The organism is Polaromonas sp., from assembly GCF_030689685.1.
In the GTDB taxonomy this organism is placed as follows: Bacteria; Pseudomonadota; Gammaproteobacteria; order Burkholderiales; family Burkholderiaceae_C; genus Polaromonas.
The window spans coordinates 57375-111813 of record NZ_JAUYEY010000022.1 but is presented as its reverse complement, the minus strand read 5'-3'; the positions used below and the strand labels follow the sequence as shown (position 1 = coordinate 111813).

Annotated in this window: 57 protein-coding genes and 1 tRNA gene (1 of these 58 running past the window's edge); 31 read left to right on the top strand and 27 right to left on the bottom strand. The window is 62.4% G+C overall.

What is annotated here, in order from left to right:
• The 8 genes from Q8O29_RS06255 to nirB all read right to left on the bottom strand — a co-directional run.
• Positions 1-294: the 5' end (the start) of a YafY family protein gene (locus tag Q8O29_RS06255; protein ID WP_305561193.1), read on the bottom strand. It extends 666 nt beyond the left edge of the window; 294 of the gene's 960 nt are visible here — the first part of the coding sequence; it begins with the start codon at positions 292-294; its stop codon lies off the left edge, out of view.
• 3 nt (positions 295-297) lie between these two features.
• Positions 298-1767 carry a DUF2779 domain-containing protein gene (locus Q8O29_RS06250; RefSeq protein ID WP_305561192.1) on the bottom strand — a complete coding sequence of 490 codons (1470 nt, stop codon included), beginning with the start codon at positions 1765-1767 and terminating at the stop codon, positions 298-300.
• Between the two features lie 228 nt (positions 1768-1995).
• Positions 1996-3246, bottom strand: a complete 1251-nt coding sequence (locus Q8O29_RS06245; protein ID WP_305561191.1) for an NAD(P)/FAD-dependent oxidoreductase — start codon at positions 3244-3246, stop codon at positions 1996-1998.
• A 96-nt stretch (positions 3247-3342) separates the two neighbouring features.
• Positions 3343-4134, bottom strand: a complete 792-nt coding sequence (gene cobA / locus Q8O29_RS06240; protein ID WP_305561190.1) for a uroporphyrinogen-III C-methyltransferase — start codon at positions 4132-4134, stop codon at positions 3343-3345.
• Positions 4131-5036 carry a DNA-binding protein YbiB gene (ybiB, locus tag Q8O29_RS06235; RefSeq protein WP_305561189.1) on the bottom strand — a complete coding sequence of 302 codons (906 nt, stop codon included), beginning with the start codon at positions 5034-5036 and terminating at the stop codon, positions 4131-4133. The genes cobA and ybiB overlap by 4 nt, the downstream gene beginning before the upstream one ends.
• A gap of 67 nt (positions 5037-5103) precedes the next feature.
• The gene (locus tag Q8O29_RS06230) at positions 5104-7962 is read right to left on the bottom strand and encodes a molybdopterin-dependent oxidoreductase (protein ID WP_371134160.1); all 2859 of its coding nucleotides are present in this window, start codon (positions 7960-7962) and stop codon (positions 5104-5106) included.
• Positions 7963-8082: 120 nt separating this feature from the next.
• On the bottom strand, positions 8083-8484 hold the full coding sequence (nirD, locus tag Q8O29_RS06225; RefSeq protein WP_305561188.1) for a nitrite reductase small subunit NirD: 402 nt from the start codon (positions 8482-8484) through the stop codon (positions 8083-8085).
• Entirely contained in the window at positions 8481-10928 is a 2448-nt protein-coding gene (gene nirB / locus Q8O29_RS06220) for a nitrite reductase large subunit NirB (RefSeq protein ID WP_305561187.1), read from the bottom strand. The genes nirD and nirB overlap by 4 nt, the downstream gene beginning before the upstream one ends.
• Positions 10929-11396: 468 nt before the next feature.
• On the opposite strand from nirB, the gene Q8O29_RS06215 reads away from it, so the two are divergent.
• Positions 11397-13295 carry a bifunctional protein-serine/threonine kinase/phosphatase gene (locus Q8O29_RS06215; RefSeq protein ID WP_305561186.1) on the top strand — a complete coding sequence of 633 codons (1899 nt, stop codon included), beginning with the start codon at positions 11397-11399 and terminating at the stop codon, positions 13293-13295.
• A gap of 43 nt (positions 13296-13338) precedes the next feature.
• Positions 13339-13626, top strand: coding sequence for a nucleotidyltransferase family protein (locus tag Q8O29_RS06210; protein ID WP_305561185.1), 288 nt, complete (start codon positions 13339-13341; stop codon positions 13624-13626).
• Here the strand turns inward: Q8O29_RS06210 and Q8O29_RS06205 are convergent.
• The 4 genes from Q8O29_RS06205 to Q8O29_RS06190 all read right to left on the bottom strand — a co-directional run bounded on the left by Q8O29_RS06205 (position 13612) and on the right by Q8O29_RS06190 (position 17230).
• Complete coding sequence (locus Q8O29_RS06205; protein ID WP_305561184.1) at positions 13612-14208, bottom strand: IS630 family transposase; 597 nt, start codon at positions 14206-14208, stop codon at positions 13612-13614. The genes Q8O29_RS06210 and Q8O29_RS06205 overlap by 15 nt on opposite strands.
• Positions 14136-14684: a winged helix-turn-helix domain-containing protein gene (locus Q8O29_RS06200; protein ID WP_305561183.1), complete on the bottom strand. Its 549-nt coding sequence runs from the start codon at positions 14682-14684 to the stop codon at positions 14136-14138. The genes Q8O29_RS06205 and Q8O29_RS06200 overlap by 73 nt, the downstream gene beginning before the upstream one ends.
• Positions 14685-14849: 165 nt before the next feature.
• Complete coding sequence (locus Q8O29_RS06195) at positions 14850-15449, bottom strand: lytic transglycosylase domain-containing protein (RefSeq protein ID WP_305561182.1); 600 nt, start codon at positions 15447-15449, stop codon at positions 14850-14852.
• A gap of 38 nt (positions 15450-15487) precedes the next feature.
• Entirely contained in the window at positions 15488-17230 is a 1743-nt protein-coding gene (locus Q8O29_RS06190; protein WP_305561181.1) for a proline--tRNA ligase, read from the bottom strand.
• 113 nt (positions 17231-17343) lie between these two features.
• On the opposite strand from Q8O29_RS06190, the gene Q8O29_RS06185 reads away from it, so the two are divergent.
• Both Q8O29_RS06185 and Q8O29_RS06180 read left to right on the top strand, forming a co-directional pair.
• Positions 17344-18033, top strand: coding sequence for an RNA pyrophosphohydrolase (locus tag Q8O29_RS06185; protein ID WP_305561199.1), 690 nt, complete (start codon positions 17344-17346; stop codon positions 18031-18033).
• Positions 18023-18526, top strand: coding sequence for a CNP1-like family protein (locus Q8O29_RS06180; RefSeq protein WP_305561180.1), 504 nt, complete (start codon positions 18023-18025; stop codon positions 18524-18526). Before Q8O29_RS06185 ends, Q8O29_RS06180 begins: the two co-directional genes overlap by 11 nt.
• Here the strand turns inward: Q8O29_RS06180 and proB are convergent.
• The 4 genes from proB to rplU form a co-directional block, all read right to left on the bottom strand.
• The gene (gene proB / locus Q8O29_RS06175; RefSeq protein ID WP_305561179.1) at positions 18516-19652 is read right to left on the bottom strand and encodes a glutamate 5-kinase; all 1137 of its coding nucleotides are present in this window, start codon (positions 19650-19652) and stop codon (positions 18516-18518) included. The two genes, Q8O29_RS06180 and proB, sit on opposite strands and share 11 nt — an antisense overlap.
• An 83-nt stretch (positions 19653-19735) precedes the next feature.
• On the bottom strand, positions 19736-20818 hold the full coding sequence (gene cgtA, locus Q8O29_RS06170) for an Obg family GTPase CgtA (RefSeq protein WP_305561178.1): 1083 nt from the start codon (positions 20816-20818) through the stop codon (positions 19736-19738).
• Positions 20819-20948: 130 nt separating this feature from the next.
• Positions 20949-21206 carry a 50S ribosomal protein L27 gene (gene rpmA, locus Q8O29_RS06165; protein ID WP_188707393.1) on the bottom strand — a complete coding sequence of 86 codons (258 nt, stop codon included), beginning with the start codon at positions 21204-21206 and terminating at the stop codon, positions 20949-20951.
• Between the two features lie 38 nt (positions 21207-21244).
• Complete coding sequence (gene rplU / locus Q8O29_RS06160; RefSeq protein WP_305561177.1) at positions 21245-21556, bottom strand: 50S ribosomal protein L21; 312 nt, start codon at positions 21554-21556, stop codon at positions 21245-21247.
• A gap of 170 nt (positions 21557-21726) precedes the next feature.
• Here rplU and Q8O29_RS06155 point away from each other — a divergent pair, with 170 nt between their 5' ends.
• From Q8O29_RS06155 to Q8O29_RS06115, 9 genes are all read left to right on the top strand, one after another.
• Positions 21727-22710, top strand: a complete 984-nt coding sequence (locus Q8O29_RS06155) for a polyprenyl synthetase family protein (protein WP_305561176.1) — start codon at positions 21727-21729, stop codon at positions 22708-22710.
• 20 nt (positions 22711-22730) lie between these two features.
• Positions 22731-22807: transfer RNA gene (locus Q8O29_RS06150), tRNA-Pro, on the top strand.
• A 136-nt stretch (positions 22808-22943) separates the two neighbouring features.
• The gene (gene pilB, locus Q8O29_RS06145; RefSeq protein ID WP_305561175.1) at positions 22944-24674 is read left to right on the top strand and encodes a type IV-A pilus assembly ATPase PilB; all 1731 of its coding nucleotides are present in this window, start codon (positions 22944-22946) and stop codon (positions 24672-24674) included.
• A gap of 82 nt (positions 24675-24756) precedes the next feature.
• Complete coding sequence (locus tag Q8O29_RS06140) at positions 24757-25974, top strand: type II secretion system F family protein (RefSeq protein WP_305561174.1); 1218 nt, start codon at positions 24757-24759, stop codon at positions 25972-25974.
• The gene (locus tag Q8O29_RS06135) at positions 25974-26834 is read left to right on the top strand and encodes an A24 family peptidase (RefSeq protein WP_305561173.1); all 861 of its coding nucleotides are present in this window, start codon (positions 25974-25976) and stop codon (positions 26832-26834) included. The genes Q8O29_RS06140 and Q8O29_RS06135 overlap by 1 nt, the downstream gene beginning before the upstream one ends.
• A 4-nt stretch (positions 26835-26838) precedes the next feature.
• Positions 26839-27447 carry a dephospho-CoA kinase gene (gene coaE, locus Q8O29_RS06130; RefSeq protein ID WP_305561172.1) on the top strand — a complete coding sequence of 203 codons (609 nt, stop codon included), beginning with the start codon at positions 26839-26841 and terminating at the stop codon, positions 27445-27447.
• 34 nt (positions 27448-27481) lie between these two features.
• The gene (gene zapD / locus Q8O29_RS06125; RefSeq protein ID WP_305561171.1) at positions 27482-28237 is read left to right on the top strand and encodes a cell division protein ZapD; all 756 of its coding nucleotides are present in this window, start codon (positions 27482-27484) and stop codon (positions 28235-28237) included.
• Between the two features lie 30 nt (positions 28238-28267).
• On the top strand, positions 28268-28474 hold the full coding sequence (locus tag Q8O29_RS06120) for a DNA gyrase inhibitor YacG (protein ID WP_305561170.1): 207 nt from the start codon (positions 28268-28270) through the stop codon (positions 28472-28474).
• 53 nt (positions 28475-28527) lie between these two features.
• On the top strand, positions 28528-28776 hold the full coding sequence (locus Q8O29_RS06115; protein WP_305561169.1) for a hypothetical protein: 249 nt from the start codon (positions 28528-28530) through the stop codon (positions 28774-28776).
• A gap of 40 nt (positions 28777-28816) precedes the next feature.
• Here Q8O29_RS06115 and grxD read toward each other — a convergent pair whose 3' ends face one another.
• The 4 genes from grxD to hemA all read right to left on the bottom strand — a co-directional run bounded on the left by grxD (position 28817) and on the right by hemA (position 32700).
• Positions 28817-29137 carry a Grx4 family monothiol glutaredoxin gene (gene grxD, locus Q8O29_RS06110; protein WP_305561168.1) on the bottom strand — a complete coding sequence of 107 codons (321 nt, stop codon included), beginning with the start codon at positions 29135-29137 and terminating at the stop codon, positions 28817-28819.
• A gap of 103 nt (positions 29138-29240) precedes the next feature.
• The gene (prmC, locus tag Q8O29_RS06105; RefSeq protein ID WP_305561167.1) at positions 29241-30125 is read right to left on the bottom strand and encodes a peptide chain release factor N(5)-glutamine methyltransferase; all 885 of its coding nucleotides are present in this window, start codon (positions 30123-30125) and stop codon (positions 29241-29243) included.
• Between the two features lie 70 nt (positions 30126-30195).
• Positions 30196-31314 (bottom strand): peptide chain release factor 1, encoded by a 1119-nt coding sequence (gene prfA, locus Q8O29_RS06100; RefSeq protein ID WP_305561166.1) that lies wholly within the window; start codon positions 31312-31314, stop codon positions 30196-30198.
• A 105-nt stretch (positions 31315-31419) separates the two neighbouring features.
• Positions 31420-32700: a glutamyl-tRNA reductase gene (gene hemA / locus Q8O29_RS06095; protein ID WP_305561198.1), complete on the bottom strand. Its 1281-nt coding sequence runs from the start codon at positions 32698-32700 to the stop codon at positions 31420-31422.
• A 94-nt stretch (positions 32701-32794) separates the two neighbouring features.
• On the opposite strand from hemA, the gene Q8O29_RS06090 reads away from it, so the two are divergent.
• Complete coding sequence (locus tag Q8O29_RS06090) at positions 32795-33085, top strand: hypothetical protein (RefSeq protein WP_305561165.1); 291 nt, start codon at positions 32795-32797, stop codon at positions 33083-33085.
• Between the two features lie 4 nt (positions 33086-33089).
• On the opposite strand, the gene Q8O29_RS06085 is transcribed toward Q8O29_RS06090, so the two are convergent.
• Positions 33090-33911, bottom strand: coding sequence for a siderophore-interacting protein (locus Q8O29_RS06085; RefSeq protein ID WP_305561164.1), 822 nt, complete (start codon positions 33909-33911; stop codon positions 33090-33092).
• Between the two features lie 164 nt (positions 33912-34075).
• Here Q8O29_RS06085 and Q8O29_RS06080 point away from each other — a divergent pair, with 164 nt between their 5' ends.
• From Q8O29_RS06080 to Q8O29_RS06060, 5 genes are read left to right on the top strand one after another with little or no spacing between them, the layout of a single operon-like run.
• On the top strand, positions 34076-34354 hold the full coding sequence (locus tag Q8O29_RS06080) for a type II toxin-antitoxin system RelE/ParE family toxin (protein ID WP_305561163.1): 279 nt from the start codon (positions 34076-34078) through the stop codon (positions 34352-34354).
• A 35-nt stretch (positions 34355-34389) separates the two neighbouring features.
• Complete coding sequence (locus Q8O29_RS06075; protein ID WP_305561162.1) at positions 34390-34704, top strand: HigA family addiction module antitoxin; 315 nt, start codon at positions 34390-34392, stop codon at positions 34702-34704.
• A 57-nt stretch (positions 34705-34761) separates the two neighbouring features.
• Entirely contained in the window at positions 34762-35988 is a 1227-nt protein-coding gene (gene purT / locus Q8O29_RS06070; RefSeq protein WP_305561161.1) for a formate-dependent phosphoribosylglycinamide formyltransferase, read from the top strand.
• 10 nt (positions 35989-35998) lie between these two features.
• Positions 35999-37117: a mechanosensitive ion channel family protein gene (locus Q8O29_RS06065; protein ID WP_305561160.1), complete on the top strand. Its 1119-nt coding sequence runs from the start codon at positions 35999-36001 to the stop codon at positions 37115-37117.
• 7 nt (positions 37118-37124) lie between these two features.
• Complete coding sequence (locus Q8O29_RS06060; RefSeq protein ID WP_305561159.1) at positions 37125-38321, top strand: nitrate/nitrite transporter; 1197 nt, start codon at positions 37125-37127, stop codon at positions 38319-38321.
• A gap of 120 nt (positions 38322-38441) precedes the next feature.
• On the opposite strand, the gene Q8O29_RS06055 is transcribed toward Q8O29_RS06060, so the two are convergent.
• Positions 38442-39941, bottom strand: coding sequence for an AMP nucleosidase (locus Q8O29_RS06055; protein WP_305561158.1), 1500 nt, complete (start codon positions 39939-39941; stop codon positions 38442-38444).
• Between the two features lie 105 nt (positions 39942-40046).
• Here Q8O29_RS06055 and phnC point away from each other — a divergent pair, with 105 nt between their 5' ends.
• From phnC to Q8O29_RS06035, 4 genes are read left to right on the top strand one after another with little or no spacing between them, the layout of a single operon-like run.
• Positions 40047-40910: a phosphonate ABC transporter ATP-binding protein gene (gene phnC / locus Q8O29_RS06050; RefSeq protein ID WP_305561157.1), complete on the top strand. Its 864-nt coding sequence runs from the start codon at positions 40047-40049 to the stop codon at positions 40908-40910.
• A gap of 36 nt (positions 40911-40946) precedes the next feature.
• Positions 40947-41912, top strand: coding sequence for a phosphonate ABC transporter substrate-binding protein (gene phnD / locus Q8O29_RS06045; RefSeq protein ID WP_305561156.1), 966 nt, complete (start codon positions 40947-40949; stop codon positions 41910-41912).
• Between the two features lie 59 nt (positions 41913-41971).
• The gene (gene phnE, locus Q8O29_RS06040) at positions 41972-42730 is read left to right on the top strand and encodes a phosphonate ABC transporter, permease protein PhnE (RefSeq protein ID WP_305561197.1); all 759 of its coding nucleotides are present in this window, start codon (positions 41972-41974) and stop codon (positions 42728-42730) included.
• A gap of 10 nt (positions 42731-42740) precedes the next feature.
• Positions 42741-43304 carry a phosphonate degradation HD-domain oxygenase gene (locus tag Q8O29_RS06035; RefSeq protein ID WP_305561155.1) on the top strand — a complete coding sequence of 188 codons (564 nt, stop codon included), beginning with the start codon at positions 42741-42743 and terminating at the stop codon, positions 43302-43304.
• On the opposite strand, the gene phnN is transcribed toward Q8O29_RS06035, so the two are convergent.
• The 3 genes from phnN to phnF all read right to left on the bottom strand — a co-directional run bounded on the left by phnN (position 43250) and on the right by phnF (position 45466).
• Positions 43250-43822 (bottom strand): phosphonate metabolism protein/1,5-bisphosphokinase (PRPP-forming) PhnN, encoded by a 573-nt coding sequence (gene phnN, locus Q8O29_RS06030; protein WP_305561154.1) that lies wholly within the window; start codon positions 43820-43822, stop codon positions 43250-43252. The genes Q8O29_RS06035 and phnN overlap by 55 nt on opposite strands.
• Before the next feature lie 181 nt (positions 43823-44003).
• Positions 44004-44696, bottom strand: coding sequence for a DUF1045 domain-containing protein (locus Q8O29_RS06025; RefSeq protein WP_305561153.1), 693 nt, complete (start codon positions 44694-44696; stop codon positions 44004-44006).
• Complete coding sequence (gene phnF / locus Q8O29_RS06020; RefSeq protein WP_305561152.1) at positions 44693-45466, bottom strand: phosphonate metabolism transcriptional regulator PhnF; 774 nt, start codon at positions 45464-45466, stop codon at positions 44693-44695. The genes Q8O29_RS06025 and phnF overlap by 4 nt, the downstream gene beginning before the upstream one ends.
• Before the next feature lie 260 nt (positions 45467-45726).
• Here phnF and phnG point away from each other — a divergent pair, with 260 nt between their 5' ends.
• The 8 genes from phnG to Q8O29_RS05980 all read left to right on the top strand — a co-directional run bounded on the left by phnG (position 45727) and on the right by Q8O29_RS05980 (position 51990).
• The gene (gene phnG, locus Q8O29_RS06015; protein ID WP_305561151.1) at positions 45727-46191 is read left to right on the top strand and encodes a phosphonate C-P lyase system protein PhnG; all 465 of its coding nucleotides are present in this window, start codon (positions 45727-45729) and stop codon (positions 46189-46191) included.
• Complete coding sequence (gene phnH / locus Q8O29_RS06010) at positions 46188-46784, top strand: phosphonate C-P lyase system protein PhnH (RefSeq protein WP_305561150.1); 597 nt, start codon at positions 46188-46190, stop codon at positions 46782-46784. The genes phnG and phnH overlap by 4 nt, the downstream gene beginning before the upstream one ends.
• Positions 46785-46863: 79 nt before the next feature.
• Positions 46864-48009 carry a carbon-phosphorus lyase complex subunit PhnI gene (locus Q8O29_RS06005; protein ID WP_305561149.1) on the top strand — a complete coding sequence of 382 codons (1146 nt, stop codon included), beginning with the start codon at positions 46864-46866 and terminating at the stop codon, positions 48007-48009.
• The gene (locus Q8O29_RS06000; RefSeq protein ID WP_305561148.1) at positions 48006-48911 is read left to right on the top strand and encodes an alpha-D-ribose 1-methylphosphonate 5-phosphate C-P-lyase PhnJ; all 906 of its coding nucleotides are present in this window, start codon (positions 48006-48008) and stop codon (positions 48909-48911) included. Before Q8O29_RS06005 ends, Q8O29_RS06000 begins: the two co-directional genes overlap by 4 nt.
• A complete protein-coding gene (gene phnK, locus Q8O29_RS05995; protein ID WP_371134159.1) occupies positions 48908-49735 on the top strand; it encodes a phosphonate C-P lyase system protein PhnK in 828 nt (275 codons plus the stop codon). The genes Q8O29_RS06000 and phnK overlap by 4 nt, the downstream gene beginning before the upstream one ends.
• Before the next feature lie 33 nt (positions 49736-49768).
• A complete protein-coding gene (phnL, locus tag Q8O29_RS05990) occupies positions 49769-50467 on the top strand; it encodes a phosphonate C-P lyase system protein PhnL (RefSeq protein ID WP_305561146.1) in 699 nt (232 codons plus the stop codon).
• A gap of 14 nt (positions 50468-50481) precedes the next feature.
• Entirely contained in the window at positions 50482-51621 is a 1140-nt protein-coding gene (locus Q8O29_RS05985; protein ID WP_305561145.1) for an alpha-D-ribose 1-methylphosphonate 5-triphosphate diphosphatase, read from the top strand.
• Positions 51622-51762: 141 nt separating this feature from the next.
• Complete coding sequence (locus Q8O29_RS05980) at positions 51763-51990, top strand: hypothetical protein (protein ID WP_305561144.1); 228 nt, start codon at positions 51763-51765, stop codon at positions 51988-51990.
• On the opposite strand, the gene gorA is transcribed toward Q8O29_RS05980, so the two are convergent.
• Positions 51987-53375 carry a glutathione-disulfide reductase gene (gorA, locus tag Q8O29_RS05975; RefSeq protein ID WP_305561143.1) on the bottom strand — a complete coding sequence of 463 codons (1389 nt, stop codon included), beginning with the start codon at positions 53373-53375 and terminating at the stop codon, positions 51987-51989. The genes Q8O29_RS05980 and gorA overlap by 4 nt on opposite strands.
• A gap of 130 nt (positions 53376-53505) precedes the next feature.
• Entirely contained in the window at positions 53506-54339 is an 834-nt protein-coding gene (locus tag Q8O29_RS05970) for a phosphatase PAP2 family protein (protein ID WP_305561142.1), read from the bottom strand.
• Positions 54340-54439 lie beyond the last annotated feature (100 nt).

Genomic DNA, 54439 nt, shown 5'->3' with positions numbered 1-54439 from the left:
TTCGGCCAGTGTGAGTAGCAAGGATTCCTGAGCGCTCAACCCGGGTAGAGACAGCCCTCTGGCACTCTCTTTCCAGCGATAACGATAGGGCTTGCTGCTGTCATCCCTCTCAATGTCATAGAACGCGGTCAGTGTTTCCAACTGGCGCTGAATAGTGCGCATCTCACGCTCGTAGCCAGCCTCTCTCAGTTGGTGATGCAACTCCGGCGCTGTGATCGTTCGCCCCTTGGGAATGCGCCGCAAAAGCTCATGCGAAAGCTGTAGTGTTTCCAGCGAGCCTGGTCGTTTGGGCATAGGTCAGACCTTCAGTTCAGTACGTCCTGCAAACACCTGCCAAAGGCGAACCATGGCGTAAGTATCGAGCTTGCAGTAGGCCAGCAATTGTTGTTCGATCTGTTTTTTCCGTTCAGCGCTGGTGTCGGGATGGATCGCCTCCAGGAAAGCCTCCATCGCCATGCCGCCATCCCGCACGCCGTCAAGGGCGTCGTAGCGCAGTTCCGGCGCCACGGCAGGCAGCACCTTTTTGATGCTCCAACTGCCTTGCTGGCTGGGATGATAGTAGCGCTCGCGTGCGATGGACAGCAGATCGACCACCCGGGCGTTGATGGCCCGCAGGTCCTGACTCAACGGCGGATAACGGATTGCCAGCTCGCTCATGCGCGCCGTTTCAAACCCGGCGTTGTACACGTATACAGGCCCACTCTGACTACAGGCGGTGATCAATGCACGGGCAAAGGGCTCGGATGGGTCATTACCCGAAATATCGAGGAATTCAGTGTGATCAAGCTGACCCGAAGAGGATAAGGTGTGCAGGCTGAACTGGAAGGTGTTCTGCTGATAGGGGCGCGTGCCTTTCCAGATCGGCACGGCAAACTGGATGGTCTCGAAGTCGAGAAAATGCGCGGGCAGGCTATGCGCAGCCAGATCCGCTGCGGCACCGACCGCATCGAAGAACACCGTATTGGCCAGGGTGTGGGTTTTTACCCGTTGCTGCCTGGCGTTGAGAAAATCGTCTGGCACGTTTCTGAGGTCGATCACGCCCTGCTCGGCGAGTGTTGCCGCTTTAGCACCGATGTAGGGCAGCCAATAGACCGGGTATTCCGCTTTCGGCTCGTCACGGCTGCAATAGTCGTAAAAGCCGCAGGCAAAAGGCGTGTCGCAATGCGCTCCTATTTCGATAGCTGGTTCTACAGGACTGGCGCTGACAAGCTGCGCCTGGGCAATCCAGGATTTGACTTCTTCGGTTCTTGAGAAAGCTTCTGCTGTTAAATCGTTTTCTTTCAAGAGCCCGCAGTAGTCCCCGTCACCCGGATAAGTCCACGAACTGTCAATGTGAGCCAGTGAAATGGACTGCAGCGCAACGCCAGCGGATTGGGCTACAAAGGCTTGCACGGCCACGTCATCGCGGTGGTAGTCCTTCACGCTGGTGGATGATTTGACTTCCACCATGCGCCAGACCCGTTGGCCGTCTTGTTGTTCAGGCAGCATGACGTCGGCGAAGGCCAGGGCACCACCGGCTGAGAAACCGGCTTCAAAGATGGGTTGTGCTGCGTGGAGCAATTCGGCGCTGCGCTCAAACGCACGCGCAAAGCCCTCGGTCTGTACATCGATCAGAGCACCAAGATTCTCGGGGTCGTAAATGCGTTGTGCCAACTCACCGACCTGATGACCTGTCTGAAAAATAGCCTCGGTACTTGAAGAGTCTTCCCGCAGATCACGGCGATGCACCTCCAGCCATAAACGCTTTTGACACTGGCGGAGTGCCATCAGTTTTGATTTTGAAAAAGTGCGCATAGGGACTTGTCTGGATACGGAGCTTGCTGGTTCAGTTTTGATTCGAAGTTAATTGTTTGCTTGAGTGCGACATTTTGTGTCGCAAACAATCGGGCAAAGAATTTGCTACTCCGAACATGAACGCTCCCTCGTTCCCGTTGCGTCAGGTTTTCAAGTAAACCTGTGTTTTGCGCATCCTCGTACCCAGCTAATGTTGATCAATCAGGTCACATCGTCTTGTTGGCGATCTGCGAGCGCAGTTGCACAGGCGTGCGCCGAGGCCCAGGCCCACTGGAAGTTGTAACCACCGAGCCAACCGGTGACGTCCACCACTTCGCCAATGAAATACAGGCCTGGCTGCTTCGACTCCATCGTCTGGGACGACAGATCGCGGGTGTCAATACCGCCCAGCGTGACCTCGGCCTTTTTGTAGCCCTCGGTGCCCGTCGGTATCAGCTGCCAGTCCTGCAGGCGGTCGGCCAGGGCGGTCAGGGCCTTGTCGGTGGCGTCGTTGATGGGTTTTTGCCAGGCCGCATCGCGGCTGACCCAGGCGTCGGCCAGTCGGCTGGGCACCAGCGCCGCAAGCTCATTGGCGATCAGTTTTTTCGAGCTGGCCTTGGCGCGCCGCAGCAGGGTGGGCAGGTCCACGCCGGGTGCGAGGTTGATGCGCACTGGCTGGCCTTCGCGCCAGAAGCTGGAGATCTGCAGCACTGCCGGGCCGCTCAGGCCGCGATGCGTGAACAGCAGGTCTTCGGCAAACACGGCGGCTTTTTTGCGCTGCTTGGGCGTGGCGTCCGGCGCACCGGTTTCGATCAGCACCGGCAGCGCCAGGCCGGAAAGCTGGGCGTAAGGCGTCCAGGTCTCACCGTCAAAGGTCAGCGGCACCAGACCAGCGCGCGGCTCGACCAGACGCAGGCCGAACTGTTTGGCGATGCGGTAGCCAAAATCAGTCGCGCCTATCTTGGGAATCGACAGACCGCCGGTGGCAACCACCACCTGCGGTGCTTCAATCAGGCCCCGGTCGCTCTCAATTTGATAGCTGCTTGCGCCCGTCTGTTGAAGGCTGGTGATGCTTTTGATGCTGCAAGGCTGCCAGCGCGTGACCCCACCGGCCGCGCACTCGGCCAGCAGCAGGTTGATGACGTCCTCGGCCGAGCGGTCGCAAAACAACTGGCCTTTGTGTTTTTCGTGGAAGGGAATCTGGTGGCGCTGTAGCAGGGCGATAAAGTCCTGCGGCGTGTAGCGCGACAGGGCAGAGCGGCAGAAGTGCGGGTTCTCGCTGAGGAAGTTCGCCGGTGTGGTGTCGCGATTCGTGAAGTTGCAGCGGCCGCCGCCCGAGATGCGGATTTTCTCGGCGACTTTTTCGCTGTGGTCCAGCAGCAGCACCTTGAGGCCGCGCTGGCCGGCCAGGCTGGCGCAGAACAGGCCTGCGGCGCCAGCTCCCACCACCACCACATCAAATTTTTGAGTCAAATCGGCCTCCAGCCCATATGGGACGGGCGCGAGCAGCTATCAAAAGTAGAGCAACTCAAGCCGTCCGGGACAGGCGAGTGTAGCCGGGCAGTGCTCTCAGGCCGCGCGAAAAAGTGCCGGGTTTTCGGCAGCGGCCGCAATACCGCTGACCACGTTGCCGACCACGATGACCGACGGGCTGGCCAGGCCGGACTCGCTGATGGCTTCAGCCAGTTGGCCGAGCGTGGTGGTGATGTGGCGTTGTGTGGGCAACGAGGCGTTCTGGATCACGGCCACTGGGGTAGAGGCGGGCAGACCCGTCAGCAATTCGCTCTGGATACGACCAGCGCCGCTGACGCCCATGTAAATCACCAGGGTCAGTTTGGCCTTGAAAGCGGTGTTGGCCAGCATGCGCCAGTCGGTGCCTTCGTCGCCCGGTTTGGCATGGCCGGTGACAAACACCACACCGTGGGCATGCTGGCGGTGCGTCAGCGGCACGCCCAGCGCGCTCACGGCGGCCAGGCCGGCGGTGATGCCGTTGATAACCCGCACTTCAATGCCGGCGGCGCGCAGCTGCTCGACCTCTTCTCCGCCGCGCCCGAAGATGAAGGGGTCACCACCCTTGAGGCGCACCACGTTTTCGCCTTCGCGCACGGCCATGATCATGAGCTTTTCAATGAACTCCTGCGGCGTTGATTTGCAGCCGCCGCGTTTGCCAACGTGAACAATGCGCGCGTCTGGCCTGGCATAGGCGACGATGTCGTCACTGACCAGATCGTCCACCAGCAAAACGGTTGCCGCCTGGATGGCCTTGAGCGCTTTGATAGTCAGCAGCTCCGGGTCGCCCGGGCCCGCACCCACCAGGGTGCAGTGGCCGTTTGAAGAAGGAGTGTGTTTGCCGCTTGTCATAGTTGCAAAGTTAATTGCAAGATATGTTCCACCTGCCGTGTTATCGATGCTGGCACGGCGTGTGAGCCCGACATCACCGCGCGGATATAGACGGCGGTGCTGTTGCTGTCAATTTCTAGAGGCAGGTCGGGCACGCTGGCCAGTGTGCCGGGCTGGGCCTCCTGCAGCAGCGTGCGTTGTCCGCCGATGAATGCTTCCATCTGCGGCGTGCGGCGTGCATCGGCCACCACCTCGCCCTCGGTGCCGCGCAGCAGCAGGGCGTTGGCTGCCGTCAGCTCAAAGGTCTGGCCCATCGAAATCGCATATTCAGGGTGCGTGTAGCTGCTGACCACCAGCGCCTTGCCCAGGCAGGGGTTCATGATTTTGACCAGGCTGTGCGCCGGGTTGCGCAGGCCGACAGCGCGCCGCACGTCCAGCAGGCGCTTGAGGCCCGGGCACAGCAGTTCTGTGGGGGCAAATACCACTTCGCCATTTGCTATCGTTTTAATAGCTGCTTGCGCATGTACATCAAGGGCTGCAAGCACATTTGACGTAAATACCCGGCTGGACTCGGTGGCGGTGCCATGCACCAGCACCGGCAAGCCTTCACGCGCCAGCAGCAGCGCCAGCAGGGGCGTGAGCACCGGCAGCTTGCGGGCGCCGTTGTAACTGGGCAGCACCACGGTGGGCCTGTCACTGGCCGGAAAACGATACATGCGCTGGTAGGTGGCGTCCAGAAAACCCGCCATCTCTTCGGGTGTTTCGCCTTTGATGCGCATAGCCAGGCAAAAGCCGCCAATCTCCAGGTCGGTCACGCTGCCATCGAGCACCTGGCCGAACAGGTCTGCCGCCTGCTCGCGCGTGAGCGGCCTGGCGCCGTCTTTTCCGCAGCCTATGACCTTGATGTACTGAGCGATGGACATGCGTGATTGTCGGCGAAGGCAGATAACTTATTCGTTATGAGCTTAAGCGCACCCGACAGGGCCCCGATCAGGCGAGGACCTTGATCGGAATCACGGTGCGTTCGCCACCGGCGGTGGGTGGGGGCAGGTGCCGGGCTTCGGTCGCAGTCCGGACGATGCGTTTGATCTCGGGCACGCAGGAGCCGCAGTTGGTGCCGCATTTGAGCTTGTCTTGCAGCAAACGCAGGCGGTCGGCATCGCTGGCCAGATATCCGGCGCCGCCTGCCGCCTGGGTGATCTCGTTCAGGCAGGTGCCGATCTCGGTATCGCTCACGCTGAAGCAACTGCACACCGGCTTGCCGCGCGTTTGCAGCGCTACCGGCGCCTTGCCCCCGGGCAGCAGCAGCAAGCGGCCATAAGCTTGGGCCGGCAACTCGTCCTGTAGCAGGGTCTTGATCCAGGCTTGTGCGCTGATGTCACCGGCCAGCACAAAGCCGGTAAGTTCGGCCTCTTCGTGTTGTTTGCCCTTGCGCACCAGTCGTGCCGTGCGGTGCTGGCCTTTCTTTTTATCTACGTAACGCAGCGCGTCGGCGCCATCCAGGCCGAGAATGTTTTCTATTTTTTCCAGCAGACCTTCGGGGGGTGCTTCAAAACCGGCTGCGCGAAACAGCAGGCCGGTGCGCTGGCGGCCCGCTTCTCCCAGCGGCACCTCGTTGGAAAACGGCACACAACTGCTGAAGGTAAAGCTGGCCATCAAAGGCTTGAGCTTTTCTCGCGCCGTCAGCACCTGGTCATCAGACAGCCAGGCCATGGCCAGCAGCGACCATGGCAGTTCAGCCTTGAGAATTTTGATCGCAGCATGTTTGAGCTCGGGTTGTTTGGAGCTGGGGCAATACGCCGAAGTGGTCAGCGCGTTGACACCGGCCAGCCGCTCGCCCTTGCTCGACAAGCCGCTCAGGTAGTCGTCGCCCCAGTGCATGGCCATAAAGGCCTGGCTGACCGCGACTTCGGGTGAGGCCTGTAGCGGCACCACGATGGAGCCGCGTTTGGAGGTGACATGCACCAAGTCGCCGTCCTTGAGCAGGCGCCGCGCCATGTCCTGCGCGTTCATCTGGATGGCCGGTTCGGCCACATGCCCAAACAAGCGGCCCAGCGTGCCGGTGCGGCTCATGCCATGCCACTGGTCGCGCAGACGGCCGGTGGTCAGTGAGAAGGGAAAGCGTGATTCGCGCGGCTCGGCCACCGGCTTGTACACGGTGTTGACGAAGCGGGCCTTGCCGTTTTCGGTTGGAAAAATACCGTCTTCGTACAGGCGCACCTTGCCGCTGGTTTCGCCTTCGAGCAGCGGCCACTGCTGCGGCGCGGCTTCGAGCATGGCGTAACTCATGCCGGTGATGTCGAGGTCGCGCCCGCGTGTCGATTCGCGGTGTTCGTTCCAGATGTTTTCCACGGCGGCAGTCTCGTCGCCCGTGGACCATGGAAACAGCGTGCTGATTTTCTGCACCGGCAGGAGTTTTTCCAGGCGCTGCGCAAAGGCCACGGCAATCGACCAGTCATGCCGCGTTTCCGCCGGTGCAGACACTGCGGGTCGCACGCGGCTGATGCGCCGCTCGCTGTTGGTCACAGTGCCGGTTTTTTCGCCCCAGGTAGTGGCTGGCAGCAGCAGGTCGGCATAGTCGCAGGTGGCGGGGGTGGCAAAAGCCTCTTGCACCACCACCAGCTCGGCGCGCTCGAGCGCCCGCCGCACCGTGGCCTGATCGGGCATGGACTGGGCCGGGTTGGTGCAGGCTATCCACAAGGCCTTGATCTCGCCGTCAGCCGCCGCCTGGAACATCTCGACCGCAGTTTTACCCGGCGTCTCGGGCACCGAGGGCACGCCCCACAGGGCAGCCACTTCGGCACGGTGCTGCGGGTTGGCCAGATCGCGGTGTGCACTGAGCAGATTTGCCAGGCCGCCGACCTCGCGCCCACCCATGGCGTTGGGCTGGCCGGTCAGCGAAAACGGTCCGGCGCCCGGCTTGCCGATCTGAGCGGTGGCCAGGTGCAGATTGATCAGCGCCGCGTTTTTGGCGGTGCCGCTGCTGGACTGGTTCAGGCCCTGGCAATACAGGCTTAGCGTCGCCGCCGAAGTTGCAAACAGTTTTGCGGCTGTGAACAGGTCCTCTTTTTTGATGCCGCAGGTGTCCGCCACGATGTCGGGCGTGTAGTCGCGTACCGTGGTTTTCAGCGCGTCGAAACCGCTGGTGTGGGCTGCAATGTAGGCGGGTTGCGTCCAGCCTTCCCACAGCATGATGTGCAACATGCCGTTGAACAGCGCCACATCGGTGCCGGGCTGGATCGGCAGGTACAAATCGGCGATGCCTGCGGTGTCGGTGCGGCGCGGATCGCAGAAGATGATCTTCATCGCCGGGTTGGCGGCTTTGGCGTCTTCGATACGCCGGAAAAGAATCGGATGGGCATAGGACGTGTTGCTGCCGACGATGAAGATGCATTGCGCGTGGTTCACATCGTCGTAGCAACTGGGCGGCGCGTCGGCGCCCAGCGTCTGCTTGTAGCCCGCGACCGCGCTGCTCATGCACAGGCGGGAGTTGGTATCGACGTTGTTGGTGCCTATCAGGCCCTTGGCGAGTTTGTTGAAGACGTAATAGTCTTCGGTCAGCAACTGGCCCGAAATATAGAAGCCGACGGCATCCGGTCCGTGCTCGCGGATGATCTGCGCAAACTTCTCACTGGCGAAATCCAGCGCGCTGTCCCAGCCTATGCGTTGCGGCGTGCCGCCCCGCTGCTCACGCCGCATCGGATGCAGCAGCCGGGTTTGCCGGGTGACGATGTTGGACGCGGTCAGGTGCAAGGTAGAGCCCTTGGTACACAACCTGCCGAAGTTGGCCGGGTGGTCGGGGTCGCCGCGCACACCCGTGATTTCATCACCCTGCGATTCAATGATCACGCCACAGCCCACGCCGCAGTAAGGGCAAGTCGAGCGCGTCTGTTTGACTCCCTCTCCCCCTGGGAGAGGGTGGGGGTGAGGGCTCCCCGTCTTGGCCAAAGTCACGCAGCTACCCTCACCCTAACCCTCTCCCAGGGGGAGAGGGGACAAGACCTGGGGGCCGGCCACCGGCACTGCCAGGTCCAGGGCCAGCGTGGCCAATTCAGCCGGGTCCAGCATGACCTGACCGCCATCGACCCTGCAGGCGAACTTTGGCGTGCAGCCTTCGTCAGCGCCCTGGGCGCAGCCGTCGGCCAGGCCTATGGTCCAGTTGTGCAGCGGGCAGGCCACGCTGGTGCCGAACACAATGCCCTGGCTCAGCGGGCCGCCTTTGTGCGGGCAGCGGTCCAGCAGGGCAAATACCTGGTCTTCAGAGTTGCGGAACACCGCTACATCCACGCCGCGCGGGCGAGCCACGCGGCGCGAGCCGAGCACAGGGATGTCTTCCACCCGGCAAATCACAGTCCATTCATTCGTCTTCATGCCGCCACCCCCGCGCTTTCCAGTTTGGTGAACTGCCGGGTATCGACCGCTGCTTCCTTCAGCTCAAACCACGGGTCGGGCTCACCGTCCAGGGCAAACTGCAGCCGTTCCCACAGGGCTTTGCGGCCCTCGTGGTCTTCAAGAATTTTTTTCTTCACATAGTCCAGGCCGACGCGATTGACGTAGTGCACGGTGCGCTCCAGGTACCAGCCTTCCTGGCGATACAACTCGCAGAAGGCGCCGGTGTACTCCAGCACCTCGGCGGCGGTTTTCAGCTTGGTGAAGAAGTGTGCGACTTCGGTCTTGATGCCGCCGTTGCCGGCGATGTACATCTCCCAGCCGGAATCGACGCCGATGATGCCCACGTCCTTGATGCCGGACTCGGCGCAGTTGCGCGGGCAGCCGCTGACCGCAAACTTGACCTTGTGCGGCGCGTACATGCGCCACATCGCGCGCTCCAGGTCCTTGCCCATTTGTGTGCTGTCCTGGGTGCCCATGCGGCACCACTCACTGCCCACACAGGTTTTCACCGTGCGCAGGGCCTTGGCATAGGCATGACCGGAAGGCATGCCGATGTCTTTCCAGACATTGACCAGGTCTTCCTTTTTCACGCCCAGCAAATCGATACGCTGCCCGCCCGTGACCTTGACCGTCGGGATTTTGTATTTGTCCACCGCGTCGGCAATGCGGCGCAGCTCGCTGGCCGTGGTTTCGCCGCCCCACATGCGCGGGATCACGCTGTAGGTGCCGTCTTTCTGGATATTGGCGTGGCTGCGCTCGTTGATGTAGCGGCTTTGCGGATCGTCCTTCGCCTCCTTGGGCCAGGTGCTGATCAGGTAGTAATTGATAGCTGGGCGGCAACTGGCGCAACCATTGGGCGTCTTCCAGTCCATGAATTTGAAGGTCTCTGCAATCGTGAGCAGCTTGTTGTTGCGGATCGCATCACGTACCGCCTGGTGGCCGTGGTCGGTGCAACTGCACATGGCCTTGAGTTTGGGGGTGGCCGAGTAGTCGCCGCCGGCGGTGGCCATCAAAATCTGCTCGACCAGGCCGGTACAGGAGCCGCAGGACGCGCTGGCCTTGGTGTGTTTGCGCACCTCGTCCAGCGTGAACAGGCCTTTTTCCTTGATGGCCTTGCAGATCGTGCCCTTGTTCACGCCGTTGCAGCCGCAGACCTCGGCCGAATCCGGCATGGCAGCTGCCTTGCTGTGGCCTTCGTGGCCAGCGTCGCCAATGTTCGACTCGCCAAACATCAGGCGGTCGCGGATGTCGCCCACGCTGCGGCCATCGCGCAGCAGTTTGAAGTAATAGCTGCCGTCTACCGTGTCGCCGTACAGGCATGCGCCTATCAGTTTGTCGTCCTTGATGACGAGTTTTTTATAGACGCCGCCGAAGGGGTCGCTCATGACGATTTCTTCCGTGCCCTCGCCACCCATGAATTCGCCAGCAGAGAACAGGTCAATGCCGGTGACCTTGAGCTTGGTCGATGTCAACGAGCCGGTGTAGCGGCCAATGCCGAACTGCGCCAGGTGGTTGGCCGCGACCTTGGCCTGCTCGAACAGCGGCGCCACCAGGCCGTAGGCGATGCCGCGATGCGCCGCACATTCTCCGACCGAATAAATGCGCGCATCCGTGACCGTCTGTAGGGTGTCGTTGACCACAATGCCCTTGTTGCAGTGCAGGCGCATTGTTTCGGCCAATTCGGTGTTGGGCCGTATGCCGACGGCCATCACCACCAGGTCTGTGGCCAGCTCGCTGCCGTCCTTGAATTTGATACTGGTCACACGGCCATCGGCGCCGCCCACCAGCTCCTGGGTCTGCGCACCCATCAGGAACTTCAGGCCCCGGTCTTCCAGCGACTTCTGTAGCAGCTTTCCCGCCACGCTGTCGAGCTGGCGCTCCATCAATGTCGGCATGACATGCACCACACTCACATCCATGCCGCGCAGCATCAGGCCATTGGCGGCCTCCAGGCCGAGCAGGCCGCCGCCTATGACCACCGCGTTTTTGTACTTCACCGAGGCGCAGATCATCGCGTTGGTGTCGGCAATGTCGCGGTAGGCGATCACGCCCTGCAGGTCCTTGCCGGGGATCGGCAGAATAAAGGGGTTGGAGCCGGTGCACATCAGCAGGCGGTCGTATTCTTCTTCGGTGCCGTCGTCAGCGCGCACGATGCGTTTGATGCGGTCGACTTCGACCACTTTTTTGCCGGCGTGCAGCGTGATGTGGTTGTCCTTGTACCAGTCCCAGTTGTTCAGGACGATCTCGTCCAGCGTCTGCTCGCCGGCCAGCACCGGGCTGAGCAGAATGCGGTTGTAGTTGGGGTGCGGCTCGGCGCCGAAGACGGTGATGTCGTACAGCTCGGGCGCGACCTTGAGCAATTCTTCGATGGTGCGCACGCCGGCCATGCCGTTGCCGACCATCACCAGTTTTGATTTTTTCATCGGATCACTCCAGATTGATTCAGTGTGTTCACCGCAAGCGCCATGCCAACCCGGTGCAAGGTGCGTGCCCCATGAAGCCAGGACAGGCTTGCTCTGAGTTGTGAAGAGGCATGGCGGATGTGCGGTGGTTGCAGACGCGCGAAAGCCGACCGAAGACGTCAAGGCGGCAGTCACATTGAGTAGCGACTGGCAGCACGGTTGCTCAGACCAAGAAAAACGCTATCAATGACATAGCTTGTCACGCCTGTAACCAAGGGACCAGAGCCCTGGTTGACCCTTGATGGTGGGCTGTTTAAACGGTTTCCCACGCTACCAGGTTTGGTAGTAAATGAAACCTTCAGGCTGGGGTAAGGGTGAGCCTTCACCCGCCCGGCTGCATCGTGTTGCGCCCGCCAGCTCAGCGGTTCACCCGGGTGATGAATCATTGGGCGCACCAACTTCGGGCGCAAAACTTGCTTACATTGGTGCATGGCATTTGAAATAGATATTGGCTTCACGTCGCTGGCGGGCCGCAAAAGCATCAACGAAGATTTCTGCGCGGCCATGCTGCCCGATCCGCTGCAGCAGGGCATGGGCTCCATCGTTGCCATTGCCGACGGCGTGAGCACCGGCGGCATGGGCAAGGAGGCGGCGCAAACCACCGTGACCAGTCTGGTGCGCGACTATTACGGCACGCCTGAAACCTGGGACACCACGGTGGCCCTGGACCGCATCATTGGCGCGCAAAACGCCTGGCTGGCCGGGCTGAACCGGCGCCGCCACCCTTTGATCGGGCTGACCACGCTGACGGCGCTGGTGCTGCGCGGCCAGTCTTACGCCCTGGCGCATGTGGGGGACACCCGCGCCTACTTGCTGCGTGAAGGCCGCATGACGCAGCTCACCACCGACCATGTGATGGACCACCCAGACCTGCGGCACCAGTTGCTGCGCTGCGTCGGTGCCGAAGACCGCCTGGTGATGGATTACACCCAGGGCGACCTGCAGGTCGGCGATGTGTTTGTGCTGCTGTCCGACGGCGTGCACAACGTCATGTCCGACAAAAAACTCCAGGTGCTGGCCGGGGCGGACGGGCAGGCCCATGCAGAGGATCAGGCGCAGCGCATCAGCCGCCAGCTGGTCGATGCGGCGCTGGCAGCCGGCACGCAGGACAACGTCACTGCCCTGGTGGTGCGCGTGCTCGGTTTGCTGGACGCCACCCTGGATGACGAGAACCGCCGGGCGCAGGCACTTCCCGTACCCGCCAGGCTCAAGCTTGGCGACAGCCTGGACGGGCTGACCATCACGGCGCTGGTGGCTGACAACGGCGTCAATGTGCTTTACCAAGCCAGGTATGTGGCCCCCACGCTTGTCACTTCGTGTACCTTCGGCGGTGCGCTGCCCCTTGTCCAGGATAAGGGGGCGCTGCGCCTGCGGCCCGGCGAAGCCGGTTCCGCGGCCCCGGCTGATAAAGAGGGGACCCCCTCACCTGGCAAGCTTTACGCCATCAAAACCCTGCACCCGGCGCGCGCGCATGACCCGCAAGAGCGCGCCATGCTCGCGCACGAGGCCTGGCTGGCCAGGCGCATGCGGTCGTCGCGCGTGGCCGGCCACCTGGTTCAGATTCATGACCGTTTGCCCGGCGGTGGCGAGCTGGGCGCGTTTTACCTGCTGTACGACTGGCACGCCGGCGAAACCCTGCAGCAGATGCTGGACCGCCAGCACCGCTTCGGACTGCCGCAGGTGCTGTCGCTGGCCACGCAGGCGGTCACGGCGCTGGGTTTGCTGCATCGCCAGCATGTGATCCACCGTGACATCAAGCCTGCCAACCTGCACCAGGGCGAAGATGGGGTGTTGCGCGTGCTGGACCTTGGCGTGGCGCTGACCGGGCGTGAGCCCGAGGCCATGCGCAAATTACACGCCGGCACACCGAGCTACATCAACCCGGAGCAGTGGGGTTTCAGCAGCCGGGCGGCAGCCGTGGGCAAGGACGGCCCGGAAGAAATGGCCGATGCGCAGAGCGACCTGTTTGCGCTGGGCGTCACCTTGTACCAGTTGCTCACCGGCAAGCTGCCGTATGGCGAGGTGTTGCCCTACCAGGCGGGACGTTATTACCGCGACCCCACACCGCCCAGCCGGCACAACCCCGAGGTGCCGATCTGGCTGGACCATGTGGTGCTCAAAGCCGTGGCGCGCGACAAGCGCCAGCGATTCGAAACGGCAGAAGAGCTGCTGCTGGCCATCGAACGCGGTGCCTCGCGCCTGCTGACCGCACTTCCGGCAACCCCGCTGATTCAGCGTGACCCAGTGGCACTGTGGAAGATCGCTCTGGTGCTGTCGGTGCTGCTCAATGGCCTGCTGGTTTACTGGCTGCTGTTCCTGCCGAGGTAGGGGGCGGCGGTGCTGGTGCGAAATTGTGTCTGATAATGCGCTCATGAACCCCGCATTGACCCCTCAACTTCCGAAGATCGCAGCACTCTGCGAGCTTTATGGCGTGGCGCATCTGGAGCTGTTTGGTTCTGCGGCTGGGGCGGGGTTTGACGCAGCGTCCAGTGACTACGATTTTTTGGTTGAACTCGACTCGCAAGCGCCGGGATCGCGGGCGCGGCGCTGGATTGATCTTGCAGACGCGCTGGAGCGATTGTTGGGCCGCCATGTCGATCTGGTGAGTCCACGCTACATACGCAATCCCTATTTCATTCCATTTCTACTTCATAAATGAAGTAATCAAGGAGCTCACAATCCAATCCCAAGAGACAATGGTGCGCACAGTTTCAGGGTTTTGCTCCAAAGTTCTGAGTCCCAGTGCAAGCTGCTCCTCCAGCGCGTCAAGGCTGGCAAAGACCCGATTGTGAAAGAACTTCTCGCGCAACTCATCCCAGACGTGTTCTATCGGGTTGAGCTCTGGCGCGTAAGGCGGCAGCTTCAAAAGGTAGATATTGTCTGGCGCTTTGAGCATCCCGCTTCGGTGCCAGCCCGCCCCATCAATCACCATCACGATGCGCTCATCCGGGTGACGCCTGGACACCTCATCCAGGAATAGCTGCATACAGTAGGTATTGACATGTGGCAGGATCAAGCTGTCCAGCTCCCCCGTACAAGCATCCACTGCCCCGTAGGCGTAGCTGTACTCGTGGGTCAGCATGGCTTGGCACATAGGCCGCATTGGATAAGGCGCCCAGCACCTGCGCACGTCCGAGATACGGCCAAAGCGCGCCTCGTCCTGAAACATCAGCTTGATGGCTTGCCCGCCTGCCCAGTCTTGGATGACCTCGCGGAGGATTTTAGGGAGTTTTTTTTCCACTCCGCTTGAGCCAAGGGATCACTTTGAGGGTGGCGCTTGTCAGGCACCAGCTTTCGCCAGTCGTGGCGGTGCAGCAAGTTGTAGGTTGACGATAGCGCTACCGTACGGCCCAAACGCTTGTCCAATGCGGCTTTGATCTGGCCGACCACCAAGACCCCGCCGGTTTGAGCTTGCTCAATAAAGGGAGCCAAAAACTCGCGTTCTTGCTCAACACTCATGTTCTGGCGTTTACGCCCGCCAGGGGCAGGCGCACCGCCAGCACCAACGAAACGCCCAGTAATGAAGCGGCGCCGAAGCTGGCAAGCCCAGCCCAGTGATACACCTATGACTTGCGCAGTCTGCTCCAGGCTCAGGCCATACAGCAAGGGCAGCAGTACGGCTTGCGCCTGGCGCAGCTCATCCATCGTTGTGGCTTGCGAGATCGCTATTTGCGCAATTTCGATCGTCTCATCATCCCCGGTAACTGGACGTGCCATGACTTTCTCCATCAAGTATGATGGAGGATATTATTGCACTAATGTTGTGGAAATGGAATGAAATGTTCAGGCGGCAGATGTCGGGCGTACTGCTCAAGGACGAAAGCGGCGTCGATCCGGGCTTGCCTGGCACAGCAGCACGCGGCAACTTTCTGCTAGGCGGCCCTAGCTGAAATCCCACTGCTTCTTGGCGCCCAGCACCGCATCGGGGTAGGGCGCCTTGCCACGCGAGCCGTTGTAGCGGCCCAGGCCCATGAACAGGTCGCCTTTTTCCCGGTCCAGGTAGTGGCGCAGGATCACGCAGCCGAAACGCAGGTTGGTCTGCATGTGAAACAGCTTGCCGGCATCGCCGTCGCCGATCACACGTGCCCAGAAAGGCATGACCTGCATGTAGCCGCGCGCGCCCACACGACTGACCGCGAACTTGCGGAAGTTGCTCTCGACCTGAATCAGGCCCAGCACCAGCGCCAGATCCAGCCCGGCGCGCTTGCTTTCGTACCAGACGGTCTGCAAAAACTCCTTGCGGATCTGCCACTCGGGTTTTTTCTTGTGCAGCCGGTCGCTCATGGCGCCCAGCCAGCGCAGGTAGGCCAGTCGGCTTTCGGTATCACGGAACTCCGGAATCGGCGGCGCCTGGCTGGCAATGGCCGAACTCAGAGCCGTGCGCACCGAATCGATCAGCGGTTCCTCGATCTGCGCGCCGGCGCTGGTTTGCTCTGAAATTAATAGCAGTAAAGCCCCGCCTGACAAGGACTGGAGGCACATTCTCCTTGCAGGATTGACGAGGTCGGGCGCCGCTGCCCTCATGCGGCGAGTTTGCCCTTCAGGAACGCAAAGACCTCGCCGACCGCCACATTGCTGGAGGCCGTGTCGCGGCGGTGCTGGTACTCGATCTGGCCTTCCTTGAGGCTGCGGTCGCCGATGGTGACACGGTGCGGCACGCCGATCAGTTCCCAGTCGGCAAACATCGCACCCGGACGTTCGCCCCGGTCATCGAGGATCACGTCCACGCCGTCAGCGACCAGCTCGTCATGCAGTTTTTCCGCCGCAGCTTTGACATCTGGGAAGCGGTCCGGGCTGATCGGGCACAGCACCACGGTGAAGGGCGCAATCGCGTCTGGCCAGATGATGCCGCGCTCGTCGTGGTTCTGCTCAATCGCAGCAGCCGGCAGGCGCGTGATGCCGATGCCGTAGCAACCCATTTCCAGAAATTGCGGCTTGCCGTTTTCGTCGAGAAAGGTGGCATTCATGGCCTGGCTGTATTTGGTGCCGAGGTAGAACACATGACCGACCTCGATGCCGCGCTCGATCACCAACACGCCTTTGCCGTCGGGTGAGGCATCGCCTGCGACCACGTTGCGGATGTCGGCCACGAGATCGGGCTCGGGCAGGTCGCGGCCCCAGTTGACGCCAGTGAGGTGAAAGTCAGGCTCGTTGGCGCCACAGACCCAGTCGGCCAGGGCGGCAACTTCACGGTCCACCACCAGCTTGACCGGTTTTTGAAGATTCAGTGGGCCGAGGTAGCCCGGCTGGCAGCCGAAGTGGTCTTCAATTTCGGGCAGCGTTGCAAAGCGGAAACCTGCCAAACCGGGCACTTTGCCGACCTTGACTTCGTTCATGTCGTGGTCGCCGCGCAGCAGCAGCAGCCAGACCTGGGTTTTTCTGACCTTGCCGGTCTCGTCGAGCTCGTCGGTGGCCAGCACCAGCGACTTGACCGTGGTCGCAAGCGGGATGGCCAGCAATTCGGCCACCTCGCCGCAGGTCGCCTTGCCCGGTGTGGCGGTTTTGGTCATTCGCTGCGCCGCCGCGCGGCGCTCGCCCTGGGGCGCCAACGCCTCGGCTTTTTCCATGTTGGCTGCGTAGTCGCTGCCCGGGCAATAAACAATCGCGTCTTCGCCGGTGGCGGCAATCACCTGAAATTCTTCGCTGAGGTCGCCGCCGATCGCGCCGCTGTCGGCTGCCACCGCGCGGTAGCGCAGACCGAACCTGTCGAAAATCCGGCGATAGGCGGTCGCCATGACCTGGTAACTGGCCTTGGCAGCCGTCGGGTCCCGGTCAAAACTGTAAGCGTCCTTCATGATGAATTCGCGCCCGCGCATCAGGCCGAAGCGCGGACGGCGCTCATCGCGGAATTTGGTCTGGATCTGGTACAGGTTTTTCGGCAGCTGCTTGTAGCTGCGGATATCCTGTCGCATCACGTCGGTGATGACTTCCTCGCTGGTCGGCTGGACTACAAAATCGCGGCCATGGCGGTCCTTGATGCGCAGCAACTCAGGCCCCATGGATTCAAAGCGACCGGTCTCCTGCCAGAGCTCGGCGGGCTGGACCACCGGCATGCTCATCTCGACGGCGCCGGCGCGGTTCATTTCCTCGCGCACGATGGCTTCGACCTTGCGGATCACGCGCAGCCCCATCGGCATGTAGTTGTAGATACCGGCGCCCAGTTTCTTGATCATGCCCGCTCGCGTCATGAGCTGGTGGCTGACCACCTCAGCGTCCGCAGGCGCTTCCTTGAGCGTGGAAATAAAGAACTGGGATGCTTTCATGGCTTGTTTTTCTGGGCTTCGTGAAGTTTTTGGGACGAGGGCCCCGAGGTGCGCTTGGCTCTGAGCCTTCTGCTGTGCATAATGGACTCAGTTAAAAAAATTGAGGTTTGATTATGCTCGACCGGGACGGCTTCAGGCCCAACGTCGGCATCATCTTGCTCAACCAGAGAAGTCAGGTATTTTGGGGCAAGCGCATTCGCACCCACTCCTGGCAGTTTCCGCAGGGTGGCATTGACCGGGGCGAAAATCCCGAGCAGGCCATGTTCCGCGAATTGCATGAAGAAGTGGGGCTGATGCCGCAACATGTGCAGGTGCTTGCCCGAACCCGGGACTGGTTGCGCTATGAGGTGCCTGACCGGTTTATTCGCCGCGATGCGCGCGGCCATTACAAAGGCCAGAAACAAATCTGGTTTCTGCTGCAACTGGTCGGTCACGACTGGGACCTGAACCTGCGCGCGACCGACCATCCGGAGTTCGATGCCTGGCGCTGGAACGACTACTGGGTGCCGCTCGACGTCGTTGTGGAATTCAAGCGTGGCGTTTATGAAATGGCATTGACAGAGCTGTCACGTTTTGTGCCGCGTGTCGACAACCGTTTTGATGCCAGGCCGGACCACCGCAACCGCTACTTGCGGGGCGGCATGCGCCAGCGTGATCCGGGCGAAGCTGGCACCAGCGAGCAGAGTTTGCATTCGGCCGGGTTGCCAGGTGCCTCGTTTGAGCTGCCGCCAGGCGCTACTTTTGAACCGGATCCGCAAACCAGTTTCGCGGGCGTTTTCCGAAATGAAAAACATGATCATTAAATCGCTGGTGATGGTTTGTCTGCTGGGCCTGTCGGCCGGGGCCTGGGCGCAACGGGACGCCGAACTGGCGGACTGGAAGGAAGAGGCGGTTCCGCCGCCGCCGGCTTTTGATGCGGGCAAACTGCTGACTTTTGATATCTCCCAAGCCTCATCGTTGACCTATGGGGTGGACCCGGCGACCCTGCGGATTTCGAAAGACGGCGTGCTCAGTTATGTGATGGTCGCCACCAGCGCCAGCGGTGCGCGCAACGTCCTGTATGAAGGCATACGCTGCGTCACTGGCGAGGTCAAGACGTATGCCCGTTCCAGCCCCTCGGGTGTCTGGTCGCCAGTGGCGCAGCCGGAATGGCGCTCCATGTTCGACAACATGCCATCCAAACATGCACTGGCCTTCGCTCGGGCCGGTGCCTGCGACAACGCGGCGCAGGCCTCATCAGTCGATGAACTCATCCGTCAACTGAAATTCAACCGCTTCAGCCGTTTCAACTGGTGAGCACCAGGTTGGTTCGGTGGACCATCTCGGCTTCGCCGGTGTAGCCCAGCAGCTTTTCAAATTCCGCTGAAGGCTTGCGGCAGATCAGGCGGGCCTCTGCGCTGGAGTAGTTGGCCAGGCCGCGCGCAACTTCGGCGCCTTCCGCACCGCGAATGGCAATCACATCGCCACGGTAAAACTCGCCCTGAACCGAGGTCATGCCAATAGGCAGCAGACTTTTTCCTTCGTCGCGCACTTTCGCCACGGCACCGGCATCCACCGTCACCGCGCCGCGTAACTGCAGATGGTCCGCGATCCATTGCTTGCGCGCCTGGTTTTTCGGCGTCTGGGCCACCAGCAGGGTGCCGATGGACTCGCCCTGCGTCAGGCGGATCAGCGCGTTCGGCTCCCGGCCCCAGGCGATCACAGTGGAGGCGCCTGAACCGGCCGCACGTTTGGCTGCCAAGATTTTGGTGATCATGCCGCCCTTGCCGATGCTGGAGCCAGCGCCACCCGCCATGGCTTCCAACGCGGGGTCGCCGGCTTTGGCTTCACGGACAAACCGCGCGGCGGGGTCCTTGCGCGGATCGGCGCTGTACAGGCCTTTCTGGTCGGTGAGGATGATCAGCGCATCCGCGTCCACCAGGTTGGCGACCAGTGCGCCCAGGGTGTCGTTGTCGCCAAACTTAATTTCGTCGTTGACGACGGTGTCGTTTTCATTGATCACCGGAACCACGCCGAGCTGTAGCAAGGTCAGCAGGGTGGAGCGGGCGTTGAGGTAACGCTCGCGGTCGGCCAGGTCGGCATGGGTCAGCAGCACCTGGGCGCTGCCGACGCCGTTGTCACGCAACTGGCTTTCGTAGACCTGGACCAGACCCATTTGGCCGACGGCGGCGGCTGCCTGCTGCTCATGGATGGCCTTGGGCCGCGTGGCCCAGCCCAGGCGTTTCATGCCCTCGGCAATCGCGCCGCTACTGACCATAATGACCTCGCGGCCGCTTTTGACCAGCACCGCCAGTTGCTGGCACCACTGGCCGATGGCAGCGGCGTCCAGGCCGCGTCCCTCATCGGTAACCAGGCTGGAGCCGACCTTGACCACGATGCGCTTGGCATTGAGAAGAACCTGGGAACCTGTTTTTTCTTGCATGTTCTGGTGGTTTTAGTGCTCCAGCCCTTGTCGGATGGGCGTAAGTAGCTATGATTATTGTAGCAAGCGAAGTCGGTAGCGTCTCAGGGCGTGTCAGGCTCACCCGGCAGGTCGGCAAATCGCGGGTCAATCTCTTCCGGTTCCTGCTCGCTTTTTTGCACGCTTTTGACGTGCTGATATATGGTCTTGACCAGCTGCTCACAGCCTTCGCGCGTCAAGGCAGAAATCTCGAACACCGGTCCCTTGAACTTGAAGCGTTTGACGAAGTCCTTGACCATCGCGGCGCGTTTGTCGTCGTCCACCATGTCGAGCTTGTTGAGCACCAGCCAGCGCGGCTTGTCGTAAAGCGCCGCATCGTACTTCTTGAGCTCGCCGACGATGGCCTTGGCCTGCGCGACCGGGTCGACGCTGTCGTCAAACGGCGCCATGTCGACGATGTGCAGCAGCAAACGCGTGCGTTGCAAGTGACGCAAAAACAGATGGCCCAGGCCGGCTCCTTCGGACGCGCCCTCGATCAGGCCGGGCAGGTCGGCGACCACAAAACTCTGTTCAGGCCCCACGCGCACCACGCCCAGATTGGGATGCAGGGTGGTGAAGGGGTAGTCGGCGATGCGTGGCCGCGCATTGGACACGGCGGTGATGAAGGTCGATTTGCCCGCATTGGGCATGCCCAGCAGGCCGACGTCGGCCAGCACCTTGAGTTCGAGCTTGAGGCTTTTGCGCTCGCCGGGCCAGCCCGGTGTCTTGCTGCGCGGCGCGCGGTTGGTCGAGCTTTTGAAGCGCAGGTTGCCGAAGCCGCCGTCGCCGCCCTTGGCAATCAGCAGCTCCTCGCCGGGCACCAGCAACTCGTACAAAACCTCGCCGGTTTCAGAGTCGGTCAGGATGGTGCCCACTGGCATCTTCAGCATGATGTCGTCGCCCTTGGCGCCAAACATGTCCGAGCCCATGCCGTGTTCTCCGTTGCGCGCTTCGTGGCGGCGCGAAAAACGGAAATCCACCAAGGTGTTCAGGTTGACATCGGCCACCGCATAAACATGGCCGCCGCGCCCACCGTCGCCGCCGTTGGGGCCGCCGAATTCCTTGTACTTTTCGTGGCGAAACGAGACGCAGCCGCTCCCACCATCGCCGGCGGCGATGTCAATAAAGGCTTCGTCAACAAATTTCATGGTTTTTGGAAAGGACTGGCAGCAGATGTGGCGCCGGCCCCCGAGGATAGTTTAGAAATACACAACAACAAGAGACCAAAACAACAAAGCCCCGACCAAGCGGGGCTTCGATGCCATCGAAGTGATCAGCTTACGCTGGTGTCACATTGACGGTGTGCTTGCTCAGCGCGCCTTTGATGGCAAACGAGACCGAACCGTCCACCAGTGCAAACAGGGTGTGGTCCTTGCCGATGCCGACGTTGACGCCCGGATGGAACTTGGTGCCACGCTGGCGCACGATGATGCTGCCTGCGTTGATCACTTCGCCGCCGAACTTCTTGACACCCAACATCTTGGGCTGCGAATCGCGCCCGTTTCGCGTAGAGCCGCCGCCTTTTTTCTGTGCCATTTTTCAATACTCCTTGGTGAGTCCTGGTACTTCTGTGCTTAACCGACGATGGCGCCGATTTGCAGTTCAGTGAAGTTTTGCCGGTGACCCTGGCGTTTTTGGTAATGCTTGCGACGGCGCATTTTGAAAATGCGAACCTTGTCGTGCCTGCCCTGCGAAAGGACAGTAACCGTAACAGTTGCACCTAGCACCAAGGGCGTACCAACCGTGATTGTGCTGCCTTCTCCGACAGCCAACACCTGGTCAATAACGATCTCTTGGCCTACGTCCGCAGCAATCTGTTCTACTTTAATTTTTTCACCCGTAGCAACTTTGTACTGTTTGCCACCGGTTTTTATGACCGCGTACATGAAGACCTCATCTCGTATAGATATTTGAGTTCTGCGGACGAATTTCCACAGAGCCCTCGATTCTAGCACGGGACGCGGAAAACCCGCATTGCCGCCCGTCCGGGCAGACGGACAACCGGGAGTCGGCTGCAGGCTTCCTATAATCTGGCCAACCTCTTGTCTGGACCGCCTTGACTGTCAATTCTTCTAGCACGACCGCTGCGCTGGCCCTGATTGCCAGCGACATGCAGGCCATGGACGCGGTGATCACGCGCCGCCTCAGCTCCGATGTGCCCCTGGTCAGCCAGGTGTCACAGTACATCATCGCCGCTGGCGGCAAGCGCTTGCGCCCCGCGTTGCTGCTACTGATCTGCGGCGCGCTGGACTATCGCGGCGAGCAACGCTTCAATCTGGCGGCTGTTGTTGAATTCATACACACCGCGACCTTGCTGCACGACGACGTGGTTGATGAATCGACCCTGCGCCGGGGCCGCGCGACGGCAAACGCCTCGTTTGGCAACCCGGCCAGCGTGCTGGTCGGCGATTTTCTGTATTCGCGGGCCTTCCAGATGATGGTTGATGCTGGCGACATGCGCATCATGCAGACCCTGGCCGAAGCGACCAATATCATTGCCGAGGGTGAGGTGCTGCAACTGATGAACATGCACGACGCCAGCTTGTCGGAGGACGGCTACCTGCGGGTGATCCGTTCCAAGACGGCCAAATTGTTCGAGGCCAGTGCGCGGCTGGCAGCCTTGCTGGCAGGGGCGCCGGCTGCGGTCGAGCAGGCCTGCGCGGACTACGGGCAGGCGCTGGGCACGGCTTTCCAGGTGATTGACGACGTGCTCGACTACGACGGTGATGCAGCCGAGATGGGCAAGAACCTGGGAGATGACCTGCGGGAGGGCAAGGCCACTTTGCCGCTGATCATTGCCATGCAGCGCGGCACGGCGGCAGAGCAGGGCATGATCCGCCACGCCATTGAGACCGGCGGAACCGAGCGCCTGGCCGAAATTGTGGCCATCGTCAGGCAAACCGGCGCCCTGCAGGCGACCCGCGATGCTGCAGCCTCTGAAGCGCAGCGGGCGATTCAGGCGCTGGCGGTCCTCGGACGCAATACCTACAGCGAGGCCTTGCTAGAATTGGCTTCCCAGCTTCTGCAGCGTCGTTCCTGACGCCGGATCGGGGTAGCTGTCGGGGTGTAGCTTAGCCTGGTAGAGCGCTACGTTCGGGACGTAGAGGCCGGAGGTTCGAATCCTCTCACCCCGACCATTCGTCGCCTGTTCCCGTCCACTCTTCTGATTCGTTGTCGTCGTTCCAACACCGGGGCGGCGGCCATTTCGATTTACATCCCCCGAGCTATCAACGATGATGTCAATTTTGTCAATTTGAGGTAGATTCGAAACTCATGGCCGCTGTCGATACCGTCATCAATGCACCCGCTTTGCCCGGTCTGGGACGGGCGCTGGTGATGGCCGGCAAACTCGGGCAGAAAGCCGCAGAAGACATTTTTCGCAAGGCTCAAAGCGGCCGCACCAGCTTTATCGCGGAACTGACCGGCTCTGGCGTTGTTTCAGCGTCGGATTTGGCGCACACCATGTCAACCGCGTTTGCGGCGCCCCTGCTCGACCTCAACGCCATTGATACCCAACGTCTGCCCAGGGGCCTGCTGGACGCCAAAATTTGCCAGGCCTATCGCATTGTTGTGTTGAGCAAGCGCAGCAACCGATTGATTGTTGCGACAGCAGATCCCTCGGACCAGGAGGCGGCTGAAAAAATCAAGTTTTCGACCCAGATGGGCGTGGACTGGGTCATTGCCGAGTACGACAAGCTGTCCAAGTTGGTAGAGGCATCGGCCACCACGGCGTCCGAGGCGATGGACAGCATCATCGGCGATGACTTCGAGTTTGAAGAGTCCAACGCCGAGGCGGCTAGCGTCGACAGCAACGATAGCAGTGGGAGCTCGGATGTTGAGGACGCGCCGGTCGTCAAATTTTTGCACAAAATGTTGCTTGATGCTTTCAGCATGCGCGCTTCGGACCTGCATTTTGAACCCTATGAGCACACCTACCGCGTGCGTTTCCGTGTCGATGGGGAGTTGCGCGAGATCGCTTCGCCGCCGGTGGCCATCAAGGAAAAGCTGGCTTCGCGTATCAAGGTGATCTCCAAGATGGACATCTCTGAAAAGCGGGTGCCGCAAGACGGGAAGATGAAGCTCAAGATTGGGCCTGACCGCGTCATCGATTTCCGGGTCAGCACGCTGCCCACGATGTTCGGCGAAAAAATCGTGATCCGTATCCTGGACCCGAGCAGTGCGAAGCTGGGCATTGATGCGCTCGGATACGAGCCCATCGAAAAGGAACGGTTGCTCAGCGCGGTCCAGCGTCCTTATGGCATGGTGCTGGTGACGGGGCCGACCGGTTCCGGGAAAACCGTGTCGCTGTACACCTGCCTGAACATCCTGAACAAGCCTGGCGTGAACATATCGACAGCGGAAGATCCGGCCGAGATCAACCTGCCGGGTGTCAACCAGGTCAGTATGAATGACAAGGCCGGCCTGACTTTTTCGGTGGCCCTGAAGGCGTTTTTGCGCCAGGATCCGGACATCATCATGGTCGGCGAGATCCGCGACCTGGAAACTGCGGAGATTTCCATCAAGGCGGCGCAAACCGGCCACCTCGTGTTGTCTACCTTGCATACCAACGATGCACCCGCCACGCTGACCCGGCTGCGCAACATGGGCATTGCGCCCTTCAATATTGCGTCCAGCGTGATCCTGATCACCGCCCAGCGCCTGGCGCGGCGCCTGTGTCCCAACTGCAAGGCTCCAGCGGACATCCCGCGGGAGACCTTGCTAGACGCCGGCTTCGAGGAAGACGATGTTGATGGTTCGTGGACCCCTTACCGTCCGGTCGGTTGCTCCATGTGCAACAGCGGCTACAAGGGGCGCGTCGGTATCTATCAGGTGATGCCGATCACGGATGAAATCCAGCGCATCATCCTGCGCGATGGCAGCGCCCTCGAAATTGCCGAACAGGCTGCCAAGGAAGGCGTGAAAAGCCTCCGGGGCGCGGGATTGCAAAAGGTCAAAACGGGTATGACCTCGCTTGAGGAAATTCTGGGTTGCACCAATGTCTAGACCTGCCCGCGTATTCCGTACCTACCAGCGCGGCAAACGCCTCGGGCTCCCCACATCCTGTCCGTACTAGCAAGAAGGCAACATGGCAACAGCAACCTCCAAAGCCATCAAGGAATTTGTCTTTGAATGGGAAGGCAAGGACCGCAATGGCAAGCAGGTCAGGGGTGAAACCCGTGCTGTCGGCGAAAACCAGGTCAAGGCCTCGCTGCGCCGGCAAGGCGTCTTTCCGACAAAAATCAAAAAACGCAGCATGCGTTCGGGCAAGTCCATCAAGCCCAAGGACATTGCCATTTTCACGCGGCAGCTGGCGACCATGATGAAGGCCGGTGTGCCGCTGTTGCAATCGTTCGACATTGTCGGGCGCGGCAATCCCAATGCCAGTGTCACCAAGCTCCTCAACGATGTGCGGACTGATGTGGAAACCGGTACTTCATTGAGCGCCGCTTTTCGGAAGTATCCCTTGTACTTCAATGCGCTGTATTGCAATCTGGTGGAAGCCGGTGAGGCTGCCGGTATCCTGGAGGCATTGCTGGACCGGCTGGCGGTTTACATGGAAAAAACCGAGGCCATCAAATCGAAAATCAAGTCCGCGTTGATGTACCCGGCTTCGGTGGTGGTTGTGGCGTTTATTGTGGTCGCCGTGATCATGATTTTTGTGATTCCCGCGTTCAAGCAGGTGTTCTCCTCGTTTGGTGCGGATCTTCCGGCTCCCACCCTGTTTGTGATGGCCATCAGCGAATTTTTTGTAGCCTATTGGTGGCTAATTTTTGGCGGTATAGGTGGCAGCATTTACTTTTTTATGCAGGCCTGGCGGCGCAACGAAAAAATGCAGCGCGTGATGGACCGTGTCCTGCTAAAAGTACCGGTGTTTGGGGTGTTGATTGAAAAGTCGTGTATCGCCCGCTGGACCCGCACACTGTCAACCATGTTTGCTGCAGGCGTGCCCCTGGTCGAGGCGCTGGATTCAGTGGGCGGTGCGTCCGGCAACTCGCTGTATGCCGACGCCACGGAAAAAATACAGCAGGAAGTCTCCACCGGCACCAGTCTGACGGCCGCCATGGGCAATGCCAACCTGTTTCCCACCATGGTGCTGCAGATGTGCGCGATTGGTGAGGAGTCCGGTTCGGTCGATCACATGCTCGGAAAAGCCGCCGACTTTTATGAAGCCGAAGTCGATGAAATGGTCGCCGGCCTGTCCAGCCTGATGGAGCCCATCATCATCGTGTTTCTTGGCAGTCTGATCGGCGGCATCGTGGTGTCCATGTACTTGCCGATCTTCAAGCTCGGCCAAGTGGTTTGATGTCAGGGCTGGTGTTTGGTTTGCCTGCGGGCTTCGACGCCGCATTGGCCGGTATTTTTGGGTTGCTGATCGGCAGTTTCCTGAACGTCGTCATTTACCGCCTGCCCAAAATCATGGAGCGCCAATGGGCGCTCGAATGTGCCGAAATGTCTGGCATGCCGACGCAAAACACGGAAGCTTTCAACCTGCTGATGCCCCGCTCGCGGTGTTCAAGTTGTGGTCACGTGATTGCCTGGTATGAGAATATTCCCGTTTTGAGCTACCTCTTTCTCAAGGGGCAATGCTCCGTGTGTGGCACAAAATTCGGCCTGCGTTATCCCCTGGTGGAGCTGGCAACGGGCGCGCTGTTTTTTTTCTGCGCATGGCGCTGGGGTTTGAGCTGGACCGCGCTGGCCTGGGGCGGCTTTGCGGCGGCCCTGGTCGCGCTTGGATTGATCGATTGGGATACCACCTTGTTGCCAGATGACATCACCCTGCCCTTGGTGTGGGCCGGCCTGATTGTTGTCGTGCTGGGCTGGAACCCGGCTATCAGCCTGAGCCAGGCCCTGTGGGGTGCGGTGGCCGGCTACTTGTCGCTGTGGCTGGTGTATTGGGCGTTCAAGCTTGTGACCGGAAAAGAAGGCATGGGCTACGGGGACTTCAAGCTGTTTGCGGCGCTGGGGGCCTGGTTTGGCTGGTCAGCCCTGGTGCCCATCATTTTGATGGCGTCGGTCATAGGCGCGCTGGTCGGGATTGCGATGAAATTTTCCAGTGGCTTGCGTGAAGGTGGTTACGTGCCGTTTGGCCCGTTTCTGGCGGGCGCGGGCTTGACGGCGATGGTGTTCGGCCCGCAGGCGATTTTGCGCGTGATCGGCCTGTAGCGGCATGCAGGCCTTGCGCGTGGGACTGACCGGCGGCATTGGCAGTGGCAAAAGCACGGTGGCCAGGATGCTCGCAGAGTGCGGCGCGGTAATCATCGATGCCGATGCGATCTCGCGCCAGACCACCGCGCCAGGGGGGGCGGCGATTCTCCTGATTGCCAAAGCATTTGGTGCCGACTTTGTGACTGCTGAAGGCACGCTGGACCGGGACCGCATGCGCGAGCTGGTTTTCAGCGATCCAGACGCAAAACGCCGGCTGGAAACTATCATCCACCCGCTGGTCAGTGCGGAAACCGCGCGCCAGGCGGCGCAGGCACGGCAACTGGGACACGCCTGCATGGTGTTTGATGTGCCCCTGCTGGTTGAGTCCGGCCGCTGGCGCCGCCAGCTTGACCAGGTGCTGGTGGTGGACTGCAGCGAGGAAACGCAGATCAGCCGCGTGATGGCCCGGAGTGGCTGGACGCGGCAGATGGTTGAGCAGGTGATGGCCGGGCAGGCTAGCCGCATGCTGAGACTCGCTGCGGCAGACGTTTGTATTGACAACGATGGCACGGTCTCGCTGGGCGCGCTGGCGCTGCGGGTCCGCCAGGCGGCGCAGCGCTTCGGGCTATGATGGCTAACCCTTCCGCTGAAAAAGATATATCGCAGTGATTCTTTACGAATATCCCTTCAACGAACGCATTCGCACGTATTTGCGGCTTGAGCACCTCTTTCACCGCCTTGGCGAACTGGCCGCGCGGGACCATCCGACCGACCACCACTACGCGATCACCACCATTTTTGAAGTGATGGACGTGGCAGCCCGCGCCGACCTGAAAACCGATGTGCTCAAGGACCTGGACCGGCAAAAACACCTGCTCAACGGTTACCGGGGCAATCCCGCGATCTCCGAAGCGGTGCTTGATGAAGTGACTGGCCAGCTCGACGAGTGTTTTGCCACACTGACCGGCCTGCCGGGCAAGGCGGGCCAGTCGCTGACCGAAAACGACTGGCTCATGAGCATACGCAGCCGCATCGGCATCCCAGGGGGCACCTGCGAATTTGATCTGCCGGCCTATTTTGCATGGCAGCATTTTGATCCGATCACGCGCCAAAAGGATCTGCAGCGCTGGATCGCCACGCTGGTGCCGCTGGCCGAGTCGATTCGCATGTTGCTCAAATTGTTGCGTGACTCCGGCCTGCCGCAAAAGGTGGTGGCGACCAGTGGGCAGTACCAGCAGACCCTGCCGCAAGGCCGTACCTTCCAGTTGCTGCGCCTGCGTATTGATCCGGGGCTGGGGCTGATTCCCGAAATCAGCGGCAACCGCCTGATTGTTTCCGTCCGCCTCATGCGCCATGAGAGCGACGACCGGCTGCATTCTTCGACCGAAGACGCGGCTTTTGAATTGACGCTCTGCTCCTGAACGACAGCACTGGCCCAGCTTGAGTGAGCGATGACCTCCGATCCGCCAAAACCCAAAATTGTGGTCTGTCCCACCTGCAGCGGGCCCAGTGTGTACGGTCCGGACAACCGCTTCCGCCCCTTTTGCAGTCAGCGCTGCAAAAATGTCGACCTCGGCGCTTGGGCTAGCGAGAGTTTTCGCATGCCGGCTGATGCGCCCCCGGATGACCAGGTGTATGGCGACGCGAAACTGCAATAAATCTCGTTTGTGCAAGCAGGCGGTTCAGACCGCCCATCTCAGGGAGCGTGGAAATGACTCAACACTCGTTTTTCGGGCGCGGGATACTTGCTGTTGCGGGCATTGCCTTGTGGCTGAGCCTGACGGCCGCGCCCGGCCTTGCCGCCACCGAGAAGGCTAAAAAGGCTGCCCCTGAGAAGAAACAGGGCAGCACCAAATTCCTGCCTGGCTCGCAGGAAACCCGCAAGGAGCGCAGCGAGCGGCTCAAGCGGGAGTGCAAGGGAAGGGTCAACGCCGGCGCCTGCGAAGGCTACACGCACTAAACCCCAGGCCGGTCAGCCTGGGCAGGCGTGAGCCCCATTTTCAGGCTGAAGGCGTAGCGAGCACCTGCTGCAACTCGCCGTTTTCGTACATCTCCATCATGATGTCCGAACCGCCGATAAATTCACCCTTCACGTAGAGCTGGGGAATCGTTGGCCAGTTGCTGTATTCCTTGATGCCGTTGCGGATGTCCGGGTCTTCCAGCACGTTGACCGTGGCCGGTTTGCTCACGCCGCAGGCCTTGAGCACCTGGATCGCCCGGCCGGAGAAGCCGCACTGTGGAAACTGCGCGGTGCCTTTCATGAAAAGCACCACGTCGCTGGATTTCACGATCTGGTCAATGCGTTGCTGGGTATCGTTCATGTCGGGTCCTTGGAAAGGGGTCAAGCCGTTGCCGCGAGGATCAGGCTGATCTGGCGGCCATCCCTTGGCAGATGGATTTCAACGGCGAAAAGTCAAGCCTCGATTATCCCGCTGTTTGCTGCGGGCTGCTTTCACCCGGCCAGCGACCTCCGGAACAGCGGCTGATTCCTGCCAGGTCGGCCTGGCTTTGCACTTCGGCAAAGCCGCGCCGGGCCAGCAGTTCGCGCACGGCCACCGCCTGGTCATAGCCATGCTCCAGCAGCAGCCATCCTTGTGCATGCAGATGGGCGGGCGTCTGGTTGATGATGGTCCGGAGCTCGTCCAGGCCGTCTGGCCCGCCAGTCAGAGCGCTCAGGGGTTCGTGGGACAGGGCAGACAGATGGGAATCGCCATCGATGACATAGGGCGGGTTGCTTGCGATCAAGTGAAAGTGGCTGCTTACATTTTCAAGCCAGTTGCCTTCGATGAAGTGGATAGCCAGCCCAAGGCGGCTGGCGTTTGCGCTGGCCACGGCGAGGGCGCCGGCGCTCACATCGACGGCTGTGAGGTCCAGCGTTGGCCGGTTTTTTTTGAGTGCCAGCGCAATCGCGCCGCTGCCGGTGCCGAGGTCCAGCACCTGCGCGCAGGCCGGCATGCCAGGCCCTGACAAAGCCTGCAGCGCCCAGTCCACCAGGGTTTCGGTGTCGGGGCGCGGCACCAGCACGCGGGCATCGACCTGGAGTTGCAGGCCGAAGAACTCCTTGCTGCCGACAATGTAGGCCAGCGGTTCGTCGGCAGCCCTGCGCAGGCTCAGTGCCCGGAACCGGGCGGCAGCTTCGCCAGGCAGCATATCGTCGTCATGCGCCAGCAGCCAGCCCCGGTCACTGTCGGGTCGACCCAGCGCATGGAGCAGCAGCAGTTGCGCGTCCAGCCGCTCCAGGCCCAACGTCTGCGCTGCCGCCAGTGCCTGGGCATAGCTCGGGGTAGTCGGGAAAGCCGGGGCGGTCATTGTCTGCTATTAAATAAGGAGCTGCTTGCCCATACTGGGCATGGGCTGGAGGCCGATCTTGTTCATAAATTCAGCCGTTCGAAGCCGATTCCAGCTCGGCCAGCAGCTCCGCTCCGCGCGCCACCTGCAGCGCGGTCACCACGTCGTCCATGTCACCTTCCATGATGGACAGCAGCTTGTACAGGGTCAGGTTGATGCGGTGGTCGGTGAGCCGCCCCTGCGGGAAGTTGTAGGTCCGAATCCGGTCGCTTCTATCCCCACTTCCGATCAGGCCCTTGCGCGTGGCGGCGTCCTGGGCAGCGCGTTCGGACCGGTCCTTTTCATGGATGCGGGCGGTCAGCACCTTGAGCGCCTGCGCCTTGTTGCTGTGCTGGCTGCGGCCGTCCTGGCATTCGGCGACGATGCCGGTCGGCAGGTGCGTGATGCGCACGGCCGAGTCGGTCTTGTTGATGTGCTGGCCACCGGCGCCGCTGGCGCGGTAGGTGTCGATGCGCAGGTCGGACGGGTTGATCTGGATGGCGACAGCCTCGTCGGGCTCGGGCAGCACGGCGACCGTGCAGGCGCTGGTATGGATGCGGCCCTGGGTCTCGGTCGCGGGCACACGCTGCACACGGTGGCCGCCGGACTCGAAACGCAGCTTGCCGTAGACACCCACGCCCAGCGCATCGTCGGCGCCATCGACGCGGATCACGACCTCCTTGTAGCCGCCGAGCTCGCTCGGCGACTCGCTGATGATCTCGACTGCCCAGCGCTTGCGCTCTGCGAAGCGCGAATACATGCGCAGCAGGTCGCCCGCAAACAGTGCCGACTCGTCGCCGCCAGTGCCGGCACGGATCTCGATGAAGGCCGGGCGCGCATCGTCCGGGTCTTTCGGAATCAGCATCAGCTGCAGGTCGGCGTCCAGGGAGGTGATGTCTGCCTGCGCGGCGCTGATTTCTTCTTCCGCCATCGCGGCCATTTCCGGGTCGTCCTTCGCCTCGGCCAGCATGGCCTGTGCGCCGGCCAGGTCGGCTTCGCGCGCCGTCATGCGCTGGTACTGGCCCACCACGATGCTAAGCTCGGCATGTTCACGCGTCAGGCTGCGGAAGCGGTCCATGTTGCTGACCACGTCGCTGGCCGACAGCAGTGCGTCGAGCTCATGCAGGCGGAATATCTGGCGGTCCAGGGTCTGGCGGAGAAAGGGTTTCATGGGAGAAAACGCGCGGGGGCAAAACGATGGTGAAGGGGCATCCGACCAGGTGCCGGTAGCGGGAGGGGCCAGCGGGCGCGCCGGCCGGTCAGGGCTACAGCGCCGCTAACGCTCTTTGTTTTCGTTGGACAGGCCGCCGCGCAGAAACAGGCGCGACACTGTCTGCGCGGTGGCTTCGCGGCTGTCGGCGTCGCCGGCGTGCAGCTCGGCCAGCGCGCCGTGCAGCATTTTTTGCGTCAGGCCGCGCGACAGCGCGTCGAGCACGGTGTCGACCGACTCGCCGCGGGCCAGCAGCTTTTTCGCGCGCGCGATTTCGGCGGCGCGCCAGGCGTCGGTTTGCGCATTGAGCTGCTGGATCAGCGGCACGGTGCGACGCTGACCCAGCCAGTGCATGAAGTTCTGCACACCGGCGTCGATGATGACCTCAGCCTGCGCCACTGCCGCCTGCCGGCTGTCCTTGCCGGTCTGCACCACATGGGCCAGGTCGTCCACGGTGTAGAGGTAGATGTCCGGCAGTTCCTTGACCTCGGGCTCGATGTCGCGCGGCACGGCCAGGTCCACCATGAACATCGGGCGGTGCTTGCGCAGCTTGACCGCGCGCTCCACCGCACCCAGGCCGATGATGGGCAGGGTGCTGGCGGTGCAGCTGATCACCGCGTCGAATTCGTGCAGGCGGCTGGGCAGGTCGGCCAGGCGCATGACCTCGGCACCGAAACGCCCGGCGAGTTTTTCACCGCGTTCCAGCGTGCGGTTGGCCACCGTCATCGATTTGGGGTTTTTGGCGGCGAAGTGGGTCGCGGCCAGGTCGATCATTTCGCCGGCGCCGACAAACAACACGCGGATATCGCCGAGATCCTCGAACAGCTGGCCGGCTAGCCGCACCGACGCGGCCGCCAGGCTGATGCTGTGCGCGCCGATCTCGGTGCTGCTGCGCACTTCCTTGGCCACCGAAAAGGAGCGCTGGAACAACTGGTGCAGGGTGCTGCCCATGGCGCCGGCATCTTCGGCCGCGCGCACGGCCTGCTTCATCTGGCCGAGAATTTGCGGCTCCCCCAGCACCATGGAGTCCAGTCCGCTGGCGACGCGAAAGGCGTGACGCGCGGCCTGGTCGTTTTCCAGCGTGTAGGCATGCGATCGCAGCAGGGCCGGCGACACGCCGCCGTGGTGCGCCAGCCAGTCCAGCGTGTGGTCGATGTCGGACCGGTCGCTGGCGCAGTAGATCTCGGTGCGGTTGCAGGTGGACAGCAGCGTCGCTTCCGGCTGCCGCGCCAGCGCGCTGCGCAAACCCTTGAGGGTGGGCTCGACCTGGTCGATGGCGAACGCAAACCGGCCCCGCAAATCGAGCGGTGCAGTGGTATGGTTGATGCCCAGGGCCCAGACTGACATCATGAGATTATAAAATTGAAGGGATGGGCTGGTGCTTACATTCTTTCAATCCAATTGATACACGGCAAGCCGGCCGACAATCCGCCCACAGGCCATGACCGCACTCAATCTAACCAACCAGTTGCTCAATTTTGTGGCGCCAGCCGCTTTTGTGGCGCTACTGCTGGTGCTGCTGGCCCGTATCTTCTCCGGATTTTTACGATCAAAAAGGTCTCTGACCCATACCCTGTGGGCACAAGCAGCTATTATTTTTATAGCGGGCGTGCTGTTGTTGCTGACCGGTCTGGTGCTGTTCGGCCGGGACGGCAAGATGGCCAGTTATGCCTTGCTGGCCGTGGGTGCGGCCAGTTGCCAGTGGGTGCTGCTGCGCGGCAGGAAAGGGTGAGGGCTCAGGCATCCTCGCCGTAGTCATGGTCGGGGTGGTTCCTCACGTCGAGTTTCCAATAGCCCCGGCCCACGATCTGGTTGCGGCTGACGCCCAGCTCACTGGTCAGCAGCGTCCGAATGCGGCGCATGGCCGCCGCTTCGCAGGCCAGGTAAATGTTGGTATCCGGGGCGATGGGCGGCAGGGCGCGCAAGGCCTTTTCTGTTGGCAGGCCGGCCGCGCGATGGTCGGTGCCGCGTTCCAGCCAGGTCAGGTCCAGTTGCGCCGGGCTGTGCAGCGTCCGTTCTTCGGCGGCAGTGATCACTTCCAGCAGAACCTGCGCACGCGCTGTCGCGGGCAGGGCGGCCAGAATGGTTTCCACCGCTGGTAGCGCGCTGTCGTCTGCAATCAGCAAGTGGTGTGGGGCGTCGGCATCCAGCGCGTAGCCGGGACCCGGTCCCATCAAAAACAGCACCTGCCCGACGCTGGCCTGGGCCGCCCAGCTTGAGGCTGGGCCTTCGCCGTGCAGCACAAAGTCCACGTCCACTTCCAGGGCTTCTGGCCGCACGGCCAGCGGTGTGTAGGTGCGCATGGAGACGGCGCGCGGCCCGTCGGGCAGCGGGCGGCTGGGCTCGGTCTGTCCCGGTTCCGGAAAGATCAGCTTGATGTAGCTGGCCGGCCCAACAGGCGCAAAACCTTCGAGCTCGGCGCCGGTCAAGGTGATGCGGCGCATGGCCGGGCTCAGCGCCTGTACGCGGCTGACCTGAACATGCCGCGGCGGCCTGCGTTGACGGGGGGCGGATTCAGGCGCAGGCGTTGCTGCACTCACTTTAGAGGGGAGAGACATGTTTTCAATGACAGCACGAAGGGCTGCCCCAAGGTTGATATGTTTGCAAATGAGAATTATTGTTATCTAAAATCAAATCACGGATGGCGTGCATGGTTAAGTTCAGAAGTAGTAACAGAAGTAGTAACGTTCGACGATGCTAACGTTTTGCGTTACTATTTGTCATGATCTTGAGCTTCAAGTGCGCAGACACCCAAAGCTTCTTTGAAGGCCAGCGAGTGAAACGATGGGTCAATATTGAGGTAGTCGCCATACGCAAACTGGCCATGCTTCATCGGGCGGCCCTGTTGACGGATCTGAGTATCCCACCGCAAAACAGGCTCGAGGCCTTGAAAAGAAATCGAAGAGGCCAACACAGCGTTCGCGTCAATGACCAATGGCGCATTTGTTTTAGCTGGACAGTCAAGGGCCCGGTAAATGTGGAAATTGTTGACTATCACTGACTGTCTTTCTGCCTCATCGATAAAAAGGAGTTTCCATGACACGCCAAATACCCTACCCGCATCCCGGCGAAATACTTGCCGAAGAGTTCCTCAAGCCCATGGCGCTGACGCCGTACCGGCTTGCGAAAGAAATTCATGTGCCCCTGACCCGTATTGCAGCCATTCTGGCGGGCAAGCGAGGCATCAGCGTCGACACGGCCCTTCGGCTGTCGAGCTTTTTCGGGACCAGCGAAGGCTTTTGGAGTGGCCTGCAACTTGACTATGACACGGCGATAGCAAAAGACGCTCTTGCCAAGGAGCTGAAAACGATTGCAATGCGCAACGACGAGCGTTTTGCGCTCGCAGCCTGACGGGGTTGAGTGTTCGTAATACAAGCATTTTTCTGAGCATTTCTTAACTCATCTTTCATGACCACCTTCGGCACCCCCCTGTCCCCCCACGCAACCAAAGTCATGCTGCTCGGCTCCGGCGAGCTCGGCAAGGAGGTGTTGATTGCCTTACAGCGCCTGGGGGTGGAGACCATCGCCACCGACCGCTACGAGAACGCGCCGGGCCAGCAGGTCGCCCACCACGCGCGCACCATCACCATGAGTGATCCGGCGCAGCTCAAGGCGCTGATTGAAAAAGAGCGGCCGCACCTGGTGGTGCCCGAGATCGAGGCGATTGCCACGCCCATGCTGGAAGAGCTCGAAGCCGCCGGTATTGTTCGCGTGGTGCCCACGGCCCGCGCCGCGCGCCTGACCATGGACCGCGAGGGCATTCGCCGGCTGGCGGCCGAAACCCTGGGCCTGCCGACCAGCCCCTACGTGTTTTGCGATTCGCTGTCCGAATTGCAGGCCGCTATCGACACCATGATCGGCTACCCCTGCGTTGTCAAGCCGGTGATGAGTTCGTCCGGCAAGGGCCAGAGCAAGATCGCCGGCCCGGACGACGTTAAAAAGGCCTGGGACTACGCGATGGCCGGTGGCCGCGTCAGTCATGGCCGCGTGATTGTTGAAGGCTTTATCGACTTTGACTACGAAATTACGCAGCTCACCGTGCGCGCCGTGGGCGCCGACGGACAGATCGAAACCCATTTCTGCGAACCCATTGGCCACATCCAGGTCAGCGGCGACTATGTGGAGAGCTGGCAGCCGCAGCCCATGGCCGCCGCCGCTCTGCAGAAAAGCCGCGACATCTGCAAGGCTGTGACCGACAACCTTGGCATCGGCCATGACGGCAAGCCGGGCGGCCTCGGGCTGTTCGGCGTGGAACTGTTTGTCAAGGGCAGCGAGGTCTGGTTCAGCGAAGTCAGCCCGCGGCCGCACGACACCGGCATGGTAACGATGTGCACGCAATGGCAAAACGAATTCGAACTTCATGCCCGCGCCATCCTCGGCCTGCCGGTCAACACCGCGCTGAAAAGCCCCGGCGCCAGCGCGGTGATTTACGGCGGGGTCGATGCGCAGGGCATTGTGTTCGACGGTGTGGCCGACGCGCTGCGTGTGCCCAACACCGACATTCGCCTGTTCGGCAAGCCCGAGAGTTTTGTCAAACGCCGCATGGGTGTGGCCCTGGCTTTTGATGCCGATGTGCAAACTGCGCGCGACAACGCCAGGCTGGCGGCATCACGCGTCAAGCCGCGTATCGCCTGAGAACGGATACATGCAGTTTCCGGAACTCGTCAACCTGCTCGGCTGGGCCGACGACTCCACCTTGCGCATCCTGCTGGTGGCGGCGCTGGCGCTGGCGCTGGCCCTGCTGGTGCATGCCGCAGGTTCGGCGCTGGTGCTGCGCCTCACACGCTTCATGCCAGTGGCAGCCGTGGTGGCCCGGCAGTGCCGGGCACCGGCCCAGTTGCTGCTGCCGCTGATCGCCTGGCAGGCAGTGTGGCAGGGCGCGCCCGACAATTTTCCGCTGATCGCTGGCGTTCGCCATGGCAACGCGCTGCTGCTGTTGCTGGTACTCACCTGGCTCGGGCTGCGCGCCATTCGCGGTCTGGCCCAGGGCGTGATCGCCCGGCATCCGGTTGATGTCGAGGACAACCTGCAGGCGCGCCGCGTCCACACCCAGACCCGCATGCTCGCGCGCACCGCCATGTTTGTGGTGCTGCTGGCGGGCGTGGCGCTGATGCTGATGACTTTTCCGGGCGCACGCCAGTTCGGCGCCAGCCTGCTGGCCTCGGCCGGTGTGGTGGGCTTGGTCGTGGGTATTGCGGCGCGGCCGGTCTTCAGCAACCTGATTGCGGGGCTGCAGATCGCGCTGGCCCAGCCGATCCGGCTGGACGACGTGCTGATCGTCCAAGGTGAGTGGGGCCGTGTCGAGGAAATCACCGGCACCTATGTGGTGCTCAAAATCTGGGACGAGCGCCGCCTCATCATTCCGCTGCAGTGGTTCATTGAAAATCCCTTCCAGAACTGGACGCGCAAAAGCGCCAGCATCATCGGCACGGTGTTCCTGTGGGTGGACTACCGCATGCCGCTGGCGCCGCTGCGCGCCGAGGCGCAGCGCGTCTGTGAAGCCTCCCCGGAATGGGACCAGCGCCTGTGCCTGCTGCAGGTGGTGGACGCCGGCGAGCGCAGCATGCAGTTGCGCGTGCTCGTGACCTCGGGCAACGCGAGCCTGAATTGGGATCTGCGCTGCAAGGTGCGCGAAGCACTGGTCGATTTCATGCAGCGCGACTATACACAGTACCTGCCGCTGCTGCGGGCTGAACTGGCGTCATCCCCGTCACCATCACAACCTGCGCCATCGTATCCCTCCAGTGGGGGGCCCACGCTTTAGGCCGATCATGACCGATGCCCCTCCACCACGTCGTGTGCTGCCTGTGCTGGTGTTGGCGCAGTTCGCGGGGACCTCGCTGTGGTTTGCGGTCAATGCGGTTATGCCCGATCTGCAGCGGGAGCTGGGTTGGCCCGTTTCGGCGGTCGGTACGCTGACGTCTGCGTTGCAACTCGGCTTCATTCTGGGTACGCTGGTGTTCGCGCTGCTGGCCATCGCTGACCGGTTTTCGCCGAGGCGGGTGTTTCTCTTGTGCTCGCTGGCCGGGGCCTTGTGCACGGTGGGTGCATGGTGGATGGTGCGCGAGTTCACGGCCTTGCTCTTTTGGCGCATGGCCACTGGGTTTTTTCTGGCTGGTATTTACCCGGTCGGTATGAAGATCGCCGCGCAGTGGTTCAGCAAGGGCCTGGGTGCGGCACTGGGCTTGCTGATTGGCGCACTGGTGTTGGGCTCGGCCAGCGCCCATGCCCTGCGTGGCCTGAGTGGAGCATTGCCCTGGCCCAGTGTCATGCTGGGCGTGGCCGCGTTGGCAGCCTGCGGTGGCCTGTTGCTATATGTTTTGTTGCCGGATCCACCGCTGCCGCTTCATGCGCCGGTCAGGCGCAGCGCGCTGGAATGGCGGGCGCTCGGCGCGCTGTGGACTGACTGGCGTGTGCGCGCCTCAGTATTGGGCTACTTTGGCCACATGTGGGAGCTCTATACCCTGTGGGTGCTGGTGCCGCTGATCCTGGCCACCCGGCTCGATGGGGCACCGCTCTCGCTGGCGGCGTTTGCCGTGCTGGGCGTCGGCGCTGTGGGTTGCGTGGGCGGCGGCTGGATTGCGCAGCGCGTGGGCAGTGCGCGGGTCGCCACCGTGCAACTGGCCGCGAGCGGACTGTGCTGCCTGCTCGCACCCTGGTTCATGGATGCCAGTGCGGGTTGGTTCGCCGCGTGGCTGCTGCTGTGGGGCATGACGGTGTCGGGTGATTCGCCGCAGTTTTCCGCGCTGACGGCGCGCAATGCCCCGCCTCAGGCGGTCGGCAGTGTGCTGACGTTGACCAATAGCATCGGTTTTGCCATTTCAATTGTCAGCATTGAGCTGTTTTTGTCGCTGCTGCCGCACTATCCCCTGGCAACGCTGCTGCCCTGGCTGGGGCTGGGACCGGCGCTCGGCCTGCTGGCCATGCGGCCCCTGTTGAATGAGCAGGAACGCCCTCGTCATTATTGATCTTTTCCAAATACACGACAGTGAATTGGACTGCTTTCACACTCGCCCCTTGGGAGGGGGATGGGGTGAGGAGTTGAGCGTTTTGACGAATATGAATTTTAAAACGCTCAGTAGCGCTCACTACTGAAACGCCACTTCCGAAAAACTGCGCAGCTTGCGGCTGTGCAACTGCGTCGTGCCCTGTTCGCGCAGCAACTCGATGGCGCGCATGCCGATGCGCAAATGCTGGTCCACACGTTCCCGGTAGAAGTGGTTGGCCATGCCCGGCAGCTTGATCTCGCCGTGCAGCGGCTTGTCGCTGACACACAGCAGCGTGCCGTAAGGCACCCGGAAACGGAAACCGTTGGCGGCAATCGTGGCGCTTTCCATGTCCAGCGCGACGGCGCGGCTCTGGCTGAAACGGCGCTGCGGCTGGTTGCCCGGCAGCAGCTCCCAGTTGCGGTTGTCGGTGGAGGCTACCGTGCCGGTGCGCATGATGCGTTTGAGGTCTGGCCCTTCGAGGCGAGTCACGTCCTTGACCGCTCGCTCCAGCGCCACCTGGATTTCGGCCAGCGCCGGAATCGGCACCCACAGCGGTAGCTCTTCATCGAGCACATGGTCCTCGCGCACATAACCATGGGCCAGCACGTAGTCGCCGAGCTGCTGGCTGTTGCGCAGGCCGGCGCAGTGGCCCAGCATGATCCAGGCATGCGGGCGCAGCACGGCGATGTGGTCGGTGATGTTCTTGGCATTGGCTGGGCCGACGCCAATATTGACCATGGTGATGCCGCTGCGGTCGGCGCGCATCAGGTGGTAGGCCGGCATCTGCGGCAGGCGCGGCGGCGCCATGCCGAGTTCGTCGCCGGCCACGGGTGGCAGACCGGCGCGCCGCGTCACCACGTTGCCGGGTTCGACAAAGGCGATGTACTCGCTGCCGGGTTGGGCCATTTCCTCATGGCCGAGCCGAACGAACTCGTCGATATAGAACTGGTAGTTGGTGTAGAGCAAGAAATTCTGGAACCAGTCTGGTGAGGTGCCGGTGTAGTGGCGCAGGCGCTGCAGCGAATAGTCGACGCGCGCGGCGGTGAACAACGCCAGTGGCTGCGGCTCGCCGGGGCTGGCCTCGTAGGTGCCGTTGGCAATGCCGTCGTCCATGGCGGCCAGGTCTGGCAGGTCGAACACGTCGCGCATCAGCATGCGGCGTGCGGCGCTCAGGCTGCCCTCGATGTGGTCGTGTTCGGCAAACGAGAAGTGCACCGGAATCGGCTGGGTGCTGGTGCCCACTTCCAGTTCCACCGAGTGGTTCTGCAGAAGCAACCGGAACTGTTCGAGGTAGTAGTTGCCATACAGGTCGGGCCGGGTCAGTGTGGTCTCGAAGCGGCCGGGGCCAGCGACAAAGCCATAACTGAGCTGCTCGATGTCGGGCGTTTCCAGGATGGCGCGGGCCACGGTCTCGGTGTGTATGCGCACAAAGGGGTAACAAGCCCGCACATGGCCGGGCAGGGTTTCGCCGGCCACGTAGCGGTGCATGGCGCTTCGCAAATGCGCGATCTGCTGGTCGTAAATCAGCCGTACCTGCGCCAGCGCGGCGGCAGGGTCGGTGTAGCGGGTGGGCGCGATGAAGGCAGGCAGGTAGGGCATGGGCTTATTGTGCCCCGCTCACCGAAACGCGGGTTTTGACTGCCACTGACACGAAACCGACACATTGCGACCCTAGATTCAATGGCAACACCACTTGGAGAGACCATGGAAACTGCCATCCGCATCAACACGCTGAGCAAGACATTTGGCAATGGCCGCAAGGCGCTGCAACAGATCGACCTGAGCATTGCGCCCGGAGAGATGGTGGCGTTGATCGGGGCTTCCGGCTCCGGAAAATCCACACTGCTGCGACACATGGCGGGCCTGATGGCCGGCGATTCGGCCGGGCAGGGCTCCATCGTGATCCACGGCCGCACGGTGCAGAGCAAGGGAAAAATCGCTGCCAACATCCGCTCCGTGCGTTCTGGCATCGGTTTTGTGTTCCAGCAGTTCAACCTGGTGGGCCGCCTGCCGGTGCTGGTCAATGTGCTGGCCGGCACCCTGCACCGGGTGCCGATGTGGCGCAGCCTGATCCGCTGGTTCACGCCCGAGGAGAAAGCCAGGGGCATCGAAGCTTTGCGCCGGGTCGGCATTGCCGAATGTTTTGCGCAGCGCGCTTCCACTCTGTCGGGCGGCCAGCAGCAGCGCGCCGCCATTGCACGCGCCATGGTGCAGGGCGCCAAAGTAGTGCTGGCCGATGAGCCAATTGCCTCGCTCGACCCGGAGTCCTCGCGCAAGGTGATGGACATCCTGGCGCGCATCAACCGTGAAGACCGCTGCACCGTGGTGGTGTCGCTGCACCAGGTCAATGTGGCCATGAAGTACTGCGTCCGCACCATCGCCCTGCACCAGGGCAAGGTGGTGTACGACGGCCCCTCCGTGGGCCTGACGCCTGCCGTGCTGCGTGATCTGTACGGCGCCGAAGCCGATGACATCCTGTCCCTGGGCGATGCCATTTCCAGCCTGGAAGACAAGGTCAAACCCGTTCCCCACCTGGCCTGGCCGACGCCGATGGCACAGGCTGCCTGATCTCACCTTTCTTAAACATCTCCTCAAGGAATCACCATGATCAAGAAACTATTGACCGGGCTGGCTGCCACGACGCTGCTGGCCCTGGCCCCCCTCCATGCGCAAGACCTCAAGGAAATAAACTTCGGCATCATTTCCACCGAGTCCTCGCAAAACCTGAAGTCGAGCTGGCAGCCGTTACTGGACGACATGGCCAAAAAGACCGGCTACAAGATCAATGCCTTCTTCGCGCCCGACTACGCCGGCATCATCGAAGGCATGCGCTTCAACAAAGTGCATGTGGCCTGGTATGGCAACAAGGCAGCCATGGAGGCGGTGGACCGCGCCAATGGCGAAGTGTTCGCCCAGATGGTCAACGCCGACGGCACCCAGGGCTATTACTCACATCTGATCGTGCACAAGGACAGTCCCCTGAAGAACCTGGACGACGTGCTCAAGAACGCCAAGAGCCTGTCTTTCGGCAATGGCGATCCCAACTCCACCTCGGGCTTCTTGGTGCCCAGCTATTACGTCTTTGCGCAAAACAAAATCGATGCCAAGACCGCCTTCAAGGTGTCGCGCGGCGCCAACCATGAGAGCAACGCGCTGGCTGTGGCCAACAAACAGGTGGATGTGGCCACCAACAACAGCGAGAACCTCGACAAGATCAAGGACGCGCTGCCAGAGAAATTCAAGGACATCCGGATTGTCTGGACGTCCCCGCTGATTCCGCTGGACCCCCTCGTCATGCGCAAGGACCTGCCAGAGGTGTCCAAGCAGAAGATCAAGGACTTCCTGTTTAGCTATGGCAAGGGCGGCGCGCACGAGAAAGAGACGCTGATGAAGCTCTCCAAGCTGTCCGGTTTCAAACCTTCAACCAATGCCCAACTGATTCCGATCCGCCAGCTTGAGCTGTTCAAGGAGCGCAACAAGTTCGAAGCCGATGCCTCGCTACCAGGCGCCGAGAAGCAGGCCAAAGTCGCCGAGATTGACCGCAAGCTCGCAGAGCTGACCAAGAACTGAGCCCGGCCGTGAGTACCACTGCGCGCCTGCCGGTGCCAACGCCGCCTGCGCTGCCGGACATGCCGCGCACCAGCCTGCTGGGCCTGATGGCCTGGGGCGTGCTGCTGGCCTTGCTGGCCCTGTCATGGAAGGGCGCCGACATGCGCCCGCTGGACCTGTTGCGCGACTCCGGCAACATGGCCGAGTACGCAGCCAGTTTTTTTCCGCCCAACTTCAAGGAGTGGCCCAACTACCTGCATGAGATGGTGATCACGGTGCAGATCGCGCTGTGGGGCACGGCGCTGGCCGTGGTCTGTGCCGTGCCGCTGGCGCTGCTGTCCTCCGCCAATATCGCGCCGGTCTGGGTGCGGCAGCCGGTGCGCCGGCTAATGGACGCGGCACGCGCGATCAACGAGATGGTGTTTGCGATGCTGTTCATTGTGGCCGTCGGGCTGGGGCCTTTTGCCGGTGTGCTCGCGCTCTGGATACACACGACGGGCATCCTGGCCAAGCTGTTTTCGGAAGCAGTGGAGTCGATTGACCCGCAGCCGGTCGAGGGCATACGGGCCACCGGCGCCAATGCGCTGGAGGAAATCCTCTATGGTGTGATTCCCCAGGTGTTGCCGCTGTGGATTTCGTACACCTTGTACCGCTTTGAGTCGAATGTGCGCTCAGCTTCGGTGGTCGGCATGGTGGGCGCGGGCGGCATTGGCGTGGTGCTGTGGGAGATCATCCGAGGTTTCCAGTACGCCGAAACCTGCGCGGTGATGATCATCATTGTGGTCACCGTCAGCGTCATTGACCTGATATCGGCGCGTATCCGCAAGGCACTGGTCTAGGACAGCGGGTATGGCGCTGACTCTCGATGAGATCACCGAACTGTTCCATGCGAACGGGGCGGTTCAGTACGGCGCCGAGGCCGTCACCCAGCAGCAGCATGCGCTGCAGTGCGCGCACTTGGCCGAGCAGGCCGACGCCTGCCCGGCCCTGATCGCGGCCGCGCTGCTGCATGACCTCGGGCACCTGCTCGCACTCGAACAGCGGCCCAAATCCGTCGGCGCGGACGACCTGCACCAGTTCATGGCGCTGCCATTTTTGCGGGGTGTGTTTCCGGATGCTGTATTGGCACCGATTCGCATGCATGTCGACGCCAAGCGTTATCTGTGCCGGGTGGATCCAAGCTATTGGGCGGGCCTGTCGCCGGCTTCCAAACGAAGCCTGGTGTTGCAGGGCGGGCCTTTCTCGGGGGATGAAGCCCATGCCTTTATGGTCCAGGCGTTTGCCGCAGATGCCGTGGCGCTTCGGCGCTGGGACGATTGTGCCAAAAATCCGGAAACTTCAACGCCTGGGTGGACACACTATGCCGGCGTTCTAGAGCGCGTTAGCTGCGTCTCGCCGGCGCCTGCAAGATAGTCGGCAAGCTGCTGGCCGGCCTGAGCCAACTCACCACCGTTGACGATCACACAGTCGGCACGCAGGTTGTCGAAGTGGCTATTGCGCGCCAGGCGTCGGGCCACCGCTTCGGCGCTGTCGCGGCCGCGTCGCATCAGGCGCTGGGCCAGCGCGTCGTGATCGGCGTGAATGTGAAGCACGCGCAGACTGGGCGCAGACCGCAAACCGTGGACATGCTCGCGCGATCCATTGACAACCACCAGGCAGCCTGACTGCACCGCTTCTTCGTAGTGCTGCGCGATGCCATAGAAAAAGCCGTGGGCCTGCCAGTGCCAGCTCAGGCCACCCGCCTGCACCAGCGCGGCAAAGGCCGCTGGAGTCACCGGATCGTGGTCAGAGCCCGCGTGTGCCGGGCGGGTCACGAAGCGCCGCGTGAAGACGATGTCGGCGCGGTCCGCCAGGGCGTGTTGTGCATACGCGATCACGCTGTCCTTGCCCGAGCCGGAGGGGCCGCAGACAAATACCCAGGCGCCCGTCATGACCGAGCCCCCACGCTGGTCGCTTCGCGTACTGCGCTGCGCCTTGCAGGCCGCCGCTCGCCGGAGGCTTCGCTTCTGTCGCCTGTCCAAACCTGCGCAGGCAGGTTTGGAGCCGCAGGCGCCAGCCCCGAGGGGGTTGACCTTGCTTGGGGCGACCCTGCGCGGCGGTCCAGCACCGGATTCATGCGCAAAGCCGGATATCGATGACGCGCTGAAAAGCGGCGCCTGGGCTTGTTTCAACAAACAGGCAGAGCCGGTCCAGAGACAGGGGAGTCTCCAGGTTGAGACAGGCCACGTCACCGGCAAGGGCGTGGCTGACCCGTTCGGCGACCGCTGCCTCCACGGGCCCGGTCAGCGTCAGGTGAAAGCGAAAACGCTCCAGCACATACGGATAACCATGCAGGGCCAGCAACTCTGTTTCACGCGCATCGAGACTGGCGCTGCGTCGCGCAAGTTCCGCGTCGCTCAGCGGCGCGCGCAGGTCGTCCAGGTCGGTGACGCAGGCTGCAGCCAGCGCCTGCAAACCTTCCGGCGCAATTTCGGGAACCAAAACCACAAAGTTGCCCAGCGTGGCAAGCTGCAGGGGGCTCAGCGCCACGGGTGCCAGCGCGCGCGCAAGATGGCCCAGCCGCGCGACCAGGTCGGCCTCGTCGTGGCCGGCCGAAAGGTGGAAAGGGGCTTTGAGCGTGGCGTGAAAACCATAACGGCGCGGCTCTGCCGTGATGTATTCAAGCTCGGCCGGGCTGATACCCGGCGCTTCTGGTTGAGGCAGTGCCCTGTTGTCGTTTTCATCGCGGCCCAGCCAGTGCGCACCGAAGGCCCACCAGGGTGAGGTCTTGGCGGGTGAAAAATAAATGGCGTAACGCGCACTCATGCGCCTTCTCCCACGTCTTGACCGGCGCTGACCACCAGTTGCACCCGGTCGCCGCAGAAAACCGTCTCGCCGTATTTGATGGGCCGTCCGTCCATGTCCACATCCAGGCATTCGACACACAACACCGGCCGGTTGGTGGCCTGTTTGAGCAGACGTGCGGTTTCATCGGAAGGCATTTGCGTGGTGATGCGACTTTCTGCACGCAGGTAATCGGCGACACCGAAATGGCGCAGGATGTCGGTGGTGCGGGTTCCGTCGTTCAGCATCTCCAGCAGCCCGGAAAAGCGTGCAGCGGGGTAATACGCGGTGGCCAGTGCAATCGGCTGGTTGTTGGCTTCGTCCAGCATTTCCACCATCAACACCCTGGCTCCCTTGTCCAGCCTGAGTTCGTGTGCGGCACGCTCCGGGGCAGGCATTTCGCGGGCGGTAAGCAACTGTTTGCTCGGCAGCAGTCCCTGGCGTTGGAGGTTCTCGCTGAAGCGGGTCCGGCGAGACAACACATAGTCGAGCAGCTCGTGCTGGACAAAGGTGCCGCGTCCCGGCTCGATGCGCACCAGCCCGTCAAGCTGCAGCGCGGCGACGGCCTGGCGCAGCGTGTGGCGGTTCACGCCGAAGCGCTGCGACAACTCGTTTTCACTGGGCAGACGGCCGCTGGCGGTGAAGGCGCGGTTGCGGATTTCCGCGCTGAGCGTGTCGGCAATCTGTTTCCAGACCGCCACGCCGCTGCGTCGGCCGGGCGCGCTTGAAAGAGCTCGTTCGCTTGTCATCATTTGGTCATGTTGTCCGGTTGAACTAGGAGCCTGGGCGGCAGAAGGCGTCGAAGCGAAAAGTGGCCCCGGCGAGGACAGTTTTTGCCGGGTTTGCAGCCTCATAGCCGTAGCTATGGGGCAAAAAGTCGGTGAAAAATGGACCGTCGCGGCCGCTTTGCAGCCGACGTTCCTTCTGCCGCCCAGGCTCCTAGGGTGTTCTTGCATTTGCTGTGGTGTTTTTTGCACCGTCTTCAACTTTAGTGACTGATTTAGACATCTGTATGACAAACCGAGCTATTGATGAAAACCAGCGCGTGCGCAAGCACTGGCTGGGCGTGCTGTCGCGCGCCGGGCGGGCCGAGCTGGAGCAGGCATTGATGGCGCTGGCGGACCTGCCGCCCATAGAACATGTCCGGCCACCCGAGCCGGGCATGGTCATGCTGCGCGGCCGGGTCGGCGGCACCGGCGATGCCTTCAATCTGGGCGAGGCCACCGTCACGCGTTGTGCGCTGCGGGTGGGCACCGGCGCGCTGGGTGTCGGCTACACGCTCGGGCGCGACCGACGCAAGGCCGAGCTGGTGGCGTTGTTTGATGCGCTGCTGCAGGACGAGACGCGCAAGGCGCAGCTGCTGCGCGAGCTGATAACACCGCTGCAACAAGGGCAGGCGGCAGGGCGCGAGGCCACCAGCCGTTCGGCCGCAGCTTCTAAAGTCGAATTTTTTACTTTTGTCCGGGGCGAGGCATGAATCAACACGCAGTAAGCGCGGGTTTTGGCGACCCTGTGCATGAGGCCCAGGTGGCCTTTCGTGCCGTGCTGGAAGCGCTCTCCCGGCCAGGGCAGCGCATGGCCATCGGCCGGCCAGTCCCCGGTCTAGGCCTCGGCCCCGCACTGGCCCACCTGCTGCTGGCCCTGACCGATGACGATACGCCGGTCTGGTGGCAGCAGCCGGGCAGCGCGGCTGACTGGCTGCGTTTTCATACCGGCGCCAGTGTCGCGGCGGCGCCCTCGCACGCGGCTTTTGCGGTGATCGGCGATGTGGTTGCGATGCCTGCGCTGGAAGCTTTTTCTGCCGGGTCGGTGGAGTCGCCCGAGCAGGCGGCCACTTTGCTGATCGAGGTGCCGTCGCTGAGCGAAGGCCCGGCGGTGGAGTGGCATGGCCCCGGCATACGCGACATGCAGACGGTCCGGCTTGCCGGCCTGCCCGACAGTTTCTGGACCCAGTGGCAGGCCAACCATGCGGCCTTCCCGCAAGGTGTGGACATTGTTTTTACCTGCACGGATACCGCGCTGGGTTTGCCGCGCACCACCCGTGTGCGTCGGTTGGAGGGAGTTGCATGAACCCCGACGCTCACATTTGTTCGCTGCCCCCCGAGGGGGCGCAGGCCGCCTTTGAGGCGGCTCGGCAGGAGGCCTGAGCATGTACGTTGCAGTCAAGGGCGGCACCGCCGCCATCGAAGCCTCCTGGCGCCTGCTGGCCGCGCAGCGCCGCGGCGACACCGCGCTGCCGGCCTTGTCGGTGGCACAGATCCGCGAGCAGTTGCCGCTGGCGGTGGACCGGGTGATGTCGGAAGGTTCGCTCTACGACCCGGAGCTGGCCGCGCTCGCGATCAAGCAGGCTGGCGGTGACCTGATCGAAGCGATTTTCCTGCTGCGTGCCTACCGCACCACCTTGCCGCGCTTCGGCTACAGCCTGCCCATGGACACCGCCCGCATGGCACTGACGCGGCGTGTCTCAGCGACCTTCAAGGATGTTCCAGGCGGCCAGGTGCTGGGCGCGACCTACGACTACACCCAGCGCCTGCTCGACTTTGCGCTGCTGGCCGAAGGTGAGGGCGATGGCGCGCCAGCCGCACCCGCAGAGGCGGCGCAGGCCTTGCCCGACAGCATGCCGCGCATCAATGAACTGATGGCACGTGAGGGCTTGATGGAAATACCGCAACCCGGCGCGCAGGAGGCGCCCGGCGACCTGACGCGTGATCCGCTGATGTTTCCGGCAGAGCGCCCGCTGCGCCTGCAGGCGCTGGCGCGTGGTGACGAAGGCTGGCTGCTGGCGCTGGGTTACTCCACCCAGCGTGGTTACGCCCACAGCCATCCGTTTGCCGGTGAAATCCGGCGTGGCAAGGTTGCGGTGGAAATCCTGGCCGACGAACTCGGGTTTGCGATTGACATCGGCGAGGTCGAGCTGACCGAGTGCCAGATGATCAACCAGTTTGCCGGCAACCGGGAGCATCCGCCGCAGTTCACGCAGGGTTACGGTCTGGCTTTTGGCGGCGCCGAACGCAAGAGCATGGCCATGGCGCTGGTGGACCGGTCGCTTCGCGCGCGAGAGCTCGGCGAATTGGCCACCTCACCGGCGCAGGACGAGGAGTTCGTGCTGTCGCATGCGGACAGCCTTGAGGCCTCCGGTTTTGTGCAGCACCTGAAGCTGCCGCACTACGTGGATTTCCAGTCGGAGCTGGAACTGGTGCGCAAGCTGCGTGCCGCCCACGCGCAGGAAAAGCAAACCGACCCGGGTGAAAAGAACCCTGGGCAGACGGTGGCCACGATACAGAAAGCCGCATGATGGACGAGAACTACAACTTCGGCTTTCTCGACGAGCGCACCAAGAAGATGATCCGGCGCGCCATGCTCAAGGCCGTGGCGATCCCCGGCTACCAGGTGCCCTTCGGCTCGCGCGAGATGCCTTTTGCCTACGGCTGGGGAACGGGAGGCGTGCAGGTCACCGCCAGCATCATCGGGCGCGAGGATGTGCTCAAGGTGATCGACCAGGGCGCCGACGACACGACCAATGCGGCCAACATCCGGCGTTTCTTTGCGCGCACCACCGGTGTGGAAACCACCGAAAAAACCACGGAAGCCAGCATCATCCAGACCCGGCACCGCATTCCGGAAACCGCTCTGAAGGAAGGCCAGATCATGGTCTACCAGGTGCCGATGCCGGAGCCGCTGTTTCGCCTCGAACCACGCCGCCGAGAAACCATCACCATGCATGCGCTGGCCGAGTATGGCCTGATGAACGTGAAGCTCTACGAGGACATTGCCCAGCTCGGCGCGATCTCCAAGACCTACGACTACCCGGTGCTGGTCAACGGGCGATACCTGGCCTCGCCCTCGCCGATACCGAAATTCGACAACCCCAAGATGCACATGAATCCGGCGCTGCAACTGTTCGGGGCCGGGCGGGAAAAACGGATTTACGCGATTCCGCCTTACACCGCAGTGCGCAGCCTGGATTTCGAAGACCATCCCTTCGAGGTGCAGCGCTGGGACCATGCCTGCGCGTTGTGTGGCGCGGCCGACAGCTTTCTCGATGAAATGATTGTGGACGACGCCGGCAGCCGCCTGTTTGTCTGTTCGGACAGCGACTACTGCGGCGAACGCCGTGATACCGGCCATGTCGGGACGCAACAGGCGGTACAGATGCCTGATGCGCTGGCGCGCGCAGACGCGGAGGGCGCGCGATGAGCAGCAACATGCTTCTATCTGTTCACGGCGCCGGCAAACAGTTCATGCAGGCCAACCGCCTGCGCTGGGCCTGCCGCGATGTGAGTTTTGACCTCTATCCGGGCGAGGTGCTGGCGGTGGTGGGTGAATCCGGATCCGGCAAATCGACTTTGCTGCGCTTGGTGGCTGCCCGCCTGGCCTGCGATGCCGGGTCCGTGCATTACGACGTGCGAGACGAGGCGGGTGCCGCCGGCGCCGCGCCCGCCCGCAGCGAAGCCGGCCTGGTCAACCTGGCCGATCTGTCCGAAGCCCGCTTGCGCTGGCTGGCCCGCACCGACTGGGGTTTTGTCGAGCAGCACGCACGCGACGGCCTGCGCATGAATGTTTCCGGTGGCGCCAACATCGGCGAACGCATGATGGCCCTGGGCAGCCGCCACTACGGCAAGCTGCGCGGGCAGGCACTGGACTGGATGGAGCGTGTCGAACTCGATGTAGACCGCATCGACGACCTGCCGGGCACTTATTCGGGCGGCATGCAGCAGCGCTTGCAGATCGCGCGCAACCTGGTCACGCACCCGCGGCTGGTCTTCATGGATGAACCGACCACCGGACTTGATGTGTCGGTCCAGGCGCGCTTGCTGGACCTGCTGCGCGAACTGGTAGACCAACTGCAGCTAGCAGCGGTGATCGTGACCCACGACCTGGCCGTCGCCCGCCTGCTAGCGCACCGCATGCTGGTCATGAAGGACGGGCAGGTGGTCGAGCAGGGACTCACCGACCGCGTGCTTGACGACCCGCAGCATGCCTACACGCAACTGCTGGTGTCCTCGGTGCTCACGCCTTGAGGCCACTCCATCAACACCCACCAGGTGACACCCTTGACTGCCTTGCTTGAAACCACCCAACTTTCAAAAACCTTCACCCTGCACGGTCGCGGCGGGCTGGCGCTGCCGGTTTTCTCGGGCATCAACCTCAGCGTCTTTGCTGGTGAATGCCTGGCGCTGACCGGCCACTCCGGCAGCGGCAAAAGCTCGTTGCTGCGCTGCCTGTACGGCAACTACGGTGCCAGTGCTGGCGAGGTGCGTGTGCGCCACGACGACGCGTGGGTCCGCCTCTCGCAAGCCGCACCGCGCGAAGTGCTGGAGGTGCGGCGCCGTACCCTGGGTTATGTGTCGCAGTTTCTGCGCGTGATCCCGCGTGTCTCGACGCTGGACATCGTGGCCGAGCCGCTGCGCCGCCTCGGTGTCGCCGCCGACGATGCGCGCGCAGAAGCAGCGCAGTGGCTGGCACGCCTGAACCTGCAGGAGCGTCTCTGGCATTTGCCGCCGGCAACCTTTTCCGGCGGGGAGCAGCAACGCGTCAATATTGCCCACGGCCTGATCGCCAGCCAACCGGTGTTGCTGCTCGACGAGCCCACCGCATCGCTGGATGCAGACAACCGAGCCGTCGTGGTGGACCTGATCCGGGCTGCGCGTGCACGGGGCGCTGCCATCGTCGGCATTTTTCACGACGACGAAGTCCGCGAGGCGGTGGCGAGCCGCTGCTTTGACGTTGAACAGCATCGCCCATCCCACTGAACCGGAAACCGCACATGACACAACGCATCATCAAAAACGCCAGGATAGTTACCGCCGACGAGGAATTCATCGGTTGCATGGTGATCGAGGGGCACAACATCCGATCTATCGACTGCGGCGATACGTCTGTGGCCAGTGCCGAAGACTGGGCCGGCGACTGGCTGCTGCCCGGCCTGGTCGAGTTGCATACCGACAACCTGGAAAAACACCTGGTGCCGCGTCCGGGGGTGCTCTGGAATGCCCACTCGGCCACCGTCATGCATGACGCCTTGTGCGCTGCTGCCGGTATCACCACGGTGCTTGACTCCATCGTGATCGGCGACATGGACCGCGGTGGCGCCCGCAGCCAGACCCAGCATGTTTCCATCCAGGCGCTGCACGAATGCCGGGGTGAAGGCCTGCTTCGGGTCGACCACCTGCTGCACCTGCGTTGCGAGATTTCGACTCCCGATATCGTCGAGGTTTTTGGGCGCTACGCCGACGATTCGCTGCTGGAGCTGGTCAGCGTGATGGACCACACGCCGGGCCAGCGGCAGTGGCGTGACCTCGGCAAATACCGGCGTTATTCCGAACGTTACGGCCGCTTCGACGATGCGCAGTACGAGGCGCTGGTGGCGGAACTGACGGCGCACCAGTTGCGTTATGCCATCCCCAACCGCGCCGCCGTGATTGCCGCCAGCCATGCGCGTGGCGTGCCGCTGGCCAGCCACGACGACACGGAAGTCGAACACGTGGCGCAAGCCAGCGAGGAAAACATTGCCATCTCCGAATTTCCGACCACGGTGGCCGCGGCGCAGGCGGCACGTGATGCCGGCATTGCCATCGTGATGGGCGGCCCCAACCTCGTGAAGGGCGGCTCGCATTCGGGCAATGTGTCGGCGGCTGAGCTGGCCCGGCTGGACCTGCTGGACATCTTTTCATCGGACTACGTGCCGGCCAGTTTGCTGCAGTCGGCCTTTCTGCTGTGCGAGACCGCCGGCTGGAGCCTGCCCAAGGCTGTCAACACCGTCACCCGCAACCCGGCCCGGGCGATCGGCCTGACGGATCGCGGCGAGCTGGCGCCCGGCCTGCGCGCCGACCTGATCCGCGTGCGCAAAAGCGGCGGCATGCCCATCGTGCGTGGCGCCTGGCATTTGGGAGAAAGGGCTTTCTGAGATGTCGGACACAGCGGTGCATGTGTCAGCCGGGCGCCTACATGCGGTCTGGCTGCCTGCTGACTGGCCCAAATTTGCCGGCTCTCCTACAGTCACAGCCATCAACACACACCTGTGCCACTGATCTACCAAGGAGCTGCCATGAGAGTCGATACCCCGCTCGCCAATCCGTTTGCACTGATGCTGGCACCCCAGCAGGTGCTGGAGGCGATGGAAAAGTCGGATGCGCTGCGCCGGCTGCAGCACCAGGTGTTTCACCCGCTGGACACACGTGCCGCCTTCCAGGCCGATGCCGATCTGGCCGCTTTTGATGCGGCGATTGAACGCGCCAACATCGTGCTGCCGCCAGAGTCCAACGAGCCCGCTTAAGCCTTTGAGGCCGGCGCGGCTTTCACCGGCTCGCGCATGGTCACAAACTCTTCGGCCACCGTCGGGTGGATGCCGATGGTGCTGTCGAACACGGCCTTGGTGGCGCCGGCTTTCATCGCCACCGCAAAACCCTGAACAATCTCACCCGCATCCGGGCCCACCATGTGCAGGCCGACCACCCGGTCGGTTGCATCGTCCACCAGCAGCTTCATCAGTGTGCGTTCGCTGCTCCCGCTCAGGGTGTGTTTGAGCGCCTTGAAGTCGGCGCGGAACACCGAGATGTGGCCGAACTCCTTGCGCGCATCAGCTTCTGAATAACCTACCGTGCCAATGTTCGGGTGCGTGAACACGGCTGTCGGCACAAATTCATAACTCATGCTGCGCGGCTTCTTGCCGGCGGCAGCGCCCAGCAAATGGTCGACCACCACCATGGCTTCGCCAAGTGCCACCGGCGTGAGCTGCAGGCGCGCCGTCACGTCGCCGAGCGCATAGACCGAGGGCAGCGAGGTTTGGTAGTGGCTGTTGACCTCAATCGCGCCCTTGGCATTGAGCTTGACGCCAGCCGCTTCCAGGCCGAGACCGCTGGTGTTGGGCACGCGGCCAGTGGCGTAGAGCACGGCATCCACCGTACAGGCTGTAGCCCCGCCCTTGAGCTCGACAGTCAGGCCGTCAGCGGTTTTGCCGATGGCGGCGACTTCGGCGCCGAACTGCAGGCGCACGCCGGTCCTGGCCATCTCGGCGGCGACAAAGCTGCGCACATCGTCGTCAAAACCGGTCAGCAGCTTTTCGCCGCGGTGCACCTGGATCACCTCGGCGCCCAGGCCATTGAAGATGGAGGCGAACTCGCAGGCGATGTAGCCGCCACCGACCACCAGCAGGCGTTTCGGGAAGGGCGTCAGGTCGAACATCTGGTCCGAGGTCAGGATGTGCTCGCGCCCGGTCACGGCGGGCACGGTCGGCGTGCCACCGGTGGCGATCAGGATGTTTTTGGCGGTGAAGGTCCGGTCTTCCACCTTCACCGTGTGACCGTCCACCAGCGTGGCCCAGCCGGTGATGATGGTCGCGCCGGCGCCGGCCAACAGGCCCTGATAGATGCTGTTCAGGCGGGTGATCTCCCGCGCGCGATTCGCCTTGAGAACCTCCCAGTCGAAGACCGGGGCCTCGCCAGCCCAGCCGAAACCGTGCGATTCCTCAAAGGCTTCGGCATAGTGCGCGGCATAGCTGTAGAGCTTTTTCGGGATGCAGCCGACGTTGACACAGGTGCCGCCCATGGCCGCTACTTCGGCCAGCGCCACACGCGCCCCGCGTTGCGCCGCCATGCGCGCGGCGCGCACGCCGCCGCTACCGCCGCCTATGACAAACAGGTCAAAGTCAAAATTTTTCATGGATGGAGGATAGGTTTTGCATCCTTCGAGCATGCCTGCAGCGCCGTGAACCTGCAACGGGCGGGGGATTGTTTGTAAAAATGATAGCTGTCGGCGCAGGCGGGGCGGGGGCTTTGGGTGCTTTCTATTATCAATCTGGACGGTTGAAGGCCTGGCGGTAACGAATCAGCTCCAGCGCGCCTATACACACCGCCAGCCAGGCCGTGCCTGAGGCAAAACCCGCCAGCACGTCGCTGGCAAAGTGAACCTGCAGGAAAACGCGGCTGCTGCCGATCGTGAACGCCAGCACCGTGGCAAGCAGCACGGCCGCCATGCGCAGGCTGGCTGGCCAGTGTGCCGGCAGCAGGCGCACCAGCAGATAGGCCAGCATGCCGTAGGCCACGACGGAGCTGGAGGCGTGACCGCTGGGAAAGCTCCAGCCGTCGGCAAACACCAGTGCCTGATCGTGCACCGGACGGGTCCGCGCAAAAATTGCCTTGAGCGCAGGGTTGAGCAACGCATTGCCTGCAATCGCCAGCACCCATCCTGCGGCCAGCCAGCGCTGGCGCTGGTACAGCAACAGCAGGGCCACCAGCACGCACAGCACGGTCAGCGTGAGGGGATCACCGAGATGCGTGATCGTTGTAAACACGCGCAACACGTTTTTCGGGCTGTTGCCCGCCAGCGTGTCTGAAAAAAGCAGGTCCAGCCGGCCCAGTTGCCTGCCGTCTCCCAGCATCTCCGCGATTTCCGCAAACAGCGCAGCCGCGCCGGCGATGATGCCAAAGCCCAGGGCCAGATAGGCGGCCAGGTAAGCCAGTGGCGGCCAGCGGCTTTCCTTGCGGCGCAAGCCGTAGCGTTGCGCCAGGTGCCAGAGCACGGCCACGCCCGCCAGCACCAGCAGCAGCGTGACGCCAAAGGCCAGCAGGGCATGGGCACCCAGTGCCTGAACCACGGCCGTTACGGCAGGCGAGTCAGGTGCCATGGCAGAAAGCCGGCAAGGGGCAGGGGTGGTTTCGCATGTTCGCCAGCTTACCGGGTTTGGGCGGGGAAACCGGCCCCAAAAAGGGCTGGTGAGCCCTGGT

What these genes read in the sequence shown, in the direction of transcription:
- Q8O29_RS06005 (WP_305561149.1), top strand. Translation starts at nt 46,864, where the DNA reads ATGTACGTTGCAGTCAAGGGCGGCACCGCCGCCATCGAAGCCTCCTGG.
- Q8O29_RS06120 (WP_305561170.1), top strand. Translation starts at nt 28,268, where the DNA reads ATGACCTCCGATCCGCCAAAACCCAAAATTGTGGTCTGTCCCACCTGC.
- phnC (WP_305561157.1), top strand. Translation starts at nt 40,047, where the DNA reads ATGGAAACTGCCATCCGCATCAACACGCTGAGCAAGACATTTGGCAAT.
- Q8O29_RS06200 (WP_305561183.1), bottom strand. Translation starts at nt 14,684, where the DNA reads ATGGCACGTCCAGTTACCGGGGATGATGAGACGATCGAAATTGCGCAA.
- phnN (WP_305561154.1), bottom strand. Translation starts at nt 43,822, where the DNA reads ATGACGGGCGCCTGGGTATTTGTCTGCGGCCCCTCCGGCTCGGGCAAG.
- Q8O29_RS06185 (WP_305561199.1), top strand. Translation starts at nt 17,344, where the DNA reads ATGCTCGACCGGGACGGCTTCAGGCCCAACGTCGGCATCATCTTGCTC.
- Q8O29_RS06210 (WP_305561185.1), top strand. Translation starts at nt 13,339, where the DNA reads ATGAACCCCGCATTGACCCCTCAACTTCCGAAGATCGCAGCACTCTGC.
- Q8O29_RS06060 (WP_305561159.1), top strand. Translation starts at nt 37,125, where the DNA reads ATGACCGATGCCCCTCCACCACGTCGTGTGCTGCCTGTGCTGGTGTTG.
- phnG (WP_305561151.1), top strand. Translation starts at nt 45,727, where the DNA reads ATGACAAACCGAGCTATTGATGAAAACCAGCGCGTGCGCAAGCACTGG.
- Q8O29_RS06250 (WP_305561192.1), bottom strand. Translation starts at nt 1,767, where the DNA reads ATGGCACTCCGCCAGTGTCAAAAGCGTTTATGGCTGGAGGTGCATCGC.
- nirB (WP_305561187.1), bottom strand. Translation starts at nt 10,928, where the DNA reads ATGAAAAAATCAAAACTGGTGATGGTCGGCAACGGCATGGCCGGCGTG.
- cgtA (WP_305561178.1), bottom strand. Translation starts at nt 20,818, where the DNA reads ATGAAATTTGTTGACGAAGCCTTTATTGACATCGCCGCCGGCGATGGT.
- phnF (WP_305561152.1), bottom strand. Translation starts at nt 45,466, where the DNA reads ATGATGACAAGCGAACGAGCTCTTTCAAGCGCGCCCGGCCGACGCAGC.
- Q8O29_RS06195 (WP_305561182.1), bottom strand. Translation starts at nt 15,449, where the DNA reads ATGTGCCTCCAGTCCTTGTCAGGCGGGGCTTTACTGCTATTAATTTCA.
- Q8O29_RS06140 (WP_305561174.1), top strand. Translation starts at nt 24,757, where the DNA reads ATGGCAACAGCAACCTCCAAAGCCATCAAGGAATTTGTCTTTGAATGG.
- prfA (WP_305561166.1), bottom strand. Translation starts at nt 31,314, where the DNA reads ATGAAACCCTTTCTCCGCCAGACCCTGGACCGCCAGATATTCCGCCTG.
- Q8O29_RS06000 (WP_305561148.1), top strand. Translation starts at nt 48,006, where the DNA reads ATGATGGACGAGAACTACAACTTCGGCTTTCTCGACGAGCGCACCAAG.
- grxD (WP_305561168.1), bottom strand. Translation starts at nt 29,137, where the DNA reads ATGAACGATACCCAGCAACGCATTGACCAGATCGTGAAATCCAGCGAC.
- nirD (WP_305561188.1), bottom strand. Translation starts at nt 8,484, where the DNA reads ATGAAGACGAATGAATGGACTGTGATTTGCCGGGTGGAAGACATCCCT.
- Q8O29_RS06085 (WP_305561164.1), bottom strand. Translation starts at nt 33,911, where the DNA reads ATGTCTCTCCCCTCTAAAGTGAGTGCAGCAACGCCTGCGCCTGAATCC.
- Q8O29_RS06115 (WP_305561169.1), top strand. Translation starts at nt 28,528, where the DNA reads ATGACTCAACACTCGTTTTTCGGGCGCGGGATACTTGCTGTTGCGGGC.
- purT (WP_305561161.1), top strand. Translation starts at nt 34,762, where the DNA reads ATGACCACCTTCGGCACCCCCCTGTCCCCCCACGCAACCAAAGTCATG.
- Q8O29_RS06215 (WP_305561186.1), top strand. Translation starts at nt 11,397, where the DNA reads ATGGCATTTGAAATAGATATTGGCTTCACGTCGCTGGCGGGCCGCAAA.
- Q8O29_RS06055 (WP_305561158.1), bottom strand. Translation starts at nt 39,941, where the DNA reads ATGCCCTACCTGCCTGCCTTCATCGCGCCCACCCGCTACACCGACCCT.
- pilB (WP_305561175.1), top strand. Translation starts at nt 22,944, where the DNA reads ATGGCCGCTGTCGATACCGTCATCAATGCACCCGCTTTGCCCGGTCTG.
- Q8O29_RS06035 (WP_305561155.1), top strand. Translation starts at nt 42,741, where the DNA reads ATGGCGCTGACTCTCGATGAGATCACCGAACTGTTCCATGCGAACGGG.
- proB (WP_305561179.1), bottom strand. Translation starts at nt 19,652, where the DNA reads ATGCAAGAAAAAACAGGTTCCCAGGTTCTTCTCAATGCCAAGCGCATC.
- Q8O29_RS06090 (WP_305561165.1), top strand. Translation starts at nt 32,795, where the DNA reads ATGACCGCACTCAATCTAACCAACCAGTTGCTCAATTTTGTGGCGCCA.
- Q8O29_RS05985 (WP_305561145.1), top strand. Translation starts at nt 50,482, where the DNA reads ATGACACAACGCATCATCAAAAACGCCAGGATAGTTACCGCCGACGAG.
- phnH (WP_305561150.1), top strand. Translation starts at nt 46,188, where the DNA reads ATGAATCAACACGCAGTAAGCGCGGGTTTTGGCGACCCTGTGCATGAG.
- phnK (WP_371134159.1), top strand. Translation starts at nt 48,908, where the DNA reads ATGAGCAGCAACATGCTTCTATCTGTTCACGGCGCCGGCAAACAGTTC.
- cobA (WP_305561190.1), bottom strand. Translation starts at nt 4,134, where the DNA reads ATGACAAGCGGCAAACACACTCCTTCTTCAAACGGCCACTGCACCCTG.
- Q8O29_RS05980 (WP_305561144.1), top strand. Translation starts at nt 51,763, where the DNA reads ATGAGAGTCGATACCCCGCTCGCCAATCCGTTTGCACTGATGCTGGCA.
- prmC (WP_305561167.1), bottom strand. Translation starts at nt 30,125, where the DNA reads ATGACCGCCCCGGCTTTCCCGACTACCCCGAGCTATGCCCAGGCACTG.
- Q8O29_RS06135 (WP_305561173.1), top strand. Translation starts at nt 25,974, where the DNA reads ATGTCAGGGCTGGTGTTTGGTTTGCCTGCGGGCTTCGACGCCGCATTG.
- hemA (WP_305561198.1), bottom strand. Translation starts at nt 32,700, where the DNA reads ATGTCAGTCTGGGCCCTGGGCATCAACCATACCACTGCACCGCTCGAT.
- Q8O29_RS06080 (WP_305561163.1), top strand. Translation starts at nt 34,076, where the DNA reads ATGATCTTGAGCTTCAAGTGCGCAGACACCCAAAGCTTCTTTGAAGGC.
- Q8O29_RS06190 (WP_305561181.1), bottom strand. Translation starts at nt 17,230, where the DNA reads ATGAAAGCATCCCAGTTCTTTATTTCCACGCTCAAGGAAGCGCCTGCG.
- gorA (WP_305561143.1), bottom strand. Translation starts at nt 53,375, where the DNA reads ATGAAAAATTTTGACTTTGACCTGTTTGTCATAGGCGGCGGTAGCGGC.
- Q8O29_RS06065 (WP_305561160.1), top strand. Translation starts at nt 35,999, where the DNA reads ATGCAGTTTCCGGAACTCGTCAACCTGCTCGGCTGGGCCGACGACTCC.
- rplU (WP_305561177.1), bottom strand. Translation starts at nt 21,556, where the DNA reads ATGTACGCGGTCATAAAAACCGGTGGCAAACAGTACAAAGTTGCTACG.
- rpmA (WP_188707393.1), bottom strand. Translation starts at nt 21,206, where the DNA reads ATGGCACAGAAAAAAGGCGGCGGCTCTACGCGAAACGGGCGCGATTCG.
- Q8O29_RS06180 (WP_305561180.1), top strand. Translation starts at nt 18,023, where the DNA reads ATGATCATTAAATCGCTGGTGATGGTTTGTCTGCTGGGCCTGTCGGCC.
- Q8O29_RS06025 (WP_305561153.1), bottom strand. Translation starts at nt 44,696, where the DNA reads ATGAGTGCGCGTTACGCCATTTATTTTTCACCCGCCAAGACCTCACCC.
- phnD (WP_305561156.1), top strand. Translation starts at nt 40,947, where the DNA reads ATGATCAAGAAACTATTGACCGGGCTGGCTGCCACGACGCTGCTGGCC.
- Q8O29_RS06075 (WP_305561162.1), top strand. Translation starts at nt 34,390, where the DNA reads ATGACACGCCAAATACCCTACCCGCATCCCGGCGAAATACTTGCCGAA.
- coaE (WP_305561172.1), top strand. Translation starts at nt 26,839, where the DNA reads ATGCAGGCCTTGCGCGTGGGACTGACCGGCGGCATTGGCAGTGGCAAA.
- ybiB (WP_305561189.1), bottom strand. Translation starts at nt 5,036, where the DNA reads ATGTCCATCGCTCAGTACATCAAGGTCATAGGCTGCGGAAAAGACGGC.
- phnE (WP_305561197.1), top strand. Translation starts at nt 41,972, where the DNA reads ATGCCGCGCACCAGCCTGCTGGGCCTGATGGCCTGGGGCGTGCTGCTG.
- Q8O29_RS05970 (WP_305561142.1), bottom strand. Translation starts at nt 54,339, where the DNA reads ATGGCACCTGACTCGCCTGCCGTAACGGCCGTGGTTCAGGCACTGGGT.